Origin of the sequence: Pseudomonas sp. TREG-RG-20F-10-E-6-01, assembly GCF_022662455.1 — a bacterium.
Classification (GTDB): domain Bacteria; phylum Pseudomonadota; class Gammaproteobacteria; order Pseudomonadales; family Pseudomonadaceae; genus Aquipseudomonas.
The window spans coordinates 170099-225997 of sequence record NZ_JAKNQP010000007.1; the positions used below are offsets into that span (position 1 = coordinate 170099).

The 55899-nt window shown below is 60.5% G+C and carries 54 protein-coding genes and 1 other RNA gene (2 of these 55 only partly in view); 33 read left to right on the forward strand and 22 right to left on the reverse strand.

Features of this window, described 5'->3' with window-relative positions:
* Positions 1–14, forward strand: partial view of a flagellar basal body-associated protein FliL gene (locus tag L8K08_RS20675; protein WP_159960837.1) — the 3' portion only. It extends 394 nt beyond the left edge of the window; 14 of the gene's 408 nt are visible here — the last part of the coding sequence; its start codon lies beyond the left edge, outside the window; its stop codon occupies positions 12–14.
* Positions 15–266: 252 nt separating this feature from the next.
* On the opposite strand, the gene L8K08_RS20680 is transcribed toward L8K08_RS20675, so the two are convergent.
* The 4 genes from L8K08_RS20680 to L8K08_RS20695 form a co-directional block, all read right to left on the reverse strand.
* Positions 267–1385, reverse strand: a complete 1119-nt coding sequence (locus tag L8K08_RS20680) for an ABC transporter permease (RefSeq protein WP_242199676.1) — start codon at positions 1383–1385, stop codon at positions 267–269.
* Positions 1385–4102, reverse strand: a complete 2718-nt coding sequence (gene rbbA, locus L8K08_RS20685; RefSeq protein WP_242199718.1) for a ribosome-associated ATPase/putative transporter RbbA — start codon at positions 4100–4102, stop codon at positions 1385–1387. The genes L8K08_RS20680 and rbbA overlap by 1 nt, the downstream gene beginning before the upstream one ends.
* Entirely contained in the window at positions 4099–5064 is a 966-nt protein-coding gene (locus tag L8K08_RS20690) for an HlyD family efflux transporter periplasmic adaptor subunit (protein WP_242199720.1), read from the reverse strand. Before L8K08_RS20690 ends, rbbA begins: the two co-directional genes overlap by 4 nt.
* Before the next feature lie 141 nt (positions 5065–5205).
* Positions 5206–5655: an EVE domain-containing protein gene (locus tag L8K08_RS20695; protein ID WP_145157958.1), complete on the reverse strand. Its 450-nt coding sequence runs from the start codon at positions 5653–5655 to the stop codon at positions 5206–5208.
* Positions 5656–5849: 194 nt separating this feature from the next.
* Between L8K08_RS20695 and L8K08_RS20700 the strand changes: the two genes are divergently transcribed.
* Positions 5850–5999, forward strand: a complete 150-nt coding sequence (locus L8K08_RS20700; protein ID WP_242199722.1) for a hypothetical protein — start codon at positions 5850–5852, stop codon at positions 5997–5999.
* A gap of 6 nt (positions 6000–6005) precedes the next feature.
* Here the strand turns inward: L8K08_RS20700 and L8K08_RS20705 are convergent, their stop codons facing one another.
* From L8K08_RS20705 to L8K08_RS20720, 4 genes are all read right to left on the reverse strand, one after another.
* Entirely contained in the window at positions 6006–6635 is a 630-nt protein-coding gene (locus tag L8K08_RS20705; protein WP_145158576.1) for a 5-formyltetrahydrofolate cyclo-ligase, read from the reverse strand.
* 57 nt (positions 6636–6692) lie between these two features.
* A non-coding RNA gene (ssrS, locus tag L8K08_RS20710) (6S RNA) lies at positions 6693–6871 on the reverse strand.
* 30 nt (positions 6872–6901) lie between these two features.
* Positions 6902–7219, reverse strand: a complete 318-nt coding sequence (locus L8K08_RS20715; protein ID WP_003213956.1) for a cell division protein ZapA — start codon at positions 7217–7219, stop codon at positions 6902–6904.
* Positions 7216–7425, reverse strand: coding sequence for a TIGR02449 family protein (locus tag L8K08_RS20720; protein WP_003177365.1), 210 nt, complete (start codon positions 7423–7425; stop codon positions 7216–7218). The genes L8K08_RS20715 and L8K08_RS20720 overlap by 4 nt, the downstream gene beginning before the upstream one ends.
* A 138-nt stretch (positions 7426–7563) precedes the next feature.
* On the opposite strand from L8K08_RS20720, the gene L8K08_RS20725 reads away from it, so the two are divergent.
* From L8K08_RS20725 to gcvH, 9 genes are all read left to right on the forward strand, one after another.
* Complete coding sequence (locus tag L8K08_RS20725; RefSeq protein ID WP_106575774.1) at positions 7564–8121, forward strand: YecA family protein; 558 nt, start codon at positions 7564–7566, stop codon at positions 8119–8121.
* Positions 8122–8141: 20 nt separating this feature from the next.
* On the forward strand, positions 8142–9464 hold the full coding sequence (gene pepP, locus L8K08_RS20730; RefSeq protein ID WP_242199724.1) for a Xaa-Pro aminopeptidase: 1323 nt from the start codon (positions 8142–8144) through the stop codon (positions 9462–9464).
* Entirely contained in the window at positions 9461–10648 is a 1188-nt protein-coding gene (ubiH, locus tag L8K08_RS20735; protein WP_145157952.1) for a 2-octaprenyl-6-methoxyphenyl hydroxylase, read from the forward strand. Before pepP ends, ubiH begins: the two co-directional genes overlap by 4 nt.
* The gene (locus L8K08_RS20740; RefSeq protein WP_242199726.1) at positions 10641–11126 is read left to right on the forward strand and encodes a DUF4442 domain-containing protein; all 486 of its coding nucleotides are present in this window, start codon (positions 10641–10643) and stop codon (positions 11124–11126) included. Before ubiH ends, L8K08_RS20740 begins: the two co-directional genes overlap by 8 nt.
* 9 nt (positions 11127–11135) lie before the next feature.
* Positions 11136–12353, forward strand: a complete 1218-nt coding sequence (locus tag L8K08_RS20745) for a 2-octaprenyl-3-methyl-6-methoxy-1,4-benzoquinol hydroxylase (RefSeq protein ID WP_242199861.1) — start codon at positions 11136–11138, stop codon at positions 12351–12353.
* A gap of 159 nt (positions 12354–12512) precedes the next feature.
* Complete coding sequence (locus L8K08_RS20750) at positions 12513–13517, forward strand: extracellular solute-binding protein (protein ID WP_242199729.1); 1005 nt, start codon at positions 12513–12515, stop codon at positions 13515–13517.
* 161 nt (positions 13518–13678) lie between these two features.
* Complete coding sequence (locus L8K08_RS20755) at positions 13679–15295, forward strand: iron ABC transporter permease (protein ID WP_242199732.1); 1617 nt, start codon at positions 13679–13681, stop codon at positions 15293–15295.
* Positions 15296–15451: 156 nt separating this feature from the next.
* Complete coding sequence (gene gcvT / locus L8K08_RS20760) at positions 15452–16534, forward strand: glycine cleavage system aminomethyltransferase GcvT (protein WP_242199735.1); 1083 nt, start codon at positions 15452–15454, stop codon at positions 16532–16534.
* Positions 16535–16585: 51 nt separating this feature from the next.
* Positions 16586–16969, forward strand: a complete 384-nt coding sequence (gene gcvH, locus L8K08_RS20765) for a glycine cleavage system protein GcvH (protein ID WP_242199737.1) — start codon at positions 16586–16588, stop codon at positions 16967–16969.
* Between the two features lie 145 nt (positions 16970–17114).
* Here the strand turns inward: gcvH and L8K08_RS20770 are convergent, their stop codons facing one another.
* The 7 genes from L8K08_RS20770 to L8K08_RS20800 form a co-directional block, all read right to left on the reverse strand.
* Entirely contained in the window at positions 17115–18257 is a 1143-nt protein-coding gene (locus L8K08_RS20770; protein WP_145157933.1) for a DegT/DnrJ/EryC1/StrS aminotransferase family protein, read from the reverse strand.
* A 156-nt stretch (positions 18258–18413) separates the two neighbouring features.
* Complete coding sequence (locus L8K08_RS20775; protein ID WP_242199740.1) at positions 18414–19079, reverse strand: outer membrane beta-barrel protein; 666 nt, start codon at positions 19077–19079, stop codon at positions 18414–18416.
* A 176-nt stretch (positions 19080–19255) separates the two neighbouring features.
* Entirely contained in the window at positions 19256–19570 is a 315-nt protein-coding gene (locus tag L8K08_RS20780; protein ID WP_003176799.1) for a DUF2388 domain-containing protein, read from the reverse strand.
* Positions 19571–19639: 69 nt separating this feature from the next.
* Entirely contained in the window at positions 19640–20086 is a 447-nt protein-coding gene (locus L8K08_RS20785) for an NfeD family protein (protein WP_242199742.1), read from the reverse strand.
* 10 nt (positions 20087–20096) lie between these two features.
* Positions 20097–21017 carry an SPFH domain-containing protein gene (locus L8K08_RS20790; RefSeq protein WP_024077991.1) on the reverse strand — a complete coding sequence of 307 codons (921 nt, stop codon included), beginning with the start codon at positions 21015–21017 and terminating at the stop codon, positions 20097–20099.
* A 77-nt stretch (positions 21018–21094) separates the two neighbouring features.
* On the reverse strand, positions 21095–22786 hold the full coding sequence (locus L8K08_RS20795) for a GspE/PulE family protein (RefSeq protein ID WP_242199745.1): 1692 nt from the start codon (positions 22784–22786) through the stop codon (positions 21095–21097).
* An 82-nt stretch (positions 22787–22868) separates the two neighbouring features.
* Positions 22869–23207: a hypothetical protein gene (locus L8K08_RS20800; RefSeq protein ID WP_242199749.1), complete on the reverse strand. Its 339-nt coding sequence runs from the start codon at positions 23205–23207 to the stop codon at positions 22869–22871.
* 127 nt (positions 23208–23334) lie between these two features.
* Between L8K08_RS20800 and L8K08_RS20805 the strand changes: the two genes are divergently transcribed.
* Positions 23335–23805, forward strand: coding sequence for an Lrp/AsnC family transcriptional regulator (locus L8K08_RS20805; protein WP_003195279.1), 471 nt, complete (start codon positions 23335–23337; stop codon positions 23803–23805).
* Positions 23806–23854: 49 nt separating this feature from the next.
* On the opposite strand, the gene L8K08_RS20810 is transcribed toward L8K08_RS20805, so the two are convergent.
* Positions 23855–25222, reverse strand: a complete 1368-nt coding sequence (locus L8K08_RS20810; RefSeq protein ID WP_242199752.1) for a CYTH domain-containing protein — start codon at positions 25220–25222, stop codon at positions 23855–23857.
* Between the two features lie 158 nt (positions 25223–25380).
* On the opposite strand from L8K08_RS20810, the gene argE reads away from it, so the two are divergent.
* On the forward strand, positions 25381–26529 hold the full coding sequence (gene argE, locus L8K08_RS20815; protein WP_242199755.1) for an acetylornithine deacetylase: 1149 nt from the start codon (positions 25381–25383) through the stop codon (positions 26527–26529).
* A 133-nt stretch (positions 26530–26662) separates the two neighbouring features.
* Positions 26663–27961, forward strand: coding sequence for an amino-acid N-acetyltransferase (gene argA, locus L8K08_RS20820; RefSeq protein WP_119737335.1), 1299 nt, complete (start codon positions 26663–26665; stop codon positions 27959–27961).
* A gap of 131 nt (positions 27962–28092) precedes the next feature.
* On the opposite strand, the gene tauA is transcribed toward argA, so the two are convergent.
* Positions 28093–29079 carry a taurine ABC transporter substrate-binding protein gene (gene tauA, locus L8K08_RS20825; protein ID WP_242199757.1) on the reverse strand — a complete coding sequence of 329 codons (987 nt, stop codon included), beginning with the start codon at positions 29077–29079 and terminating at the stop codon, positions 28093–28095.
* Between the two features lie 370 nt (positions 29080–29449).
* Here tauA and L8K08_RS20830 point away from each other — a divergent pair, with 370 nt between their 5' ends.
* From L8K08_RS20830 to L8K08_RS20865, 8 genes are all read left to right on the forward strand, one after another.
* Positions 29450–30808, forward strand: a complete 1359-nt coding sequence (locus tag L8K08_RS20830; RefSeq protein WP_145157909.1) for an OprD family porin — start codon at positions 29450–29452, stop codon at positions 30806–30808.
* 273 nt (positions 30809–31081) lie between these two features.
* Complete coding sequence (locus tag L8K08_RS20835; RefSeq protein WP_242199759.1) at positions 31082–31720, forward strand: peroxiredoxin; 639 nt, start codon at positions 31082–31084, stop codon at positions 31718–31720.
* Between the two features lie 316 nt (positions 31721–32036).
* A complete protein-coding gene (gene ssuE, locus L8K08_RS20840) occupies positions 32037–32630 on the forward strand; it encodes an NADPH-dependent FMN reductase (RefSeq protein ID WP_106575754.1) in 594 nt (197 codons plus the stop codon).
* A gap of 93 nt (positions 32631–32723) precedes the next feature.
* Positions 32724–33692, forward strand: coding sequence for a sulfonate ABC transporter substrate-binding protein (locus L8K08_RS20845; RefSeq protein ID WP_242199761.1), 969 nt, complete (start codon positions 32724–32726; stop codon positions 33690–33692).
* Positions 33693–33717: 25 nt separating this feature from the next.
* On the forward strand, positions 33718–34866 hold the full coding sequence (gene ssuD, locus L8K08_RS20850) for an FMNH2-dependent alkanesulfonate monooxygenase (protein WP_145157907.1): 1149 nt from the start codon (positions 33718–33720) through the stop codon (positions 34864–34866).
* A gap of 9 nt (positions 34867–34875) precedes the next feature.
* Positions 34876–35664: an aliphatic sulfonate ABC transporter permease SsuC gene (gene ssuC / locus L8K08_RS20855; RefSeq protein WP_145157904.1), complete on the forward strand. Its 789-nt coding sequence runs from the start codon at positions 34876–34878 to the stop codon at positions 35662–35664.
* Positions 35661–36467 carry an aliphatic sulfonates ABC transporter ATP-binding protein gene (ssuB, locus tag L8K08_RS20860; RefSeq protein WP_106575750.1) on the forward strand — a complete coding sequence of 269 codons (807 nt, stop codon included), beginning with the start codon at positions 35661–35663 and terminating at the stop codon, positions 36465–36467. The genes ssuC and ssuB overlap by 4 nt, the downstream gene beginning before the upstream one ends.
* A 19-nt stretch (positions 36468–36486) precedes the next feature.
* Complete coding sequence (locus L8K08_RS20865) at positions 36487–36702, forward strand: TOBE domain-containing protein (RefSeq protein WP_003213899.1); 216 nt, start codon at positions 36487–36489, stop codon at positions 36700–36702.
* Positions 36703–36832: 130 nt separating this feature from the next.
* Here L8K08_RS20865 and L8K08_RS20870 read toward each other — a convergent pair whose 3' ends face one another.
* Positions 36833–37462: a TetR/AcrR family transcriptional regulator gene (locus tag L8K08_RS20870; RefSeq protein WP_242199764.1), complete on the reverse strand. Its 630-nt coding sequence runs from the start codon at positions 37460–37462 to the stop codon at positions 36833–36835.
* A 259-nt stretch (positions 37463–37721) separates the two neighbouring features.
* On the reverse strand, positions 37722–39098 hold the full coding sequence (locus tag L8K08_RS20875; RefSeq protein ID WP_145157896.1) for a glutamine synthetase family protein: 1377 nt from the start codon (positions 39096–39098) through the stop codon (positions 37722–37724).
* A gap of 278 nt (positions 39099–39376) precedes the next feature.
* Here L8K08_RS20875 and L8K08_RS20880 point away from each other — a divergent pair, with 278 nt between their 5' ends.
* From L8K08_RS20880 to L8K08_RS20915, 8 genes are all read left to right on the forward strand, one after another.
* Positions 39377–40156 carry a gamma-glutamyl-gamma-aminobutyrate hydrolase family protein gene (locus tag L8K08_RS20880; protein WP_145157893.1) on the forward strand — a complete coding sequence of 260 codons (780 nt, stop codon included), beginning with the start codon at positions 39377–39379 and terminating at the stop codon, positions 40154–40156.
* Between the two features lie 39 nt (positions 40157–40195).
* Positions 40196–41554 (forward strand): glutamine synthetase family protein, encoded by a 1359-nt coding sequence (locus L8K08_RS20885; RefSeq protein ID WP_017139534.1) that lies wholly within the window; start codon positions 40196–40198, stop codon positions 41552–41554.
* Positions 41555–41613: 59 nt separating this feature from the next.
* Positions 41614–42978, forward strand: a complete 1365-nt coding sequence (locus tag L8K08_RS20890) for an aspartate aminotransferase family protein (protein ID WP_242199767.1) — start codon at positions 41614–41616, stop codon at positions 42976–42978.
* Between the two features lie 206 nt (positions 42979–43184).
* Complete coding sequence (locus tag L8K08_RS20895; RefSeq protein ID WP_145158574.1) at positions 43185–44279, forward strand: polyamine ABC transporter substrate-binding protein; 1095 nt, start codon at positions 43185–43187, stop codon at positions 44277–44279.
* 242 nt (positions 44280–44521) lie between these two features.
* Positions 44522–45616: a polyamine ABC transporter substrate-binding protein gene (locus tag L8K08_RS20900; protein ID WP_145157887.1), complete on the forward strand. Its 1095-nt coding sequence runs from the start codon at positions 44522–44524 to the stop codon at positions 45614–45616.
* 72 nt (positions 45617–45688) lie between these two features.
* A complete protein-coding gene (gene potA, locus L8K08_RS20905) occupies positions 45689–46831 on the forward strand; it encodes a polyamine ABC transporter ATP-binding protein (RefSeq protein WP_065893882.1) in 1143 nt (380 codons plus the stop codon).
* Positions 46828–47748: an ABC transporter permease subunit gene (locus L8K08_RS20910; RefSeq protein WP_145157884.1), complete on the forward strand. Its 921-nt coding sequence runs from the start codon at positions 46828–46830 to the stop codon at positions 47746–47748. Before potA ends, L8K08_RS20910 begins: the two co-directional genes overlap by 4 nt.
* Entirely contained in the window at positions 47745–48629 is an 885-nt protein-coding gene (locus tag L8K08_RS20915; protein WP_106575745.1) for an ABC transporter permease subunit, read from the forward strand. The genes L8K08_RS20910 and L8K08_RS20915 overlap by 4 nt, the downstream gene beginning before the upstream one ends.
* 142 nt (positions 48630–48771) lie before the next feature.
* Here L8K08_RS20915 and L8K08_RS20920 read toward each other — a convergent pair whose 3' ends face one another.
* Positions 48772–49413 (reverse strand): HD domain-containing protein, encoded by a 642-nt coding sequence (locus tag L8K08_RS20920; protein WP_106575744.1) that lies wholly within the window; start codon positions 49411–49413, stop codon positions 48772–48774.
* Between the two features lie 286 nt (positions 49414–49699).
* Here L8K08_RS20920 and L8K08_RS20925 point away from each other — a divergent pair, with 286 nt between their 5' ends.
* A complete protein-coding gene (locus L8K08_RS20925) occupies positions 49700–50665 on the forward strand; it encodes a DJ-1/PfpI family protein (RefSeq protein WP_242199772.1) in 966 nt (321 codons plus the stop codon).
* A gap of 137 nt (positions 50666–50802) precedes the next feature.
* On the opposite strand, the gene L8K08_RS20930 is transcribed toward L8K08_RS20925, so the two are convergent.
* Entirely contained in the window at positions 50803–53157 is a 2355-nt protein-coding gene (locus L8K08_RS20930) for a penicillin acylase family protein (protein WP_242199774.1), read from the reverse strand.
* A 159-nt stretch (positions 53158–53316) separates the two neighbouring features.
* On the opposite strand from L8K08_RS20930, the gene L8K08_RS20935 reads away from it, so the two are divergent.
* Together L8K08_RS20935 and L8K08_RS20940 are read left to right on the forward strand one after the other, a co-directional pair.
* Positions 53317–54423 (forward strand): GNAT family N-acetyltransferase, encoded by a 1107-nt coding sequence (locus L8K08_RS20935; RefSeq protein ID WP_242199776.1) that lies wholly within the window; start codon positions 53317–53319, stop codon positions 54421–54423.
* Positions 54420–55298: a hypothetical protein gene (locus tag L8K08_RS20940; RefSeq protein WP_242199778.1), complete on the forward strand. Its 879-nt coding sequence runs from the start codon at positions 54420–54422 to the stop codon at positions 55296–55298. Before L8K08_RS20935 ends, L8K08_RS20940 begins: the two co-directional genes overlap by 4 nt.
* On the opposite strand, the gene L8K08_RS20945 is transcribed toward L8K08_RS20940, so the two are convergent.
* Positions 55276–55899 carry the 3' portion of a DegT/DnrJ/EryC1/StrS family aminotransferase gene (locus L8K08_RS20945; protein ID WP_347341014.1) on the reverse strand. It continues 600 nt past the right edge of the window, so the window shows 624 of its 1224 coding nt (coding positions 601–1224); its start codon lies off the right edge, out of view; its stop codon occupies positions 55276–55278. The two genes, L8K08_RS20940 and L8K08_RS20945, sit on opposite strands and share 23 nt — an antisense overlap.

Consider the following 55899-nt stretch of genomic DNA (forward strand, 5'->3'; position numbering starts at 1 on the left):
TGATCATCCAGTAACGGTTCCGTGTGGCGAGCGGGCGTTTCGTGGCAAGCAGGTTTGTCGTGGCGAGCGGGCTTGTTGTGGCGAGCGGGCTTGCCCCGCGTTGGGTGGCGAAGCCGCCCAAGAACCATACGCCTCGGTACACCTGAAACAATGTGGTGAATCTGAATGGGGCTGCTGCGCAGCCCAACGCGGGGCAAGCCCGCTCGCCACAACAAGCCTGCTTGCCACAACAAGCCCGCTTGCCACACAAAGCCCGTTCGCCACACTTAAGAGGCCAGGCTCTTTCTGAACCGAGACAGTGCCACTGCAAAAAACACTAACCCAATCCCCGCCAGCGCCAGCACATCCGGCCACACCACGCTCACGCCTGCGTCCCTGAACAGAATCGCCGCGCTCAAACTCACAAAGTGTGTGGACGGCGATCCCTGCATCACCCATTGCAACCACTCGGGCATGCTGTCCAGCGGCGTACTGCCGCCCGACAGCAACAGCATCGGGATGATCACCGGAATCGCCAGCAGCCCGAACTGCGGCGTCGAACGGGCGAGCGTGGCGAGGAATATCCCCAGCGCGGTGCTCGCAAACAAATACAGCGCCGTCACAAACAGAAACAGGCTCAGAGAGCCGGCCAACGGCACGCCGAGCAGGCCTTTGACCACCAGCTCCAGCGACAGCCATGTGCACAGCACCACCACCAGCATGTTGCTCCAGATTTTTGCCAGCATGATTTCCAGCGCGGTCAGCGGCAGCACCAGCAAATGGTCGAGGGTGCCGTGCTCGCGTTCGCGCAGCAGCGCAGTGCCGGTCAGCACAATCGCGAGGATGGTGATGTTGTTGACGATCTGGATCACCGCCAGAAACCAGCCGCCTTCCAGGTTGGTATTGAACAGCGCGCGGGTGGTCAGCAGTGCAGGCGCCTTCTGGCTGGCGTCGGTTTGGCCGCTGTAGTTGAGCAATTCGCGCTGAAAAATCCTGCCGATGTAACCTGCGCCCATAAACGCCTGGCTCATCGCCGTGGCATCCACGTTGACCTGCACACCCGGCTGGCGCCCGGCCAGCAGGTCGGCCTGGAAATTGGCCGGCACGTTGATCACGAACGTGTACTCGCCGCTGTCCATGACCTTGTCCAGTTGGTCGTAAGCCAGCGGTGCAGGCGGCTGGAATTCGGGCGGTTGCAACGCCTCGGCCATTCGCCGCGAGAGCGCGCTGTGGTCTTCATCGACAAAGGCCACGCTGGCGTTGTGCACGCCAATCACTGAACCGGCGGCGGGCATGTAGATCGCGACGGTGAAGGCGTAGGCCAGAAACAGCAGCAATACGCTGTCATGGCGCAGGCTGGTCAATTCCTTGAAGCCCAGGCGCAGGATATGAGCGAGCTTGTGCATCAGGCCTCCTGCTTCTTGAGCGTGATCAGGCTCAGGCCGGTGAACCCGACGAAAAACCCGAACAGCGCCAGGCATTGCGGCCACAACTGGCGCAGGTCGAGGGCCTTGGTGAAGGTGCCCACGGCGATGTCGAGAAAATGCCCGGCGGGAAACAGCATGCCCATCAGCGCGGCCGCGCCCTCCAGGGATGAGCGCGGCACGATCAGCCCGGAGAACTGGATGGTCGGCAGGCTGGTGATGATCATGGTGCCCAGGATTGCGGCGATCTGCGTGCGTGTGAACGCCGAAATCAGCAAGCCCATGCTGGTGGTGGCCAACACATACAACAGGCCGCCGAATGCCAGCGTCAGGCCGCTGCCCTTGAATGGCACGCCGAACAACCAACGGTTCATGGCCACCAGCAACGCCAGGTTGACCAGGCTAACGGCCAGGTATGGCGCCTGCTTGCCCAGCAGAAATTCCAGGCGGGTCAGGGGCGTGGCATAGAAGTTGGTGATCGAGCCCAGCTCTTTTTCACGCACGATGCCCAGTGCGGTGAGCATCGCCGGGATGAACGCCAGGATCAGCGCCATCACGCCGGGGCCGATGGCATTCACGCTGACCACGTCCTGGTTGTAGCGAAAACGTGTTTCCAGCTTGGCGTCGGCTTGGTTGCTGTGGGGCAGGCTGCTCAGTTCGGCGAGTTGCTGAAGGTTGCCTTGATGGACGGCTTCCACATAGTTACGGCTGGTTTCCGCGCGAAACGGCATGCCGCCGTCGATCCATGCGGCCACGGTGGGTTGGCGGCCGGCGTACAGGTCGCGGCCAAAACCCGGCGGGATTTCCAGGGCCAATTTGATTTCCGAGCGTTGCAGGCGCCGGTGCAGTTCGTTGGCATCGCGAATGGGCGCCTGTTCGGCGAAATAGCGCGAGCTGCGGAAGGCTTCCAGGTAGGCGCGGCTTTGCGGGGTCTGGTCCTGGTCATAGACGGCGAAAGCCAGATTCTCCACGTCCAGGGAAATCCCGTAGCCGAAGATCACCATCATGAACATCGCCCCGAGCAAGGCAAAGGCCATGCGCACTTTGTCGCGCAGTAGCTCTTTGCCTTCGCGGCTGGCCACGGCCAATAGCCGAGAAAGACTGAAACCACGCTTGCTCACGGGCGGCGCACTGGTTTCGCTGACAGTGCTGCTGGGTGCTGCGGGCTCGGCTTCGCCCTGTGCCTGCTCCAGGCAGGTAACGAACGCAGCTTCCAGGGTGTCGCCATTGAATTGCTTTTGCAGTGCATCGGGTGTGTCACACGCCAGCACCTTGCCCGCGTGCATCAGGGAAATGCGGTCGCAGCGCTGGGCTTCGTTCATGAAATGGGTGGACAGGAAAATCGTCACGCCCTGCTCGCGGGACAGTTCGATCAGCAGCCGCCAGAAGTCATCGCGCGCCGCCGGGTCGACGCCCGAGGTGGGCTCATCGAGGATCAGCACTTCCGGGCGATGCAGCACCGCCACGGCCAATGACAGACGCTGGCGCAGGCCAAGGGGCAGTTCGCCGGAAGGCTGCTCGGCCACCTCGCCGAGGTCGAAGCGCTGAATCAACTCATCGATACGCGGGCCGCTGTCGGCCTTGGGCAAATCGAACAGCTGCGCGTGCAACACCAGGTTCTGGCGCACGCTGAGCTCGCCGTACAGCGAGAAACTCTGCGACATAAACCCCACACGCTTGCGGGTCGCCAGGTCCTTGGCATTCACCGGGTTGCCGAGCAGTGTGGCACTGCCCTCGGTGGCCGGCATCAGCCCGGTGAGGACTTTCATGGTGGTGGTTTTGCCACAGCCGTTGGAGCCGAGGAAACCGAAAATCTCACCGCGGCCAATCGCGAAGCTGACCTTGTTTACCGCCGTGAAATCACCAAAGCGCAGGGTCAGCTCGTGGGCTTCGATGGCGATATCGTTATTGGCGCTTTCGCGCGGCGGGATCACCAACGGCTGATTGTTGTGGGCGCTGTCGCCCTGGAAATGGGTAAAGGCTTCATCGAGTTTGCCGCTGGGTGTCGCGGCGGCCAGTTCGCGGCTCAGGCCATCGGCGATGAGTTTGCCGCGATCGAGCATCAGGCAATGTTCGAACTGCTCGGCTTCTTCCATGTAGGCCGTCGCCACCAGCAGCGTCAGTTGCGGGCACTCGCGGCGTACGCTGTCGACCAGTTCCCAAAAGCGTCGGCGCGACAGCGGGTCGACGCCGGTGGTGGGCTCGTCGAGGATCAACAGGTCCGGGTCGTGGATCAGTGCACAACACAGGCCGAGTTTCTGTTTCATGCCGCCGGACAACTTGCCGGCCGGGCGCTCGGCGAAGCGTGCAAGGTCGGTGGCCAGCAGCAGGTTGTGCATGCGCTGTTCGCAATCGGCTTTCGACAGGCCGAACAGGGTGGCGAAGAAGCGGATGTTCTCGCTGATGGACAATTCCGGATACAGGTTGCCGCCCAGGCCTTGGGGCATGAAGGCAATACGCGGGTACAGGCTGTTGCGGTGGCGGCGATCCTCGATGGAGCCGCCGAGCACTTCCAGTTGGCCGTCTTGAAGTTTTTTAACCCCGGCGATCAACCCCAGCAAGCTCGATTTGCCCGCGCCATCAGGACCGATCAACCCGCAGCGCGTGCCGGCGGGCAGGCTGAAGGCAATGTCGATCAGTGCCTGTTGCTTGCCGTAGCGATGGTTGATGCCCGTGGCGTGCAGCGCCAGGCCGGTCATTGCAGGTTGGCCGGCCAGTCGATATCTGCCGTGCGCACGTAGCCGGCGCCGGGCATGCCCGGTTTGGCTTGCGGCACGGCACTGGGTTGGGTCAGGCGCAGCTTGACGCGAAACACCAGCTTCTGGCGTTCGTCGCGGGTTTCCACTTCTTTGGGCGTGAACTGCGATTTAGCCGCGACAAAACTGATTTTGGCCGGCAGCGGTTGTTGGGGCAGGGCGTCGAGCAGAATGCGCGCGTCACTGCCAACGGTCAGGCGACCGGTGACGGAGGCGGGCAGGTAGAGGTTCATGTACTGGTCATTCGGATCAATCAGCAGCAACACGCGACCGCCGGCGCCGAGCACTTCACCTGGCTCGGCCAGGCGCAATTGGATAATGCCGTCGATGGGCGCGCGCAGGCTGCTGTCGTCGATTTCGCTGGTGAGCTGCGCAACCTGGGCCTGTGCGGCGCCGATGGCAGCCTTCACCGAGTTGACCTGGGCTTGCGCGGCGATCACCGCGGCATTACCGGTGTTCTGGCGTGCTTGCTGTTGGTCAATCAACTGGCTGCTGGCGAAGCCGCGCTTGTACAGCTCCTGGGTGCGCTTGAGTTCCTGATTGGCCAGCAACTGCTCGCTTTGGCGCAACTGCACGTTGGCCTCGGCGGCGGCGAAGTTTTCCCTGGCGCGCAGCACTTCGGCTTCGGCCTGGGCACGCTGGGCTTCGAGGGTGCGGGTGTCCATGCGCGCAAGCAATTGGCCCTTGAGCACCTTGTCGCCTTCATCCACGCGCACTTCGGCCAGGCGCCCGGGGATCTTGGCGGCGATCTGTACTTCGGTGGATTCCAGGCGGCCATTGCCCATGCTCAAACCTTCGGGCAGGCGGTCCTGGGTTGATCGCCAGTAACCGAAGCCGCCTGCGCCCAGTAACAGGACGATCAGGGCGATGGCGAAAAGGCGCGACATATGATGGTTCGTAGACATGGCTGCATCCTGCGGCATTAGCATCCTAGTTTGACCGATAGCGCCGGAGCGGCCGTTGATACCGGTCAAATGAAGCGCAAGCCTAACCCGCATGCCACGCAGATGCATGCGCCAGAAGTGTGACCGCAGGGTTCTGCTCTTTCAACGCAGTGCCAGCACCGCCGCCCACTGCTCGGCGGTCACCGGCATCACCGACAGTCGGCTGCCTTTTTGTACCAAAGGCAATTCGGCGAGGGCGCTTTGTTGTTTCAGATAGCCCAGGCCCAGCACCTTTGCGAAGGTCTCGATGTGGGCCACGTTGATTGCACTCCACGGGTTTTTCTCCGGGCTGGCCTTGGCGTCGAAATAGTGGCTTTGCGGCTCCAGCGCTGTCGGGTCCGGGTAGGCTGCCTCGACGATCTTGCCGATGCCGGCAATGCCGGGCTCGGGGCAGCTGGAATGGTAAAAGAAAAACTCGTCACCGACGGCCATGGCGCGCAGGAAATTGCGTGCCTGGTAATTGCGCACGCCGTCCCAGCGAGCTTCGCCGAGCGTTTCCAGGCCCTTGATGGACAGTTCGTCGGGCTCGGATTTCATCAACCAGTAGGCCATTGGTGGGCTCCTGAAAAAGGCATTGGGCAAGTTGTCGGGCAATTCCATGACAAACCGACAGTCGGTTGGCGCCAAGGTTTGCGTGTTGGTTCACGTTACCGCAGAATGCGCGCTTTTAAGCTTGGCGCAGCTGCAACGGACTACTTTGGAACGTTGTTGTCATCGTGTACGAGGTGCCTGAAGGGGGGCAATCGATGCAACGTAAACCGGATTTACTATGGATTTTGGTTATTTTGTTTGGTCTGGGCGTCGTGACCACCGGGTATGCCCAGAGCTTGTGGTCGAACAAGACCGATTCGCCGGTTGAACTGGCTCAGCAGCAGCCGCAACCGTTCAAGCGTTAATACCGTTTAAGGCGTCGCTGGTTCCAGCGACGTTTGTGCGACATACCACTGCTTATCCGTGACGGTGCCCGCCAGCGGCACATCCCAGCTTGCCTGCGCCAGGCGCTCGACTTTCTGACATTCATGGGCCAGCCCCAGCAGCGCCGGCGCGCGCCAACTCTGGCGCCTGGCGAGGTAGGCCAGGCTGCGGTCGTAAAACCCACCGCCCATGCCCAGACGCCCACCCACATCATCGAACCCCACCAGCGGCAGCAACACCAGGTCGAGTGCCCAGACGCGGCGCTGGCGATTGGCATTCACTTGCGGCTCCAGGATACGAAAACGGTTAGGCGACAACTTATCCCCAGGCCGCACGCGCTGGAACACCATCTTGGTTCGCGGCCAGGCACTGAGCACTGGCAGGTAAGTGGCCTTGCCCCGGCGCTGAGCGGCGCGCAGCAGCAGGCGCGGATCGATTTCACCGTCCGTCGGTAGATATAAGGAAATATGTTTGGCCCGGCGAAACAGCGGGTGCTGTGCCAGTTGCCGATACAGGCCAAGGGCGGCCTTGCGCTGCTCGCTCGGCGTCAGTTCGCGGCGGGCTTTGCGCAACATGCGTCGAAGTTGCGGACGGGAAAGCGGCGCAGGTTCGGTCATGGTTTTTCGGCTCATAAAACAATGCCAGTCCGAGGACTGGCATTGAGTTTGGAATTCAGGCTCCCCGACAGAGCCGCTGTCGACTTAGCCCTTGAACCCGAAAGTTCAAGGTGGAAGATGCAGTAGGCTTTAAGGCTTTCCGTCTAGCGGACATGCACACCAGCCCAACGTGCAACTTCCAGGGTAGTGCGAATCGGCTCAGGGACATCGCCGACTGGCAAACACGCCAGGGAGTGGGGCGAGTATACCTTAAACAGACTCGGCAATCAGCCCTTGGGTGGCTCTGGATCGGTAGAAAGTACCAGATCAACCCGTTCCAGCAGGTCGCGCACTTGCTCGCGCGTCGAACCACTGGCCTGCACGTCAGGCCGTTCCTGCTTATGCAGCAAATCGTGGGTAATGTTCAGCGCGGCCATCACGGCGATACGATCGGCGCCGATGACTTTGCCGCTGCTGCGGATTTCACGCATCTTGCCATCCAGGTAGCGGGCAGCACTCACCAGGTTGCTGCGTTCTTCCTGGGGGCAGATGATCGAATATTCTTTGTCGAGGATCTGCACGGTAACGCTATTGCTTGAACTCATGAGTCTTGCTCCAGGGCCTTCAGGCGCGAAATCATCGATTCGACCTTACGCCGGGCGATTTCGTTTTTTTCAATGAGGTGAGCGCGTTCCTCGCGCCAGGTCTTTTCCTGAGCTAATAGGAGTCCGTTTTGACTCTTAAGTTGCTCGACCCGATCAATTAGCAATTCGAGTCTGGCCATCAGCGCTTGCAGGTCGGTGTCTTCCATTGGGTTCCACTGGATTTGTCTGATGAATGGCAACTGCAGGATAAACGATCTGACGCCCTCGATAGTCTTGGTACGTCTGCCGGTGCTAGGATACAGCGCTTCATTCTAGACATTGCGCCGTCTGGCGCCTAGCTCACCATGCCTATTCAGAACTCCCCGTACGACGCTTTTTCCAAACTGCTGAGCACCAGCGGTCATCCTTGCTCGCCTGCCGAACTGCACGGCGTACTGTTGGGCCGCAGCTGCACCGGTGTTGGCTTTGATGCCGACAATTGGCTGGCCGATGTGGCCGAGCTGCTGGAAACCGAGCCGACCGAGAACGTGCGTAACGCGCTGATCGGCCTGCAAGAGATGGTCAAAGGCGAGCTGACCGGTGATGACGTCACCGTGGTCCTGCTGCTGCCGACCGACGACGCGCCGCTCACCGAGCGCGCCGCTGCGCTGGGCCAGTGGTGCCAGGGTTTCCTCCACGGTTTCGGCGTGAACGCCGGCGGCCTGGAACTGAGCACCGACGCCAAGGAAGTGCTGCAGGACCTGGCGGCCATTTCCCAGGTGCAAGACGCCCTGGAAGAGTCCGAAGACGGCGAAGGCGATTACATGGAAGTCATGGAATACCTGCGCGTCGCGCCGCTGCTGCTGTTCACCGAGACCAAGAAAGCCGCTGAGCCAGCCGCACCCAAGCCGTCGCTGCACTAAGAAAGGAAGCCCCTCTGCCCATGATCCATATCCCGAAAGCGGAATACACCCGTCGCCGCAAGGCGCTCATGGCGCAGATGGAACCCAACAGCATCGCAATTCTGCCGGCCGCCGCCGTGTCGATCCGCAACCGTGATGTCGAGCACGTTTACCGCCAGGACAGCGACTTTCAGTACCTGAGCGGCTTCCCTGAACCGGAAGCGGTGATCGTGCTGATGCCCGGTCGCCAGCACGGCGAGTACGTGCTGTTCTGCCGCGAGCGCAATGCCGAGCGCGAATTGTGGGACGGCCTGCGTGCGGGCACCGAAGGCGCAATCCGTGACTTTGGCGCCGACGATGCCTTCCCCATCACTGACATCGACGACATCCTGCCCGGCCTGATCGAAGGCCGTGACCGGGTGTATTCGGCCATGGGCAGCAACGCCGAATTCGACCGGCACGTGATGGAGTGGATCAACGTGATCCGCTCTAAAGCGCACCTGGGCGCCCAGCCACCGAACGAGTTTGTTGCCCTGGATCACCTGCTTCACGACATGCGCCTGTATAAATCGGCGGCAGAAGTGAAGGTGATGCGCGAGGCCGCGCGAATTTCCTGTGCGGCGCACGTCAAGGCGATGCAGGCCAGCCGCGCCGGGTTATATGAGTTCAGCCTCGAAGCCGAGCTGGATTACGAATTCCGCAAGGGCGGCGCGAAAATGCCGGCCTATGGCTCCATCGTCGCTGCCGGGCGTAACAGCTGCATCCTGCATTACCAGCAGAATGACGCCGCGCTCAAGGATGGCGACCTGGTGCTGATCGACGCCGGTTGCGAGATCGACTGCTACGCCAGCGACATCACCCGCACCTGGCCGGTCAACGGCAGGTTTTCGCCCGAGCAAAAGGCGATCTACGAGATTGTGCTGGCCTCCCAGGAAGCCGCCTTTGCCGAGATCGCGCCGAACAAACATTGGAACCAGGCCCACGAGGCAACGGTGCGCGTCATCACCGCCGGGCTGGTAAAGCTGGGACTGCTGCAAGGCGACGTCGACGAGTTGATCGCCAGCGAAGCCTACCGCGCTTTTTATATGCACCGCGCCGGCCACTGGCTGGGCATGGACGTGCATGATGTGGGCGAATACAAGGTGGGCGGCGAATGGCGTGTGCTGGAAGTCGGCATGGCCTTGACCGTGGAACCCGGCATCTATATTTCGCCGGACAACCAGAACGTGGCGAAGAAATGGCGTGGCATTGGCGTACGCATCGAGGACGACGTGGTAGTGACCAAGCAAGGCTGTGAAATTCTGACCGGCGGCGTGCCCAAGACCGTCGCCGACATCGAAGCGCTGATGGCGGCTGCCCGATGAGCCGGGTCAATCTGGCCATCATCGGCGGCGGACTGGTAGGCGCCAGCCTGGCGTTGGCCTTGCAGGCGGGTGCCAAGGCGCGGGGTTGGAAAATCGTGCTGATCGAACCGTTCGCGCCAGGCGACAGTTACCAACCGAGCTACGACGCGCGTTCCTCGGCGCTGTCCTACGGCGCTCGGCAGATTTATCAGCGTTTGGGCCTGTGGCAGGCCATTTCCCGACGTGCCGAGCCGATCAAACAGATTCACGTGTCGGACCGAGGCCGCTTCTCCACTGCGCGCCTGTCCGCCATGGAGGAGGGCGTGCCGGCCCTCGGCTACGTGGTAGAGAACGCCTGGCTCGGCCAGTGCCTGTGGCAAGGTTTGGACAAAGAAGTGGTCAGTTGGCGCTGCCCGGCCGAAGTCACCCGCATGGAGCCACTGCCCGACGGTTATCGCCTGACGCTCAACGACGAAACCGTGCTGGAATGCGACCTTGCGGTATTGGCCGATGGCGGCCGCTCCGGTTTGCGCGAGCAATTGGGCATCGGCGTCAAAACCCGGCCCTACAACCAGAGCGCGCTGATCGCCAACATCACCCCAAGCGAAGCGCACAACGGCGAGGCGTTCGAGCGCTTTACCGACGAAGGCCCAATGGCCTTGCTGCCGCTGCCGGACAACCGTTGCGCGCTGGTGTGGACGCGCATCGGCATGGACGCCCAGCGCCTGGCCAACCTTGATGAACGCAGTTTCCTGAGTGAATTGCAGGGCGTGTTCGGCTACCGCCTGGGCACGCTGAAACAAGTCGGCGCCCGCCATTTGTACCCGCTGACGCTGGTGGAGGCCGAAGAGCAAGTGCGCTCGCACCTGGCGATCCTCGGTAATGCCGCCCACAGCCTGCACCCGATTGCCGGGCAGGGTTTCAACCTGTCCCTGCGCGACGCGAACGCCTTGGCCGAGGCCTTGCTGGCCGGGCCGGCAGTGCCGGGCGACCTGGCAACGTTGCAGCGCTATCGCGAGCGCCAGCGCCAGGACCAGCAACTGACCGTAGGTTTTTCCGATCAAGTGACCCGACTGTTTGGCAGCGCGCAACCGTTAGTGACATTGGGCCGTAACCTGGGCCTGCTGGGCCTGGATTTGTTGCCGCCCGCCAAACGCTGGTTCGCCCGTCAGGCCATGGGCCTGGGCACACGCCCTGATGCTTAACTGGCTGACCCGACGCCTGGGCAAGGCGCGGCTGTTGCGCTGGGTGCTGTCCCTGTACCCGCCGTACCTGGGAGCGGGAATTCGGGTGCAGGCACTCAGCGCCGATTTTCGTCATGCCAAGGTGCGCATGGGCCTGGGCTGGTACAACCGCAATTACGTCGGTACGCAATTTGGCGGCAGCCTGTATTCGATGGTCGATCCGTTCTACATGTTGCTGTTGATGGAGAACCTGGGGCGCGACTACATCGTCTGGGACAAAGCCGCGAGCATCGACTTCGTGTCGCCGGGCAAAGGCCCGGTCTACGCTGAGTTTTCCATCGACGAGGCCTTGCTGGTCGAGATTCGCCGGCAAACCGAAGGCGGCGAGAAGTACTTGCCCCTTCTCAAAGTACAGATTCATGACGGCTCCGGCACTCTGGTGGCGCGGGTCGACAAAACCCTTTACGTGCGGCGCAAGCCGCCAGCAAAGCAGGCTTAAAGCATGGACATGCGCGCAGATGTGCTGATTGTCGGGGCCGGAATGGTCGGAAGCGCCCTGGCGCTGGCGTTGCAAGGCAGTGGCCTGCAGGTGCTGCTGCTCGATGGCAGCCCGCTGAGCGTCAAACCGTACGACCAGGATGCGGCCTTCGAACCCCGCGTGAGCGCCTTGTCGGCCGCCAGCCAGCGCATTCTGGAGCGCCTGGGCGTGTGGGATGGCATCGTCGAACGGCGCGCCAGCCCTTACGGTGAAATGCAGGTGTGGGACGGCAGCGGCACCGGGCAGATCCATTTTTCGGCAGCCAGTGTGCATGCCCAAGTGCTCGGGCATATCGTCGAGAACCGGGTGGTTCAGGATGCCTTGCTCGACCGCCTGCACGACTGCGACCTGGGCCTGCTGGCCAACGCGCGCCTGGAGCAGATGCGTCGCTCCGGCGATGACTGGCTGCTGACCCTGGCCGACGGTCGCAAATTGCGTGCGCCGCTGGTGGTGGCCGCCGATGGCGCCAATTCCGCCGTGCGCCGCCTGACCGGCACTGCCACGCGCGAATGGGATTACCTGCACAACGCCATCGTCACCAGCGTGCGCAGCAACCAGCCGCACCAGCGCACGGCGTGGCAACGCTTTACCGATACCGGCCCGCTGGCGTTTTTGCCGCTGGTGCGCGATGGGCAGGAGGATTGGTGTTCGATCGTGTGGTCGACCACGCCGACGGAGTCCGAACGCTTGATGGCGCTGGACGACGAAAGCTTCTGCCGTGAACTGGAGCGCGCGTTTGAAGGGCGCTTGGGCAATGTGATCAGCGCCGACCCGCGCGTATGCGTACCGCTGCGCCAGCGCCACGCCAAGCGCTACGTGGCCGAAGGCCTGGCGTTGATTGGCGATGCCGCCCATGTGATCCACCCATTGGCCGGGCAGGGCGTGAACCTGGGTTTCCTTGACGCGGCGGTGCTGGCCGAGGTGCTGTTGGCTGCGACGGAACGTGGCGAACGCCTGGCGGATGTGAAGGTGCTGAGCCGCTACGAGCGTAGACGCATGCCGCACAACCTGGCACTGATGGCCGCGATGGAGGGCTTTGAACGCTTGTTCCAGGCCGACCAACTGCCATTGCGCTGGTTGCGTAATGCAGGCTTGAAACTGGTCGACCAGATGCCCGAAGCCAAGGCCGTGTTTGTGCGCCAGGCCCTCGGGCTGACGGGCGACCTGCCAGACCTCGCAAAGCCCTGAATTGAAATATGCCCCCTGTGGGAGGGGGCTTGCCCCCGATGAGGCCAGTCCATCCGGCGCAAATCCCAACTATGCAACATCTGGTAACGCCTCCAGCAAGCGCTACCAAATGTGAGTCCTTATCATTTGCCCTCTTTTTGCAAATGAGAGACCGCACCCATGTCGGCACCCAAGCGCCTCCTGACTGCCCTGGCACTCACCCTCATCGGCAGCACCACCGTGCAGGCAGCCGACGAAGTCGTGGTCTACTCCTCGCGCATCGACGAACTGATCAAACCGGTGTTCGACGCCTACACCCAGAAGACCGGCGTGCAGGTGAAGTTCATCACCGACAAGGAAGCGCCCTTGATGCAGCGGATCAAGGCCGAAGGCGAAAACGCCACGGCTGACCTGCTGCTCACCGTGGATGCCGGCAACCTCTGGCAAGCCGAACAAATGGGCATCCTGCAGCCGTTCACCTCTGCGGTGATCGACAAGAATATTCCCCTGCAGTACCGCTCTTCCAACCATGCGTGGACCGGCTTGAGCCTGCGCGCGCGGACCATTGCCTATTCCACCGACCGGGTAAAACCCGGTGACCTGACCACCTACGAAGCGCTGGCCGACAAGCAATGGGAAGGGCGTCTGTGCCTGCGTACGGCGAAGAAGGTCTACAACCAGTCGCTGACCGCCACGCTGATCGAAACCCATGGCGCGGCCAAGACCGAAGAAATCGTCAAGGGCTGGGTCAACAACCTGTCCACCGACGTGTTCTCCGATGACATCGCCGTGCTCGAAGCGATCAACGCCGGGCAGTGCGACGTGGGCATCGTCAACACCTACTACTACGGCCGCCTGCACAAGCAGAAACCAGACCTCGCGGTGAAGCTGTTCTGGCCGAACCAGGGCGACCGCGGCGTGCATGTGAACCTGTCGGGCATCGGCCTGACCAAACATGCGCCGCACCCGGAAGCCGCGAAGGCCTTGGTGGAATGGATGACCACGCCTGAGGCACAGAAGATCTTTGCCGATGTGAACCAGGAGTTCCCAGCCAACCCCGCCGTGCCGCCATCGGCGGAAGTTGCGACCTGGGGCAAGTTCGTGGCCGATACTCTGCCGGTGGAAGTGGCCGGTAAACGTCAGGCTGAGGCCATTCGCCTGATGGATCGCGCTGGCTGGAACTGAATTTGTAGAGCTCCGCCGAACTAAATGTGGGAGCGGGCTTGCTCGCGAAAGGGCCGTATCAGTCGATACAGGGGTAACTGATACACCGCTTTCGCGAGCAGGCCCGCTCTCACATTGGCTGGCGGCGACTTCAAAATTTTCATTTTTCTGAGAGCTTTTCCTTGGCCCACCCCGCCCAACGTCGCTGGTACCTGCCGGTTTTCACCGTCGCCGCACTGGTGCTACTCCCGCTGAGCGTGTTGTTGCTGTCCTGGCAAAGCATCGATCAACAAATCTGGTCGCACCTGTGGGAAACCCAGATGCCCCGCCTGCTGGGCAACACCCTGATCCTGGTGCTGGGCGTTGGCACCGGCGTGACGCTGTTGGGCGTAAGCCTGGCCTGGCTGACCAGCCTCTGCGAATTCCCGGGGCGGCGCTGGCTCGACTGGGCGTTGATGCTGCCCTTCGCAATTCCGGCCTACGTGCTGGCCTTTGTGTTTGTTGGCCTGCTGGATTTCGCGGGGCCGGTGCAAACCCTGCTGCGCGAAGGGTTCGGCAACGGCTTGCGCCTGCCACGCGTGCGTTCTACCAGCGGCGTGATCATCGTGCTGGTGCTGGTGTTCTATCCCTACGTCTACCTGCTGGCGCGCACTGCATTTTTGGCGCAGGGCAAGGGGCTGATGGAAGCGGCGCGGGTGCTCGGTCAATCGCCATGGCAAGCGTTCTGGCGTGTCGCATTACCCATGGCGCGGCCGGCGATTGGTGCCGGCGTCGCCTTGGCACTGATGGAAACCCTGGCGGACTTCGGCGCTGTCTCGGTGTTCAACTTCGACACCTTCACCACGGCCATCTACAAGACCTGGTACGGCTTTTTCAGCCTTTCCAGCGCCGCCCAACTGGCCAGCCTGTTGCTTCTGGTGGTGATGCTGGTGCTGTACGGCGAACGACGTGCCCGAGGCGCCAGCCGCCCGAGTAATGAGCGGCCACGCGGCAAGGCGTTGTACCACCTGCGCGGTTTCAAGGCGGCGGCAGCCAGCACGTGGTGTGGTTTGGTGTTCGCCTGCGCCTTTGTCATCCCGATGCTGCAACTGGTCGCCTGGTTCTGGCAACGTGGCCGGTTCGACTTGGATGAGCGCTACAGCGGCTTGATCATCCATACCCTCTACCTGGGTGGCATCGTGGCACTGATTACAGTCAGCGTGGCGTTGATATTGGCCTTCGCCAATCGCCTGGCACCCACGCGGGCGATCCGTTCCGGGATCAGCCTGGGCAATGTCGGCTATGCCTTGCCGGGCTCGGTGCTGGCGGTGTCGATCATGCTGGCGTTCAGCTACCTGGACCGTGAGCTGGTGGTGCCGTTGTCGAGTTGGCTCGGCGGCGCGGGCAAGCCCCTGTTGCTGGGCAGCCTGTCGGCGTTGGTGCTGGCGTATCTGGTGCGTTTCCTGGCAGTGGCCTACGGGCCGTTGGAAAACAGCCTGGCGCGAATCCGTCCCTCGTTGCCGGAAGCAGCGCGCAGCCTCGGCGTGAGTGGGCCGCGACTGTTTTGCAAAGTGTATCTGCCGCTGTTGCTGCCGGGGACGTTGAGCGCGGCGCTGCTGGTGTTTGTCGATGTGCTCAAGGAAATGCCTGCGACCCTGCTGATGCGCCCGTTTGGCTGGGACACCCTGGCCGTACGAATTTTTGAAATGACCAGCGAAGGGGAATGGGCGCGAGCCTCATTACCCGCACTCACGTTGGTGTTGGTGGGCCTGTTGCCGGTGATCGGCCTGATTCGACGCTCCGCTCGGCAAATCGGTTAGGTGCCAGTCCTACGGCTTGCGGCTACAATGCGCGGCATTCGGTGCGCTCCGTCCTTCGGATCGAGTCGCTGTATGTCGCTGCAGGCCTTGTAGTCAGAGGTGTTGAGCGCAAACAGCAGCTCTGTGCATCTTCGCCAATCCCGGAAGGAGAAACCCATGGGACAGCGTACGCCTCTGTATGACCTGCATCTCGCCCTCGGCGCGAAAATGGTCGATTTTGGCGGTTGGGATATGCCTCTGCACTACGGCTCGCAAGTTGAAGAACACCATCAGGTGCGACGCGACTGCGGGGTGTTTGACGTATCTCATATGACCGTGATCGATGTCACAGGCCTTCAGGCCAAGGAATGGCTCCAGCACCTGCTGGCCAATGATGTCGATCGTTTGCATGGCTGCGGCCGTGCGCTTTACAGCGCCATGCTCAACGAGCAGGGCGGCGTGGTGGACGACATGATCGTTTACCGCACCGAGACCGGTTATCGGCTGGTGGTCAACGCCGCTACGCGTGATCAGGACATGGCCTGGATGCAAGCACAGCTGGGCGACTACGCGGCGCAGCTGCATGAGCGGCCAGAATTGGCCATGCTCGCCATTCAAGGCCCGCACGCCCGGCAGAAAATCGCCGAGCTGGTCACGCAGGCCCGCGGCACGCTTATCCACCAGCTCAAGCCCTTTGAAGGCCAGGCCGATGGCGATTGGTTTATCGCCCGCACGGGTTACACCGGCGAAGACGGTCTGGAAATTGTCCTGCCGGCCGAACAGGCTCCGGGCTTTTTCAACGATCTGGTAGGGGCTGGTATTTCACCCATCGGCCTTGGCGCCCGCGATACGCTGCGCCTCGAAGCCGGCATGAACCTGTACGGCCAGGATATTCACCAGGACGTTTCGCCTCTGGCGGCCAATATGGCCTGGAGCATCGCCTGGGAACCGGCTGAGCGTCAGTTCATCGGCCGCGCTGCCCTTGAGGCGGAAAAGACCGCAGGTGTGCAGTTCAAATTGGTCGGGCTGGTACTGGAAGAGCGTGGTGTTTTACGCGCTCATCAGGTGGTTCGTATCGCCAATGTTGGCGAAGGGGAGATAACCAGTGGTAGTTTCTCTCCTACGCTGAGCAAATCCATTGCCTTGGCGCGCGTACCGACGGCCACCGCCGATCGGGCCGAAGTGGAAATCCGCGGCAAGTGGTACCCGGTTCGAGTGGTCAAACCGACCTTCGTGCGCCATGGCAAAACCTTGATCTAACTATTCCGGCAGGCCTGAGGCCGCTGACATTTCTTCTTGAGGACACAGACTATGAGCGATATCCCTGCCGACCTGCGTTTTGCCGAAAGTCACGAGTGGGCCCGTCTGGAAGCCGACGGCACTGTGACCGTCGGTATCTCCGACCATGCTCAGGAAGCTTTGGGTGATGTGGTGTTTGTTGAGTTGGCCGAAGTCGGCGCCAAGTTTGACGCTGAAGGCCAGGCTGGTGTGGTTGAGTCTGTGAAAGCCGCTTCGGATATCTACTCACCGATTGCTGGCGAAGTGATCGCCGTTAACGAGGAACTGAGCGGCAGCCCTGAACTGCTGAACTCCGACCCGTATGGCGCCTGGATCTTCAAGCTCAAGCCAAGCAGCCCGGCTGACCTGGAAAAACTGCTTGATGCTGCAGGCTACAAAGCGGCCATCGGCGAGTAAACGCGAGCCGTTGGAACAGCGCAAATCAATGTGGGAGCTGGCTTGCCTGCGATAGCATCACTGCGGTGTGGTTGAATCACCGCGGTGCCGGCATCGCAGGCAAGCCAGCTCCCACAGTTAATTGCGGATAGCTGGCAGTTTGTTTTCAGCTCGCTTTCAGTACCGCTTTTACCGCCGCAACCGACCGCTCGACATCCGCCTCTGTCATCGCCGTGAACATCGGCAACGACACGATCAAACGCCCAACACGCTCAGCCACCGGGAACATGCCTTCCTTGAAACCCTGTGCCCGGTACAAGCTCAGCAGGTGGATTGGTGGGTAGTGATAGCCAATGCCGACGCCGTGGGCCTGCATCTGTTCCATGAATGTAGCGCGGGCAGGTAGACCATCCTGACGCTCCGGCAGTACCAGCTGGAACAGGTGCCAGTTGCTGTTTTCGAAATCCGCTGGCGGCAGTTGCGCGCCGTATTGCGCTTCAAAATCGCTGCCGAAGCACTTGAAGTAGTGGCGTGCCAGTTTCTGGCGATGCGCAGTGATCTTCTCGATATGCGCGAATTGCCCCAGGCCGATGGCTGCGGCTATGTCGGTCATGTTGAATTTGCCACCCAGCACATCCACGTCCAGGCCGTCGAAGCCGGTGCGGGTCACACCTTGCAGGCGATACTTTTCAGCCAGACGGGCTTCCTCGGCGTTGTTCAACACCAGGCAACCGCCTTCGGAAGACGTGATGTTCTTGTTCGCCTGGAAGCTGAACGAGACGAAGTCGCCGGTCGCGCCAATACGCTCGCCATCCCAGCTGGAGCCCAACGCCTGGGCGGCGTCTTCGACAATGCGCAGGTTGTACTTGTTGGCCAGCGCGTAGAGCATCGGCATATCCAGGGGCAGGCCCGCCAGGTACACCGGAATGATCGCCTTGGTGCGTGGGGTGATCGCGGCTTCTACCTGAGCCAGGTCGATATTGCGGGTGACCGGGTCGATATCCGCAAATACCGGCGTGGCACCTACTTCCAGAATCACGTTGGCCGTGGCGACCCAGGAAATCGGCGTGGTGATCACTTCATCGCCAGGCCCGATGCCGGCGATGCGCAACGCGATCTCCATGGTGCAGGTGCCGGAATTGAAGGTCCGCACCGGACGGCCGCCAAAGTATTCCGAAAGCTGTGCTTCGAACGCCTGCACTTTCGGCCCGCTGGTGATCCAGCCCGAGCGCAGTACATCGCCGACCGCCGAGATGGTCGCTTCGTCAATGGTAGGTTTGGAAAACGGCAGAAAGGGCTGTTGGCTCATAACGACGAAGGCATCCGTTTCAGATAGGCGATGAGTAATAGAGGTATCAGTACCGCATGGTTGCACGGCTCGACTGAATATAGCCTGTCGTCGGTGAACGAATTGTCATGTGGCGCATAAAAAATGCCGCTTATCAGCGGCATTTTCTGTTGCAGGTCAGAATGAAACGCGCGCTTCAAGAAACACATTCTGCTCTTTGAGTTTGCCCTTGAGCTGTTCATCGCGGGCGTTTATCCGGTTAGCGAAGGTGTTGTAGCCGGTTTCGATCTTGCCCATGTCCACGTAACGCCAACCTGTGCCCAAAGTGACCTTTTCGCTGACCTTGGCCTCCAGGCCCAAGCCTGCGCTGTAGGCAAAGTTGTAGTGGCGGTTACTGGCGAACTGGCGAGTCGCATTGCTCTGGTACCCCGCGGCATCGATTTGCGCCATGCCGATACCGGCCATTGCGTAGAACGACAGCCAGTCATTGACCGGGATGTTTTTATAGCCGTTGAGCATCACGCGCTGGCTGTCGACCTCCAGGCGGTTAACGTTGGCATTGAAGGGGGCCCAATAGGAGTCGAACGTCGAGCTGCTGCGCGTGGTGTATTCCCCTTCCAGGCGCCAGCCATCGGCAAAGGCGTAACCTAGAGCCAATGACCCAGTGAACGCCTTGTTACTGTCAGGGGCCTCCACGCGATCAGTGACGCGTGGGCTGGTCAATTGCGCACTGGAGAGGTTCTGACGGGCACTGTTGAGTTTTGCCGAGCCGTACCAATTTTCTGCTTGAGCCAAGGGGGCAGCTAACGCAGAGAGAGCCAAAGCGTAAGCAAGTTTTTGCATGGGAGAGGATTCACTTTAACTAAGAGAATCTCAGTGTGGCGCTTGGTACTTTTGTGTTCGGCTGGAGTTTTCCGCTTTCAACGGGAAAAAGCAGAAGGTTTGGGCGGCGGCGGCGATCGTAGAGAAACAGGCATAAAAAATGCCGCTTAAAAAGCGGCATTTTTTATGGGCAGGTATTACTCGGTCACAGCATTTTTCGCGAGGATGGCGTTGGCCAACTCCATGTCCGTGGCCTGCAGGCCAGGGTTGTCGGCGCGAACTTTCTGCATGGCAGCTTCCAGGTACGGGCCGCGGATGCCGCCGTCGCTGGCGACAAAGCTACCGGCGTCGTCTTGGGCGGCGACCACCAGCTTGTGGTCCTTGAAGGTCAGGTACGTCGAGCCAGTCGTGGCGCCCGACGAGATGACATTGCGCCAGAAGCTGTCGGCCATGGCTGAACCGACAGGTAGGGAAAGCACAGCGAGGGTCGCGACAGCATATTTGAGACGCATGGTGGGTGACTCCGGGTGGGTTATCTGAACAGTTTGATTGTAGATAACCCAGGCGAGTTCCATCACTGACTAAACAGTTTCGACCTGTAAAACCACGCCATCCTGACCAATGACACGTACTTGAGCGCCCACGGGGCTGTCCGGCCCGGTTGCCATCCACACGCCATCGCCGACTTTTATCTTGCCTCGACCATCGACGATGGCTTGATGCACCACAAAGGTGCGCCCTATCAATTCCGAGCCGCGCATATTCAGCCCCGGCTGATCGCTGACTTTGGCGCTGCTGCGCTGGCGCTTCCACCAGTACACCGCTGTGAGGATCGACAACACGGCAAATAGCAGCAGCTGCCATTCCAGCCCGAGCGGTGGGATCAAAAACTTGATCACGCCCACAGCAGCGGCAGCGATCCCCATCCACAGCAGGTAGCCACCGGCGCCGAATACTTCAAGAATCAACAGCACCGTACCCAGTGCCAACCAATCCCAGAACGACAGATGCTGCAGGAAATCCCACATGGCGATCGCCTCAGCCTTTCTTGTTGTCGAACGTTGCCTTGACGATTTCGCCGATCCCACCGACGGCGCCAATCACCTGGCTGGCTTCCAGCGGCATCAGGATGACTTTGCTGTTGTTGGCCGACGCCAGCTTGCCCAATGCATCGATGTATTTCTGCGCCACGAAGTAATTGATGGCCTGCACGTTACCGGTGGCGATTGCTTCGGACACCACCTGGGTCGCACGGGCCTCTGCTTCTGCCTGGCGTTCACGCGCTTCGGATTCGAGGAAGGCTGCCTGGCGTCCACCTTCGGCTTCAAGGATCTGCGCCTGCTTCTTGCCTTCGGCGGTCAGGATCGCCGATGCCCGCAGGCCTTCGGCCTCCAGGATCTGCGCACGCTTGATCCGCTCGGCTTTCATCTGGCCGGACATGGCGGCCATCAGGTCGGCGGGTGGGCTGATGTCCTTGATCTCGATCCGGGTGATCTTGATGCCCCACGGCGCCGTGGCTTCGTCCACGGTGCGCAGCAGCTTTTCGTTGATGCCGTCACGCTGGCTAAGCATCGCGTCCAGCTCCATGGAGCCGAGCACGGTACGGATATTGGTTTGCAGCAGGTTACGGATGGCATGCTCGAGGTTATTGACCTCGTAGGCGGCCTGGGCGGTGTTGACTACCTGGAAGAAGCACACGGCGTCGATCTGCACGGTGGCGTTGTCGGCGGTGATCACTTCCTGGGGCGGGATATCCAGCACGCTTTCCATCACGTTGATCTTGCGACCGATGCGATCCATGACCGGGATGATGATGTTGAGGCCAGGTTTAAGGGTGTTGGTGTAGCGGCCGAAACGCTCGACCGTCCACTGGTAACCCTGAGGCACCACCTTGAAGCCCATGAAAAGGATGGCCACGGCCAACCCGACGAAAAGAAGCAGTACGGTTCCGATCTGCATAGCGATTCCCTATCTGATGGTGTCAGTGAAGCGACGTGCGGCCGATTGTAACGGTCTGGTCACGGATAAGGACGGTTTCAGCGGGCAACAAGCAAATCATTTGTTTCTGAATCCCCAGGCGTTACCCGTAATACTTCTGCCATCGTTGTCAGCCCGGCATTCACTTTGGCGATGCCGCTCATCCGCAGGCTGCGCATGCCTTGGCTCCGCGATGCCCGACGTAAGGCCTGCTCGTCGGCGCCCGGTGTGATCAGCGCCTTGAGCTTCTCGTCCATCACCATGATTTCGTAGAGCCCGGCGCGGCCTCGATAACCGCTATCACGGCAGTCCGCGCAGCCGACCGCTTCATGGGTATTGCCGTGCCCAGTCACCCCACGTTTGCAGTGAGGGCACAAAAGCCGCACCAAGCGCTGCGCCATCACACCTATCAGCGTAGCTTTGATCAAATAATGAGCAATGCCAAGTTCCTGCAAACGGCTGATAGCGCTGGGTGCATCGTTGGTGTGCAGGGTCGATAGCACCAGGTGCCCGGTGAGCGCAGCCTGGATGGCCATTTCTGCAGTTTCCTGATCGCGAATCTCACCGATCATGATGATGTCCGGGTCCTGGCGCAGCAGTGCGCGAACACCGCTGGCGAAGGTCAGGTCGATGTTGTGCTGCACCTGCATCTGGTTAAAGGCAGGTTCCACCATTTCTATCGGGTCTTCCACCGTGCACAGGTTGACCTCGCGGGTCGCCAGGTGCTTGAGCGTGGTGTAGAGCGTGCTGGTCTTGCCTGAGCCGGTAGGCCCGGTGACCAGGATGATGCCATTGGCCTGGCCGGCCATGGCATGCCAGCGTTGCTGGTCATCGGCAGACAAACCCAACTGGTCAAAGTCCTTGAGCAAGACGTTCGGGTCGAAAATCCGCATCACCAGTTTTTCGCCAAATGCTGTCGGCAGTGTTGAGAGGCGCAACTCCACTTCGATGCCCGCCGGGCTCTTGGTCTTGACCCGGCCGTCCTGAGGTTTGCGTTTTTCCGCCACATTCATACGGCCCAGACTTTTCAGGCGGCTGACCACCGCCATGGTGACCTGGGGTGGAAACTGATAGACGTCATGCAGCAGCCCGTCGATGCGAAAACGCACGCGGCCCTGGTCGCGGCAGGGTTCGATATGGATATCACTGGCTCGCTGGCCGAAGGCGTACTGCAACAGCCAGTCGACGATGTTGATGATATGCGCGTCATTGGCGTCCGGCTCCTGATCACCGGTGCCGAGGTTGAGCAGTTCGAAGTTGCCAGCCACCGCGACTTTTTGATCGGCACCGCTGACGGACTTGGCCAGCCGGTAGAAGTCACCGATACAGCGCTGAATCTCTCGGGGGTTGGCGACCACGCGCCTGATCGAGCGCTTGAGCACCTGTGCCAAACCTGCCTCCCATCCACGGATATGCGGCTGGGCGCTGGCGACGGTGACGGTCTGCGCATCCACCGCCACCGCGAGGATGGCGTGGCGTTGCGCGAACGCGTGGGACATCAACGGCACCACCGCCGCCACGTCGATCTTCAGCGGGTCGATACGCAGATAAGGTTGCCCGACATGCCCGGCAAGCCATTGAGTCAACGTTTCGAGGCAAGGCCCTTCAGCCGCGATGCTTTCCAACGGATGTCGAGTGGCGGGTGCTTTCGCTGACCTTTGGGCCTCGTCCGCTGTAATCAGCCCCTGCTCGACCAATGCAGGTAACAGTTGATGCAGTTCCAATCGATGATCGTGCAAGGCGGCGAGCATGAAGAATTCCTGAGTGACGGCGGGCGTAATCTCAGGCTAGCCATCCTCTTAACTCCCACCGCTCAGGGTGTATTGCAGGTTTTTACTGATTGGCCGCCGCCACCGCTTGAGGCCGCACGGAATCGGCCTGCCACACCTCCAGCGAGCACACACTGATCAGGTTTCGAATCTTTTCACCGATCACCTGGGCGCGATGCCAGCTCAGGCCGTTCATCACGATATCAATGCTCAGCAGGTCGTGGTCACGGCTCACATTGACCTGTTGCGGCGTCAGGAACTGCAGCGCGAAGTAATTCAGTACCCGGCACAGCAGGTCCGGTTCTGCCTCGGCGGTGATCTGATAATGCGCTTGGCAGTGGGCGCTGTTGACGGCCCATGCATCGAGACGCGTAGCGGGGCAGGTGGTTTCGACGGCGTGCATGCTGACTCTCCAGATTCGACTGGAGAAATTTTTACATTCGCACGCGGAGATTTCTTATCTAAGATGCGCCCTATTGGTGAAAAAACGACTCAAGTAATTCAGGCTTAGCGCCTTCATAGGTATTTTTATGCACAGTGAGTTGGACGCCTACGACCGCCGCATTCTGGCCCTGCTGCAAGAGGACGCCTCGCTTTCCAGCGCGCAGATCGCCGAGCAGGTGGGTCTCTCGCAATCGCCATGCTGGCGGCGTATTCAACGGCTTAAAGAGGAGGGCGTGATTCGCGGGCAGGTCACGCTGCTGGACCGCAAGAAGATCGGCCTCAACACGCAGATTTTTGCCGAGGTCAAACTCAATGCTCACGGACGGTCCAACTTCACCGAATTCACCGAAGCGATTCGCGGGTTTCCGGAAGTCCTGGAGTGCTATGTGCTGATGGGGGCGGTGGATTTTCTGCTGCGCATCGTTACCTCTGACATCGAGGCGTATGAGCGGTTTTTCTTCGAGAAGCTGTCGATGGTACCGGGGATTCAGGAGGTGAATTCGATTGTGGCCCTGTCGGAGATCAAGTCCACCACCAGCCTGCCAGTGTTGCGCTGACTGCGGGAGCGGACAAGCCCGCTCCCACATTTGACCGAGTTGCCTGGTATTACAGACGCAGCAACGTCTTCCATGCACGGTTCTGATACACCGCAATCGCCTGATGCATACGCGCATCCAGCGACTCGTCGGTAATCGGCTGATTAGCCAGTACCGCCAGCTTGTTCAGCTCGCCGTACAAGCGGTCCAGTTCCGGAATATCCACCACCTGACGCGCGTGGTGCAGCCAGGCCTGGATGCGTTCAATGCGCGGCAGCTGCTCGGCCAGGTCTTCCGGTTGTTGCTGGTAACGTTGCAGTTGCAGGGCAACGGCGTCGTCAGCCAGCAGGCGCGGCAGCCAGTTGGTGATTTGCGCAGCGCCCTGGCGGTTGCCACGTACGTTGCGGTCGGCGGTCCAGGTGCGGGCCAGCAGCCAGCGCGAGGTGTTCAGCGAGAACAAGCCCCAGCGCACGTCTTGTAGTTCTTCAACAAACTGTTCAGGTGCGGCTTTGCGGATGTCTTCATCGTCGTCACCGGCCTGCACCAGTGGGCGCCAGTCTTCCAGCAATGCATCGAGTGCGCTGCGCAGCTCGCTGGTGGATTGACGCGGGGCGGCCTGACCTAGGCTGCCGATCAGCGCGCGCAGTTCACCGAGGTTTTCGACCCAGTCCTGCAGCAAGCGCCAGTGGCCATTGAAGCGATATTGCTCGGCCAGGCGCTGGCTGCTGCCCAACAGGTGCCACATGATCGCGGCGAAGGCGTCGTCCAGCGGCATTTCGGCGTGGATCTGCGGCGCCGGCAGGCTCAGCGAGTAGCTGCTGGCGTCATACAGACGGTAGCCGCGCTCGGCCTTGCTGATATCGCACGGCATCAGCGCCAGGGTGGCGGCCAGTTCGGCGGCCAGTTCCAGCAGGGCGGCCGGTTCACCTTCGCGCAGTTCCAGTTCCAGCTCGCAGATTTCTTCTTTCTGCTTGCCGACCACGACGTGGCCCAGGTCCAGAGCGGCTTCGATCACGACCTTGGCCTTGCCACGGCCCCAGGCGATTTCGGCACGTTCGCGCACAAAATCGGTGGTGAAAATCGGCTTGAGGGTCTTTTTGTCCAACTCGGCCAGTTGCTCGGGCCAGCATTCGCCGTCGAGTTTCTTCACGTCGAGCTTGGCTTTGGGCAGGTCCCAGTTGTACTCGTTGCGTTCCGACAAGCCGGCGACGCTTTGGCCACGGGTCTTGAGGGTCTGGATGATTTCGTCACCGTCCTTGCGCAAACGCAGGGCGACTTTGGCCTGAGCCAGGTCGCGCTCGGGGGTGTCGAAGTATTGGTTCATCAACTCACGGCGTTCCCAGCCACTTTTGTTGCGTTTTTTCAGTAGCGGGTGCTCACGCAGCGCGGCGAGTGTTTCGCGGCTGACGCGGAGCTTGATTTCGGTTTCTTTCTGCATGGCCGGAAAATCCAGGATCGGGAGCGCAGCCGGGGAAAAGAGTGGCTGCCAAGGTCGTGCAGTGTACAGGACTGAGCCCGGCAACGCGCCGCAACGGTTTATTGTGGCGTGCAGATGGTTCTATAGTGGGGCTCATCCGGGAAGTTGAGAGGCCGCGCATGCCGTTACCGTCCATGAAAGAGCAATTCGCCGCATTGATTGCCGCGCCGTCGGTCAGTTGCACCCAAGCGTCTCTCGATCAGACCAACCGCCCGGTGATCGATCTGCTCGCGGGTTGGCTGGGCGATCTGGGTTTCTCCATCGACATCCAGCAAGTCAGCCCGGGCAAGTTCAACCTGCTCGCCAGCTTCGGCAGTGGCCCTGGCGGTCTGGTGCTGGCCGGGCATAGCGATACCGTTCCCTACGACGCCGCGCTGTGGAAGACCGATCCGCTCAAGTTGACGGAAGTTGACGGCCGTTGGGTAGGACTGGGCAGCTGCGACATGAAAGGCTTTTTTGCGCTGATCATCGAAGCCGTGCTGCCCTTGCTGGATCAACCCTTCAAACAACCGCTGCTGATCCTCGCCACCTGCGATGAAGAAAGCTCGATGTCCGGCGCCCGCGCACTGGCCGAGGCCGGGCGCCCGTTGGGCCGCGCGGCGGTGATCGGCGAACCGACAGGCCTCAAGCCGATCCGCCTGCACAAAGGCGTGATGATGGAGCGCATCGACATCCTTGGGCAAAGCGGCCATTCGTCGGACCCAAGCCTGGGCCACAGTGCTCTGGAAGCGATGCACGATGCCATTGGTGAACTGCGTGGCCTGCGCCTGGCCTGGCAGCGCGAGTACCGCAACCCGCAATTCAGCGTGCCGCAACCGACCATGAACTTCGGTTGTATCCACGGCGGCGACAACCCCAACCGTATCTGTGGCCAATGTTCCCTGGAGTTCGACCTGCGGCCCCTGCCGGGCATGGACCCCAAGGTGCTGCGCGACGCTATCCGGCAAAAGCTCGAACCCCTGGCCGAGCGCCATAAAGTCAAGATCGACTACGCGCCGTTGTTCCCCGAAGTGCCGCCGTTCGAGCAGGCCGAAGATGCCGAGCTGGTGCGGGTGGCGGAACGATTGACCGGTCATCGTGCCGAAGCAGTAGCGTTCGGCACCGAAGCGCCTTATCTTCAGCGCCTTGGTTGTGAAACTCTGGTGCTTGGCCCTGGCGATATTGCCTGCGCCCACCAGCCGGGCGAGTACCTCGAAATGTCACGCTTGACGCCTACAGTGCGTCTATTGCGGGAACTGATCGAGCATTACTGCCTGAAACCTGCATAAATTAACCCCTGCCCATTCGTACATAAGGAGAGCGAGCGTGTCGCCAAGCCTGTTCCGACGATAACCATCAGCCCGCTGTGCGCTTTTATGTTTCATCCTTTTTTGGCTGCTTTTTATTACAGGCCCAGGTTTTATGCCCGAATACGTCAATTGGCTTCGTCACGCTTCGCCCTACATCAACGCTCACCGCGACTGCACCTTTGTGGTCATGCTGCCCGGCGATGGTGTGGAACATCCCAACTTCGGCAACATCGTCCACGACCTGGTGCTGCTCCATAGCCTGGGCGTGCGGTTGGTATTGGTTCACGGGTCGCGCCCACAAATCGAAGCGCGCCTTGAAGCGCGTGGCCTCACCCCGGCTTACCACGAAGGCCTGCGCATCACGGATGCCGCGACGCTGGAGTGCGTGATCGATGCGGTCGGCCACCTGCGCATTGCTATCGAAGCACGCCTGTCGATGGACATGGCCTCCTCGCCGATGCAGGGCTCGCGCCTGCGCGTCGCCAGCGGCAACCTGGTTACGGCACGGCCGATCGGAGTGCTTGAAGGCGTGGATTACCACCATACCGGCGAAGTGCGCCGGGTCGACCGCAAGGGCATCAACCGCCTGCTGGACGAGCGCTCCATCGTGCTGCTGTCGCCGTTGGGTTACTCGCCGACCGGCGAAATCTTCAACCTGGCCTGCGAAGACGTCGCCACCCGCGCCGCCATCGACCTGGGCGCCGACAAGCTGCTGTTGTTTGGCGCCGATCTGGGCCTGATCGACGAACATGGGCGCCTGGTCCGCGAGCTGCGTCCGCAGCAAGTGCCGGCGCACCTGCAGCGCCTGGGCAGCAACTATCAAGCTGAACTGTTGGACGCTGCCGCCGAAGCGTGCCGTGGCGGAGTAGGGCGCAGCCATATCGTCAGCTACGCCGAAGACGGCGCGTTGCTCACCGAGCTGTTCACCCGGGACGGCGGCGGTACGCTGGTGGCCCAGGAGCAATTCGAACAGGTGCGCGAGGCGGCGATTGAGGATGTGGGCGGTTTGCTCGACCTGATCAGCCCACTGGAAGAGCAGGGCATTCTGGTGCGGCGTTCGCGGGAAGTGCTGGAGCGTGAGATCGAGCAGTTCAGCGTGGTTGAGCGCGAAGGCATGATCATCGCCTGTGCGGCGCTGTATCAGATCGCGGATTCGGATGCAGGGGAGCTGGCGTGTCTGGCGGTCAACCCGGAGTATCGTCACGGCGCACGCGGCGACGTGTTGCTGGAGCGCATCGAGACCCGTGCGCGGGCGCAGGGTTTGAAGACGCTGTTTGTGCTCACCACGCGAACCGCACACTGGTTCCGCGAGCGCGGGTTCGTGCCGAGCAGCGTCGACCGCCTGCCGTCAGCGCGGGCGTCGCTGTACAACTATCAGCGTAACTCGAAGATTTTCGAGAAGGCTCTGTAAGCCTGATTTCGGAACTGAAGCAGGTCTAAATGTGGGAGCGGGCTTGCTCGCGAAGGCGGAGTGCCAGTCACTGAATGTGTTGACTGATCCAGCGCTTTCGCGAGCAAGCCCGCTCCCACATTTGATCGCGTTTAGTCTGTGATGAATTTGTCGGTCACAAAGGCCGAGTAGTCCGGCAACACCGTCTCAACCTTCCCCTGTTCCTTCAAAAACTTCGCCGTTTCCCCAATCGCTTTCGCCGTGCCCCCTTTAAGCAGGGCATCGGTTTGTTGCGCCTGGGCGTCCGGGAAGGTGCTGCCGGCCAACAACTCAGGAATATCGGCCGCATTTGAACCTGTCAGTTTGGCGATTTTCTGCACCGGCTCCGAATCCACTGTCCAGCCGTCTTTATGGGCGGCGTAGTCGGCGAATGCATCCAGCGTGACCTTGGCAAACTTGGCCACTGCGTCAGGATGTTTTTCCGCGAAATCCTTGCGCGCTACCCACACCTCAAATGTCGGCGCCCCCCACTGGCCCACCTGGGCCGCGTCTGTCAGGGTTTTTCCGGTCTTGCGGATTTCTCCCAGCGCCGGTGACCACACGAAGGCGCCGTCGATATCGCCACGTTTCCACGCGGCCGCAATTTCCGCGGGCTGCAGGTTCACTACTTTGACTTGTTTGGTGTCCAGCCCCCAATGTTTCAGCGCGCCGAGCAGGCTGTAATGAGAGGTTGAGACGAAGGGCGTAGCGATGGTTTTACCGATCAGGTCCTGCGGTTTGTCGATGCCACTGCCATTGCGCACCACCAGGGCTTCAGAAGCATTGATCTGCGCCGATACGATAAAGGTCACGATGGGTAGATTGCGTGAAGCCGCCGCTGCGAGGGGGCTGGAACCGAGGTTGCCGATTTGCACATCGCCGGACGCAATCGCGGTTACAACGTCGGGCCCACTGTTGAAACGGCGCCAGGCAATCTTCTCGCCGAGGGCTTTTTCGTAGAGGCCGTCGGCCTGTGGGACTTTGCTGGGGTCGATGCCGGTTTGGTAGCCGATGGTTAAATCGGCCGCTTTGACACCAAAAGAAAGTATTAGTGACACAAAAACTGTAACAAATTGACGGGAGGATGTGCCTTTGGCCATGATGGCGTCGCCTTTTTGATCGTGGGTGACGTATGCAACAGTACGGCCACACTAATCGATCTAAAAAAAGGCTAGTAAATACCCTTTAGGAATTAGCTTATGGAGCGGTTGGTCTACGCTGATCGGCTCGCCTCATGGAAAGGCTTATTCCTGGATCGTATGAAAAAGAATGAAACAATTCTTTTTGGGTGTATGAAAAACTCATTACCCTGCAGGGACCAAATTAACTGCGGTTAGACGAAGGTAGTAGACATACAAAGTTACGATTGACTTGGTAGTCACTATCTGGCGCTAATCGCGCATCTGTGGATCCGGGGCGTCAGACCCAGGACCTAAGAAATACAAAAATTAGAAATGAGAGGAGCGGTACATGAAGAAGTCAACATTGGCGTTGGCCGTGGCTGTCGCTGCGATTGCCCAACAGGCAAACTCCGCCGGTTTCATCGATGACAGCAAAGTAACACTGGGTCTGCGTAACTTTTACATCAACACCGACAACCGTGATTTGAAGCCTTCGGCGACCTCGAACACCCGCAGCAAGAACGCTGAATGGGGCCAAGGTTTTGACCTGCGTTTCATCTCCGGCTTCACCGAAGGGACCGTTGGTTTCGGTCTTGATGCTATCGGCCTGTACGGCGTACGTCTGGATTCCAGCCGTGCCGATCACGGTAACTACACTGGCACCGCGTCTGGCGGCACCGTGTTCCCAAGCGATGGCAACAAAGCGGTCAACGATTTCGCCAGCCTGGGTGTGACCGGTAAGGTCAAGGTTTCCCAGACCGTGCTGAAAATCGGCACCCTGCAGCCAAACAACCCGGTTATCAAAACCAACGACGGTCGTCTGCTGCCGCAAACGTTCCAAGGTGGCGAGATCTCCTCGAACGAGATCAAGGACCTGACCCTGACTGCCGGTCAGATCGAGCACTCCAAGGGCCGTAACTCCAGCAACAACGAAGGCCTGTCGCTGGCGGGTGCCAACGGTAGCTCGAACTATGACGCTGGCAACTTCGTCAATAAGTTCTACTACGCCGGTGCTGACTACAAAATCACCAAAGATCTGACCGCTTCGTACTACTACGGCGAGCTGAAAGACTTCTACGCGCAGAACTTCCTGGGCTTGGTCCACAACTGGGCTATCGGTCCTGGCGTATTGAAAAGTGACCTGCGTTACTACCGCAGCCGCGACAACGGCGCCAACGGCAACGAAGCGGGCTACTACACTTCGGGTTACTACTCGGATCACCCGACCAACGCCACCAAGGTTAAAGGCAAGGTCGACAACGATCTGTACAGCTACCTGGCGTTGTACTCGGTTGCCGGTCACACCTTCGGCGGTGGCTACCAGTACACCAAGGGCGACAGCGACTTCCCTTGGCTGAACCAAGGTGATGGCTCTTCGAACAGCACCACCACCGACATGCAAATCCAGAAGTTCGCCCGTGCTGGCGAACGCACCTGGCAAGCTCGCTACGCGTATGACTTCGCCAAGGTTGGCCTGCCAGGCCTGACTGCTGGTGTTGTCTACCTCAAAGGCAGCAACATCCAGACCACCGCCGGTGATAAAACCGAGTGGGAACGCGACCTGACTCTGGCTTACGTTGTTCCAGAAGGCCCGCTGAAAAACCTCGGCGTCGCCTGGAAAAACGCTATGTGGCGTACCGACCTGGTTAACACCCGTGCCCAGGACGAAAACCGCGTAATCGTTAGCTACAGCTACGCGTTCAAGTAAGAGCGTAAAACCTTGCCCGGCGCAACGCCGGGCAGGGTGCTTTACTTTCAAGTCGGGCTCAACCCCCGCAAGCCCTTCCTGAATCCCTTCTTTGTACAGCGTCTCAAGGCCTTCTCGAACCTTGTGATGGATGTTGATCCTCGGCCTTTCCCGCGTCCAATGAATTGATTTTTAATATTCGTTTATCGTCTAAATAAATCGATATTTATTCTTTTTAAATAATCTTCAACCCATGCACAGTGGGCTCCATAAGCATTCACCAGGAGCCACACCATGAGCCTAAGACTGGGCGACATCGCCCCCGACTTCGAACAGGATTCCAGCGCCGGCAAGATTCGTTTCCACGAATGGTTGGGCGATAGCTGGGGCGTGCTGTTTTCCCATCCGGCGGACTTCACCCCGGTGTGCACCACCGAGCTTGGCTTTACCGCCAAGCTCAAGGACGAATTCGCCAAGCGCGGCGTCAAGGCCATTGCCCTGTCGGTCGACCCGGTGGACTCGCACCACAAGTGGATCGAAGACATCAACGAAACCCAGAACACGGTCGTCAACTTCCCGATCCTCGCCGACGCCGATCGCAAAGTCTCGGACCTGTATGACCTGATCCACCCGAACGCCAGTGACACCCTCACCGTGCGCTCCTTGTTCGTGATCGACCCGAACAAGAAGATCCGCCTGACGATTACCTATCCGGCCAGCACCGGCCGCAACTTCCACGAAATCCTCCGGGTCATCGACTCGCTGCAACTGACCGATAACCACAAGGTGGCCACGCCCGCCAACTGGCAGGAAGGTGATGAAGTGGTGATCGTGCCGTCGCTCAAGGATGAGGAAGAGATCAAGAAACGCTTTCCCAAGGGCTATCGCGCCGTGAAGCCGTACCTGCGCCTTACCCCACAGCCCAACCGTTAACACACAACCCAATGTGGGAGCGGGCTTGCTCGCGAATGCTGACTTTCAGTTGATGCATCTTTGAATGACACACCGCTTTCGCGAGCAAGCCCGCTCCCACATTTGAACGCATTTCCAGTCTCACATAGCAGGGGTTTTCAGGCCGTTTCGACGGCCTTTTTTTTCGCCCCAGGATTTATAAAGTGCATATGCATTTATAGAATAAACAAATGAAAAAATAAGATTTATAGATATATAAATCACCTGATATGGTCTGTCCCATCTTGGCGCCATCGCCACACAGCGAACCGCCGACACTTGCTCAAGGAATACATGCATGCTGGTCGTAACACTTGGAGGCAGTCCCAGCCAGCGTTCCCGCTCCGGGGTCTTGCTGGAAAAAACCCGTCAGTGGCTGCAAGACAAAGGCGTGGAAGTGGTGAGTTATCAGATACGGGACTTCCCGGCCGAAGACTTGCTGCATGCGCGCTTCGACAGCCCAAAGGTCATCGACCTGCTGCAACAGGTCGCCAACGCCGACGGCCTGGTCATTGCCACGCCGGTGTACAAAGCCTCGTTCTCCGGCGCGCTGAAAACCGTGCTGGATCTGCTGCCCGAACGCGCCCTGGCGCACAAGATCGTATTGCCCATGGCCACGGGCGGCAGCATCGCGCACATGCTGGCGGTGGACTACGCACTGAAGCCCGTGCTGTCGGCCCTCAAGGCCCAGGAATTGCTCCACGGCATTTTTGCCGAGGACAGCCAGATCGCTTATGCCGAAGGCAGCGCCCAGGCGCAGCTGGTGCCCGTGCTTGAACAGCGTTTGCACGAGGCCCTGGAGACGTTCTATAGCGCCATGGCCCGTCGCCCGAAACCGCTGGACCCCAATGTGTTGAATGAACGTTTGTTGAGTGCTCGCTGGAGCATTTAAGCCTCACCGGATTTTGTAGTACTCACCTTACTCAGCCGCCAACGGCCAAGCAGGTGCAGCCAACCCCCTCATCGCATTTTTGGAGAGAGCGCCATGCGCACTGTCATCTTGCGTCGTGGTCTGGTCGCACTGTTTGTTGCGGCTGTGTCCTTCGGCGCCATGGTTCAAGCCCAAGCCGCCGAAACCCTGCGGATCGGCTATCAGAAGTACGGCACGCTGGTGCTGCTCAAAGCCAAGGGCACTCTGGAAAAACGCCTGGCCGCCCAAGGCGTGCAGGTGCAATGGACTGAATTCCCCGGTGGCCCGCAACTGCTCGAAGGCCTGAACGTCGGCTCCATCGACTTCGGCGTTACCGGCGAAACCCCGCCGGTCTTCGCCCAGGCGGCCGGTGCCGATCTGCTCTATGTAGCTTACGAGCCGCCGGCGCCGACCAGCGAAGCGATCCTGGTGCCGAAAGACTCGCCGATCAAATCCGTGGCCGAGCTCAAGGGCAAGAAAATCGTGCTCAATAAAGGCTCCAACGTGCACTACCTGCTGGTGCGTGCGCTGCAAGATGCCGGCCTGAAATACACCGACGTGCAGACCGTGTTCCTGCCGCCCGCCGATGCCCGCGCCGCGTTCGAGCGTGGCAGCGTCGATGCCTGGGTGATCTGGGACCCGTACCAGGCTGCCGCCGAGAAACAACTGCAGGCACGCACCCTGCGTGACGGCACCGGCATCGCCGACAACCACCAGTTCTACCTGGCCACCAAGCCGTACGCCACGCAGCACCCTGAAGTGATCAAGGCGCTGGTGGAAGAAGTGCGCGCAGTGGGCGAATGGTCCAAGGCCAACCCGCAGGAAGTCACCGAACAAGTCGCACCGCTGCTTGGCCTGCCGGCTGACATCACCCTGACCTCGGTGAAGCGCCAGGGCTACGGCGCGCTGTTCCTGACCCCGGACGTGGTCGCCGCCCAGCAGAAAATCGCCGACAGCTTCTACCAGCTCAAACTGATCCCCAAACCCTTGAACATCAAGGACGTGATCTGGACGCCACCCGCCGCCGTTGCCACAGCGCCGTAATCCGATTTCTTCAGGAGACAACTCCATGAGCCTCAATATTTTCTGGTTCCTGCCTACCCACGGCGACGGCCATTACCTTGGCACCGCCGAAGGCGCTCGCGCCGTCGATCACGGTTATCTGCAGCAAGTGGCCCAGGCCGCTGACCGGCTGGGTTTTGGCGGTGTGCTGATTCCCACCGGCCGTTCCTGCGAAGACTCATGGCTGGTGGCTGCCTCGCTGATCCCGGTGACCCAGCGTTTGAAATTCCTTGTCGCACTGCGCCCCGGGATCATTTCCCCGACGGTGGCCGCGCGTCAGGCCGCGACTCTGGATCGCCTGTCCGGCGGTCGTGCGCTGTTCAACCTGGTCACCGGCGGTGATCCGGAAGAACTGGCCGGCGACGGCTTGTTCCTCAGCCACGAAGAGCGCTACCAGGCCTCGGTGGAATTCACGCGCATCTGGCGCCGCGTGCTCGAAGGCGAAACCGTGGACTACGACGGCGAGCACATCAGCGTCAAAGGCGCCAAATTGCTCTACCCGCCGATCCAGCAACCGCGTCCGCCGCTGTACTTCGGCGGTTCTTCCGAAGCGGCCCAGGACCTGGCAGCCGAACAGGTTGAAATGGTCCTGACCTGGGGCGAACCACCGGCGGCGGTCGCGGAAAAAATCGAACAGGTGCGCGCTAAGGCCGCGAAGCTCGGGCGCACCGTGCGCTTTGGCATTCGCCTGCATGTGATCGTGCGCGAGACCAACGACGAAGCATGGAAAGCCGCGGACAAACTGATCTCCCATGTGGATGACGAGACCATCGCCCGTGCCCAGGCTTCTCTCGCACGCTTCGACTCCGTGGGCCAGCAGCGCATGGCCGCCTTGCACGGCGGCAACCGCGACAACCTCGAAGTCAGCCCCAACCTGTGGGCCGGCGTTGGCCTGGTACGCGGCGGCGCAGGCACCGCGCTGGTGGGCGATGGTCCGACCGTCGCGGCACGCGTCAATGAATACGCTGCGTTGGGCATCGACACGTTCATCTTCTCCGGTTATCCACACCTGGAAGAGTCGTATCGGGTTGCCGAACTGCTGTTCCCGCACTTGGATATCGAACGTCCCGAGCTGCCGAAAAGCGCCGGTTACGTCAGCCCGTTCGGCGAGATGGTCGCCAACGACATCCTTCCCAAAGCGGCGTCGCAGAGCTGAGGCGTAGTCATGAACTATGAAAAATTAAGCCATCGTGTCGCGCCTTGGGTGCTGCCGATTCTGTTGCTGGCGGTGTGGCAGCTGTCGGTATCGGCGGGCTGGTTGTCGACGCGCATTCTGCCGGCGCCGAGCGCTGTGATCGAAGCCGGGGTCAACCTGGTGCGTACCGGTGAAATCTGGAAACACCTGGCCATCAGCGGCTGGCGTGCCGGCCTGGGTTTTGTGATCGGTGGCAGCATCGGTCTGGCCCTGGGCTTTATCACCGGCCTGTCGAAATGGGGCGAGCGCCTGCTGGACAGCTCGGTGCAGATGATCCGCAACGTGCCGCACCTGGCGCTGATTCCGCTGGTGATCCTGTGGTTCGGCATTGACGAGACCGCGAAGATTTTCCTGGTCGCCCTCGGCACGCTGTTCCCGATTTACCTGAACACCTATCACGGCATCCGCAACGTCGACCCGGCGCTGGTGGAAATGTCGCGCAGCTACGGCTTGTCCGGCTTCAGCCTGTTCCGTCAGGTGATCCTGCCGGGCGCGCTGCCGTCGATCCTGGTGGGCGTGCGTTTTGCCCTGGGCTTTATGTGGTTGACGCTGATCGTGGCGGAAACTATCTCGGCCAGCTCCGGCATCGGTTACCTGGCGATGAATGCGCGTGAATTTCTGCAAACCGACGTGGTGGTGTTGGCCATCGTCATGTACGCCATCCTCGGCAAGCTGGCCGACCTGGCCGCGCGTGGCCTGGAGCGTGTGTGGCTGCGCTGGCACCCGGCCTATCAAGTGAATAAAGGAGGTGCGGCATGACGGCTCAACAACCTCCGCGCCTGCTCAAGGGCATCCCGCTGGCGGTGCGCAAATTGCGCAAGGCCTTTGGTGCGCGGGAAGTACTTAAAGAGATTGATCTGCACATTCCCGCTGGCCAGTTCGTGGCGGTGGTGGGTCGCAGCGGCTGCGGCAAAAGTACCTTGCTGCGCTTGTTGGCTGGCCTGGACAAAGCCAGCGGCGGCGAGCTGCTGGCGGGCTCTGCGCCGCTCGGCGATGCGATTGAAGACACGCGGTTGATGTTCCAGGAAGCGCGCCTGCTGCCGTGGAAAAAGATCATCGACAACGTGGGGCTGGGTCTGAAGGGCAACTGGCGTCCCAAGGCGCTTGAAGCGCTGGAAGCGGTTGGCCTGGCCGAGCGTGCCAACGAGTGGCCGGCGGCCTTGTCCGGTGGCCAGAAGCAGCGTGTGGCGCTGGCCCGCGCGTTGATTCACCAGCCGCGCCTGCTGCTGCTGGATGAGCCGCTGGGTGCGCTGGATGCTCTGACCCGTATCGAAATGCAGCAACTGATTGAAAACCTGTGGCAGAAGCACGGCTTCACCGTGTTGCTGGTGACCCACGACGTCAGCGAAGCCGTGGCGATTGCCGACCGGGTGATTCTGATCGAGGACGGCGAGATCGGTCTCGACCTGATCGTCGACCTGCCGCGCCCACGCGCCCGGGGCTCACATCGCCTGGCGGCGCTGGAAGCCGAAGTGCTCAACCGTGTGCTTTCGTTGCCCGGCACGCCGCCGGAACCCGAACCTGTTTCACCGCTGCCTACGCAATTGCGTTGGGCCCAATAACTCATAGAGGAAAACCATCATGACTATCAAAGCCATCAACGTACGTAACCAGTTCAAGGGCACTATCAAGGAAATCGTCGAAGGCGACGTGCTGTCGGAAATCGACGTGCAGACGGCGTCCGGCATCGTGACCTCCGTGATCACTACTCGCTCGGTCAAAGAGTTGGAGCTGGTGATTGGCAGCGAAGTGATTGCCTTTGTTAAGTCCACCGAGGTGTCGATCGCCAAGTTGTGATTGTCGTCGCTCTGGAGGCCGCCTTCGCGAGCAAGCCCGCTCCCACATTTGAATGCATTCCAGCGTTGGAACTCGGTCAAGTGTGGGAGCGGGCTTGCTCGCGAAGAGGCCGGCCCAGTCACCACAAGCCTTACCGCTTGGGCAAATACGCCGGCAAATAAAGCCCCACATACGCATCAAACACCCGCATCCCTTCCTCGGCCATGCGCGGCGTAATCTGCCCGTGCTGATGCACCGAGCGCGCGTAAACGCGGTCGCTCAGTTCCAGCGCCAGGGCAAACACATCCACATCGGTGGGCAACGTCGGCACTTGGAAGTGACGATTGAACACCTCCAGCATCAAATCCCCCAATTCCAGATCATGCTGACGGTCCGCCTGGGTCACTTCGGTCAGCCCGTGCTGGGCCAGGATCAATTGGCGTGCGGCGGCGTCACGGTCGTAGATGCTGAGCATGCGTTGCTCGACGATGCAGGACAGGTCACGCCAATGCTTGAGTGGCTCGTGCTCGATGGGCGCCTGGATCGCCGCCCGGAACGCCGCGTGCACATCGGCGGTCAGGGCTTCCAGCAACGCCGGCACGCTGGCAAAGAAGTGGTACACCGACGAGGGTGGAATCTGCGCGCGCTCGGCCACGCTGTAGATCGACAGACTGGCCACGCCTTGGGTCGCCAGCAAGGTGCGGGCGGCGTCGAGGATCGCATCGATCCGGGCCTGGCTGCGGGCGCGGGGTTTGCGAGGAGCGGCGGGGCGGGTAGTCATGGAAGTCTCCTACAAGGCAGAGCGCATTGTACGCAGAGCCAGTGGATGATCCATACCTGGGATGAGGTGGGGGCTGGGGATCAGTCTTGTTGTGGCGAGCAGGCTTGCCCTGCGCTGGGCTGCGAAGCAGCCCCAATAGAAACGCCGAGTTCCTTCAGCAAGAACTCGGCGTCCGGTTTTAGGGCCGCTTCGCAGCCCAACGCAGGGCAAGCCTGCTCGCCACAGAAAGCTTGCCCACCGCATTGAATACCGCAACCGCTTACACGGTATGCAAGTACCAGTTGTACTCAAGGTCGGAGATGGAGTGTTCAAACTCCTCCAGCTCACTTTCCTTACAGGCAACGAAGATATCGATGTACTTGGGATCGATGTACTTGGCCATCACCTCGCTGTCGTCCAACTCGCGCAGGGCATCGCGCAGGTTGTTCGGCAGGCTTTGTTCGTTCTGCTCGTAGCTGTTGCCTTCCACGGGTGCGCTCGGTTCGATCTTGTTGGTCAGACCGTGGTGCACGCCTGCCAGGACCGAAGCCATCAGCAGATAAGGGTTGGCGTCGGCGCCGGCCACGCGGTGTTCGATACGTACGGCATCGGACGAGCCGGTCGGTACGCGGATCGCCACGGTGCGGTTATCCAGGCCCCAGCACGGCGAGTTCGGCACGTAGAACTGTGCGCCGAAACGACGGTAGGAGTTGACGTTAGGGCACAGGAACGCCATTTGGGCGGGTAGGGTCTCGAGCACACCGCCGATCGCGTGACGCAATGCGGCGTTCTGCTCGGGATCCTCGCTGGCAAAGATGTTCTTGCCGTCCTTGTCCAGGATCGAAATGTGTACGTGCAAACCGTTGCCTGCCTGGCCTGGGTAAGGCTTGGCCATGAAGGTGGTGTCCATCTCATGGTCGTAGGCGATGTTCTTGATCAGGCGCTTGAGCAGTACTGCGTAGTCGCAAGCCTTGATTGGGTCGGCCACGTGGTGCAGGTTCACTTCGAACTGCGCCGGGGCACTTTCCTTGACGATGGCGTCGGCAGGGATGCCTTGCTCTTTGGCCCCTTCCAGAATGTCCTGGAGGCAGTCGACGTATTCGTCGAGGTCGTCGATCAGGTAGACCTGTGTCGAGTGTGGGCGTTTGCCAGAGATCGGCGAGCGAGGTGGTTGGGGGCGGCCGTTCACGTTCTCCTGGTCGATCAGGTAGAACTCAAGCTCGAAGGCGGCGCAGATGGTCAGACCGAGGTCGTCGAATTTGCTGACAACTTGGCGGAGTACTTCGCGAGGATCGGCGAAGAAAGGTTCACCTTCAAGTTCGTGCATGGTCATCAGCAATTGCGCGGTGGGGCGCTTTTGCCAGGGTTCATTGCACAGGGTGTCGGGGATCGGATAACAGATTCGGTCAGCATCACCGATGTCCAGACCCAGGCCGGTGCTTTCCACCGTCGAGCCGTTGATATCCAGGGCAAATAAAGAGGCAGGCAGGTTAATGCCCTTCTCGTAAACCTTGTGGAGGCTGGTGCGTTCGATGCGCTTGCCGCGCACCACACCATTCATATCCGCAATTAGAAGGTCTACGTACAGAACCTCAGGATGATCCTTAAGGAACGCGTTCGCTTCGTTAAGCTGAACGGCACGCGGGGGTACCGACATGATGCAACACCTTTGTTGTTAAAAATATCAATCATTGATCTTTTCTGGTTTCAGTCAACCCGAACGGCATGCCGAAGTCAAGCGAGGCCTTTTTTGCCCTAAAAAAGCGCCATGAGGCCTTTTTTGGGGCTTTTTGGGGCGGTTTTTCGGGTTTGGAGGGCTTGGGACTAGCAGGCTTGAGCGGGCCGTGTTGTATTTTTTACGGGGGTGTTGTGTAAAAAAATGAACAAGGCTAAGCTCGATTCAAACCCATAACAGCAATAATACCGGGGTGCTTCATGTCTCGCCTGCCGTTAATCGGCGTCACCGCCTGCTCCAAACAGGTCGGTCTGCATGCTTATCACATCAGTGGCGACAAATACGTCCGTGCAGTGGCCACCGCTGCCAAGGGCTTGCCATTGATCATTCCATCCTTGGGCGACCTGCTCGACCCGGCCAATATTTTTGACGGCCTGGATGGCATTCTATTTACCGGCTCTCCTTCCAATATCGAACCCTTTCATTACGACGGTCCGGCCAGCGCGCCCGGGACTGCTCATGATTCTGCACGCGACCAGACCACCTTGCCGTTGCTGCGTGCCGCGATTGCGGCAGGCGTGCCGGTGCTGGGCATCTGCCGTGGCTTCCAGGAAATGAACGTGGCATTTGGCGGCAGCCTGCACCAGAAGGTTCATGAAGTGCCGGGCATGATGGATCACCGCGAAGACGACACTCAGCCGCTGGACGTTCAGTACGGCCCGGCGCACGCCGTGGCGATCTCCCCGAATGGGGTATTGGCAAGCCTGGGTTTGCCGCAGACGATCCAGGTCAACTCGATTCACAGCCAGGGCGTTGACCGCCTGGCGCCCGGTTTGCAGGTCGAAGCCACTGCGCCTGATGGGTTGATCGAAGCTTTTTCTTACACCGCGGGCAAGGCTTTTGCTTTAGGAGTGCAATGGCACCCCGAATGGCAGGTAAGCTCTAACCCGCACTACCTCGCGATCTTCCAGGCCTTTGGTTCGGCCTGTCGACAGCGGGCGATGCAACGCGACGCGGATGCTGCGTCAACTTACGCCTGACCTTTAATGGATGTCAGGAAACACAGCCCAGAGGCATTTATGAGTAACAACCTCGACCAGCTCACCGATTGGTTGAAAGACCACAAGATCACAGAAGTCGAATGCATGATTGGCGACCTCACCGGCATCACCCGGGGCAAGATCTCGCCGACCAACAAGTTCATCGCCGAAAAAGGCATGCGCCTGCCCGAGAGCGTTCTGTTACAGACCGTGACCGGCGACTATGTCGAAGACGACATCTATTATGAATTGCTCGACCCGGCCGACATCGACATGATCTGCCGCCCGGACCAGAACGCCGTATTCCTGGTGCCCTGGGCCATCGAGCCCACCGCCCAGGTGATTCACGACACCTACGACAAGCAAGGCAACCCGATCGAGCTGTCGCCGCGCAACGTGCTCAAGAAAGTCCTCAAGTTGTACTCCGACAGAGGCTGGCAGCCCATCGTGGCGCCGGAGATGGAGTTCTACCTGACCAAACGCTGCGAAGACCCGGACTTCCCGCTGCAACCGCCGATCGGCCGTTCCGGGCGTCCTGAGACCGGTCGCCAATCCTTCTCTATAGAAGCGGCCAACGAATTCGACCCATTGTTCGAAGACGTCTACGACTGGTGCGAGCTGCAGGAGCTGGACCTCGACACGCTGATCCACGAGGACGGCACGGCGCAGATGGAAATCAATTTCCGTCACGGTGATGCCCTGTCCCTGGCCGACCAGATCCTGGTGTTCAAGCGCACCATGCGTGAAGCCGCGCTCAAGCACAACGTGGCCGCCACCTTCATGGCCAAGCCGATGACCGGTGAGCCCGGCAGCGCGATGCACTTGCACCAGAGCATCATCGACATCGCCACCGGCAAGAACGTCTTCTCCAATGAAGACGGGACCATGAGCCAGCTGTTTCTCAACCACATTGGCGGCCTGCAGAAATTCATCCCTGAATTGCTGCCGCTGTTTGCCCCCAACGTGAACTCGTTCCGCCGCTTTCTGCCCGACACCTCGGCGCCGGTGAACGTGGAGTGGGGCGAAGAGAACCGCACCGTGGGCCTGCGCGTGCCGGATGCCGGCCCGCAGAACCGTCGCGTCGAAAACCGCCTGCCGGGCGCCGACGCCAACCCGTACCTGGCGATTGCCGCCAGCCTGTTGTGCGGCTACATCGGCATGGTCGAAGGCCATAACCCGAGCGCTCCCGTGGTGGGTCGTGGCTACGAGCGGCGCAACCTGCGCCTGCCGTTGACTATCGAAGACGCCCTGGAACGCATGGAAAACAGCAAGACCATCGAGAAATACCTGGGTCAAAAATTCATCACAGGCTACGTCGCGGTCAAGCGGGCCGAGCATGAAAACTTCAAGCGCGTGATCAGTTCATGGGAGCGGGAATTCCTGCTCTTCGCCGTCTGATGCGCCGGGCGCGCCGCAGGATTGGCGCGCCCTCACCTGAAAAAGTCTAGGAGATTGGTATGTCCAGCAACAACCCGCAAACCCGTGAATGGCAAGCCTTGAGCAACGATCACCACCTGGCGCCGTTCAGTGACTTCAAGCAATTGAAAGTGAAAGGCCCACGGATCATCACCAAAGCCCACGGCGTTTACCTGTGGGACAGCGAAGGCAACAAGATCCTCGACGGCATGGCCGGCCTGTGGTGCGTGGCGATCGGTTACGGTCGCGATGAACTGGCTGACGCCGCCGCCAAGCAGATGAAAGAACTGCCGTATTACAACCTGTTCTTCCAGACCGCTCACCCGCCGGTGTTGGAACTGGCCAAGGTTATTTCCGACATCGCACCGGCTGGCATGAACCATGTGTTCTTCACCGGCTCAGGCTCCGAAGGCAACGACACCATGTTGCGCATGGTCCGCCACTACTGGGCGGTCAAAGGCCAGCCGAACAAGAAAACCATCATCAGCCGCAAGAATGGCTACCACGGCTCTACCGTGGCCGGCGCCAGCCTGGGCGGCATGACCTACATGCATGAACAGGGCGACTTGCCGATCCCGGGCATCACCCACATCGCCCAGCCTTACTGGTATGGCGAAGGCGGCGACATGAGCCCTGAAGAGTTCGGGGTATGGGCCGCCAACCAGCTGGAAGAGAAGATTCTGGAAGTGGGCGTGGACAACGTCGGTGCCTTTATTGCCGAGCCGATCCAGGGCGCCGGTGGCGTGATCGTGCCGCCAGCAACCTACTGGCCGCGCATCAAGGAAATCCTCGCCAAGTACGACATCCTGTTTGTTGCTGACGAAGTGATCTGCGGTTTCGGCCGTACCGGTGAGTGGTTCGGCAGCGACTTCTACGACCTCAAGCCGCACATGATGACCATCGCCAAGGGCCTGACCTCGGGTTACATCCCCATGGGCGGCCTGATCGTGCACGACGACGTGGTCGCCGTGCTCAATGAAGGCGGCGATTTCAACCACGGTTTCACCTATTCCGGTCACCCGGTAGCGGCAGCTGTGGCGCTGGAAAACATCCGCATCCTGCGCGATGAAAAAATCGTTAATCGTGTGCACGACGAAACGGCACCGTATTTGCAGAAACGTCTGAGGGAACTGGCTGATCACCCGTTGGTGGGTGAAGTTCGCGGAGTCGGCATGCTCGGGGCGATTGAGCTGGTGCAGGACAAGGCCACGCGCAAACGTTACGAAGGCCGTGGTGTGGGCATGATCTGCCGCACGTTCTGCTTCGATAACGGCCTGATCATGCGCGCCGTGGGCGACACCATGATCATTTCGCCGTCGCTGGTGATCAGCAAGGCGGAAATCGACGAACTGGTCACCAAGGCTCGCCAGTGCCTGGACCTGACTTTGGCGGCATTGCAGGGCTAAGTGCTAGGCTCAGGGCGCAGCGGCTTCGGGCGCTGCGTCCGGGCAGTTACAAAAACGCAGTAATAAGGGTGCTTTGGTTGAAAGCCGGCCCCTGAACTTGCCAGACTGTCGCCCTGTTTTGTTGCCCTTTGGAAGGGCCGCTGAACGTGTAAAAAATGTGGCCCAAAAAAGAAAAATTGGAGCATCACCAAATGAAGGCATTAGGTTTGAAGAACGCTGGCAAGACCCTCCTCGCCTTGTCCCTGTTGGGCGCAATGGCGGGCGCGGCCCAGGCAGACGATAAAGTGCTGCACGTCTATAACTGGTCCGACTACATTGCACCGGACACCATCGCCAACTTTGAAAAAGAGTCGGGCATTAAAGTGGTGTACGACGTTTTCGACAGCAACGAGACGCTGGAAGCCAAGTTGCTGGCAGGCAAGTCCGGTTACGACATTGTCGTACCGTCGAACAACTTCCTCGCCAAGCAGATCAAGGCCGGTGTCTATCAGGAGCTGGACAAGTCCAAGCTGTCCAACTACGACAACCTCAACAAATCCCTGCTCAAGGCCGTGTCGGTCAGCGACCCGGACAACAAGCACGCCTTCCCGTACATGTGGGGCTCGATCGGTATCGGCTACAACCCGGAGAAGGTCAAGGCTGCACTGGGCATCGACAAGATCGAATCCTGGGACACCATCCTCAAGCCGGAGAACCTCGCCAAGCTGAAAGGCTGCGGCGTGAGCTTCCTGGATTCGCCAACCGAAATGCTGCCGGTGGCGCTGCATTACCTGGGCCTGCCGACCGACACCCAGAAAAAGGCCGACCTCAAGCAAGCCGAGGACCTGTTCCTCAAGCTGCGTCCATCGATCAGCTACTTCCACTCGTCCAAGTACATCTCGGACCTGGCCAACGGCAACATCTGCGTAGCCGTGGGCTACTCGGGTGACATCCAGCAGGCCAAATCCCGCGCGGCTGAAGCCGGTGGCAAGGTCAAGGTGGCCTACGACATTCCGAAAGAAGGCGCCGGCAGTTTCTATGACATGGTCGCCATCCCTAAAGATGCCGAAAACGTCGACGCTGCCTACAAGTTCATGAACTACCTGCTGGAGCCGAAAGTCATGGCTGCCATCACCAACAGCGTACGTTTCCCGAACGGTAACGAGAAAGCGACCCCACTGGTCGACAAAGACATCACCAGCGACCCGGGCATCTACCCGTCCGCCGATGTGCAAGCCAAGCTCTACGCCATTGCTGACTTGCCGGCTGCAACTCAGCGTGAAATGACCCGCAGCTGGACCAAAATCAAATCGGGTAAATAAGCCTTAAACCCTGTGGGAGGGGGCTTGTGTGGGAGCGGGCTTGCTCGCGAAAGCGGTGTATCAGTTGATACACCTGCTGGCTGACACACCGCCTTCGCGAGCAAGCCCGCTCCCACCTAGACCGACTCCCACAAATTAAATGACAGAAAGTTTTGCCGGATCGGTTTATCGAGGGTAAGTTGCGCGCCGGTTTTGTTGCCGGGCAACAACTTTAAGGCCCAACTATTTAAGAGGACCTCCACTTGCCAATTTCTTTATTTCGCAAAGCCGTGCTGGTGGGTGCAGGTATCACGCTGGCTGTCAGCGTGCAGGCCGCGCCGACTGTGCATATTTATAACTGGTCGGACTACATCGGTCCCGACACCCTGGCCAACTTCGAAAAGGCCAGCGGCATCAAACCCGTGTATGACGTGTTTGATTCCAATGAAACCCTGGAAGGCAAGTTGCTCGCCGGGCGTACCGGTTACGACGTGGTCGTGCCGTCGAACCACTTCCTCGGCAAACAGATCAAGGCCGGGGCGTTCCAGAAGCTCGACAAGTCATTGCTGACTAATTATGCAAACCTCGACCCGGCGCTGCTCAAGCGTCTGGAAAAGAACGATCCGGGTAACCAGTACGCCGTGCCGTATCTGTGGGGCACCAACGGCATCGGTTACAACGTCGACAAAGTCAAAGAAGTACTGGGCGTCGACCATATCGATTCCTGGGCCGTGCTATTCGAGCCGGAGAACATGAAGAAGCTGGCCACCTGTGGCGTCTCGTTCATGGACTCGGCCGATGAAATGCTGCCGGCGGTGCTCAACTACATGGGCCTGAACCCCAACAGTACCAACCCGGCCGACTATAAAAAGGCCGAAGAGAAACTGCTGAAAGTGCGTCCTTACGTGACTTACTTCCACTCGTCCAAGTACATCTCGGACCTGGCCAACGGCAACATCTGCGTGGCGGCAGGCTTCTCTGGTGATGTGTTCCAGGCCAAGGCCCGCGCGGCCGAGGCGGGCAAGGGCGTGAAAATCGCCTACGCGATTCCGAAAGAAGGCGGCAACCTGTGGTTTGACGTGCTGGCGATTCCGGCGGACGCGACCAACGTTAAAGAGGCCCACGCCTACATCAACTATTTACTGCAACCTGAGGTGATCGCTCAGGTCAGTGATTACGTCGGTTACGCCAACCCTAACCCCGGGGCGGACAAACTGATGGAGCAATCGATACGCACTGACGCAGCGGTTTACCCACCGCAGGCGGTTCTCGACCGGACGTTTGTCAACTTCGAGTTACCCCCGAACGTGCAGCGTTTAATGACCCGTAGCTGGACCAAGGTCAAGACGGGCAAGTAAGGCTTAAAGCTCAAACTATCCAAGGTTTCGCCCGTATTGGGCGAACCTCAAATTTTGTTGGGAGTTTCGTAAATGGCAGTTGCCTCCGGCGCCTATAAGAAAGCCCTCGAGGGCGACCAGACACCGAAAAAGGTGTTGGTCAAAATCGACCGGGTCACGAAGAAGTTCGACGAGACGATTGCCGTGGACGATGTGTCCCTGGAAATCAAGAAAGGCGAGATCTTCGCCTTGCTCGGCGGTTCGGGTTCGGGCAAATCCACCTTGCTGCGCATGCTCGCAGGCTTCGAGCGCCCAACCGAAGGTCGCATTTACCTCGACGGTGTGGACATCACCGACATGCCGCCGTACGAGCGGCCGATCAACATGATGTTCCAGTCCTACGCCTTGTTCCCGCACATGACGGTCGCGCAGAACATCGCGTTCGGCCTGCAGCAGGACAAGATCCCCAAGGCTGAAGTCGACGCGCGCGTGGCCGAGATGCTCAAGCTGGTGCAGATGAGCCAGTACGCCAAGCGCAAGCCGCATCAACTGTCGGGTGGTCAGCGTCAGCGTGTGGCACTGGCTCGCTCGCTGGCCAAGCGCCCGAAACTGCTGCTGCTCGATGAGCCGATGGGCGCCCTCGACAAGAAGCTGCGTTCGCAGATGCAACTGGAGCTGGTGGAGATCATCGAGCGCGTGGGCGTGACCTGCGTGATGGTGACCCACGACCAGGAAGAGGCCATGACCATGGCCGAACGTATTGCGATCATGCACCTGGGCTGGATCGCGCAGATCGGCAGCCCGATCGACATCTACGAAACGCCAACCAGCCGCCTGGTGTGCGAGTTCATCGGCAACGTAAACATCTTCGATACCCAAGTGGTGGACGACGCCGAAGGCCACGCGGTGCTCAAGTGTCCGGACCTGGACCGCGACATCTACGTGGGTTACGGCATCGCGACTGCCGTGGAAGACAAGTCGGTGACCTACGCCATCCGCCCTGAAAAGCTGCTGGTGACCACCCAAATGCCGACCTGCGAACACAACTGGTCCAGCGGCAAGGTGCACGACATCGCCTACCTGGGCGGCCACTCGGTGTTCTACGTCGAGCTGCCGAGCGGCAAGCTGGTGCAGTCCTTCGTCGCCAACGCCGAACGTCGTGGCCAGCGCCCAACCTGGGGTGACCAGGTGTACGTGTGGTGGGAAGACGACAGCGGCGTGGTGCTTCGCTCATGAATATGAAGAAGTTCAAACGCCAGCTGCAACGAATAACACCCGGTGGCCGGCATGTGGTCATCGGGATCCCTTTCCTCTGGCTGTTCCTGTTTTTCGCGCTGCCGTTCTTCATCGTCTTGAAGATCAGCTTTGCCGAAGCCGACGTAGCGATCCCGCCTTACACCGAGATCTACACCTTCGTTGAGCAAAAGCTGCAACTGGTGCTCAACCTGGGCAACTACGCGATGCTCGGCGACGACGAGTTGTACATCGCCGCGTACCTGGGCTCGCTGAAGATGGCGTTTTTCAGCACGATCCTGTGCCTGTTGATCGGCTATCCGATGGCCTACGCCATTGCCAGCGCACGCAAAGAGATGCAGACCGTGCTGGTGCTGCTGATCATGATGCCGACCTGGACCGCGATTCTGATCCGCGTGTATGCGTGGATGGGCATCCTCAGCAACAACGGCTTGCTCAACGGTTTCCTGATGTCCATGGGGCTGATCAACGAACCGCTGCAGATCCTCAACACCAACATCGCGGTGTACATCGGCGTGGTCTATTCGTACCTGCCGTTCATGATCCTGCCGCTGTACGCCAACCTGGTCAAACACGACCAGAGCCTGCTGGAAGCCGCGTCCGACCTGGGCTCGAGCACCTTCAACAGCTTCTGGAAAATCACCGTGCCGCTGTCCAAGAACGGCATCATCGCCGGCTGCATGCTGGTGTTCATTCCGGTGGTGGGCGAGTTCGTGATCCCGGAGCTGCTCGGCGGCCCGGAAACGCTGATGATCGGTAAAGTGCTGTGGCAAGAATTCTTCAACAACCGTGACTGGCCGGTGGCGTCTGCCCTGGCGGTGGTGATGCTGGCGATCCTGATCGTGCCGATCATCCTGTTTAACCGCAGCCAAGCCAAAGAGATGGAGGGCAAGATATGAAGCGCTTCAGTTTCTCGAGTTTCATGCTGGTGGCGGGGTTGCTGTTCATCTACCTGCCGATGCTGATCCTGGTGATCTACTCGTTCAACGAATCCAAGCTGGTGACGGTGTGGGGCGGTTGGTCGATCAAGTGGTACGTGGGCCTGCTGGACAACACCCAGTTGATGGGCTCGGTGGCACGCTCTCTGGAAATCGCCTGCTACACGGCGGTGGCCGCCGTGGCGCTGGGGACGTTGGCGGCGTTCGTGCTGACGCGCATCAGCCACTTCAAGGGCCGTACGCTGTTTGGCGGCCTGGTAACGGCGCCGCTGGTCATGCCCGAGGTGATCACCGGTCTGTCGCTGTTGCTGCTGTTCGTGGCCATGGCGCAGATGATCGGCTGGCCCCAGGAGCGTGGCATCGTGACTATCTGGATCGCCCACACCACGTTCTGTGCGGCGTATGTGGCGGTGGTGGTGTCGGCGCGCTTGCGTGAGCTGGACCTGTCGATTGAAGAAGCGGCGATGGACCTGGGGGCGCGGCCGTGGAAGGTGTTCTTTCTGATCACCATCCCGATGATCGCGCCGTCGTTGGCGGCGGGCGGCATGATGTCGTTCGCGCTGTCGCTGGATGACCTGGTACTGGCCAGCTTCGTGTCGGGCCCCGGCTCGACCACCTTGCCGATGGAAGTGTTCTCGGCCGTGCGTCTTGGGGTTAAACCCGAGATCAATGCCGTGGCCAGCCTGATTCTGTTGGCGGTGTCGCTGGTGACCTTCCTGGTGTGGTTCTTCAGCCGCCGTGCCGAAGAGCACCGCAAGAAAGCCATTCAGCAAGCGATTGAAGAAGCGGCAGCGGATGGCTGGCAGCAGCCAGACAAGCGCCGGGCGCCTGCACCGGTCTAACTGGCGCAGCCTGACGGAACCGGATCAAAAATGTGGGAGCGGGCTTGCTCGCGAATGCGGTGGATCAGTCAGTACATCGGGTGACTGACACTCCGCATTCGCGAGCAAGCCCGCTCCCACATTTGATTGTATTTCAGGCTGATTAAGCCGCCCACGGCGACTTACGAATCACCTCCACAAAGTTCATCGGCTTGAACCCCGGCTCCTGATCCACCAGCACGTCGGTCTTCACGTTGCCGAACGTGGTCTGCGGGCGATGGCGCAAGCCGTCGGCAAACGCGCAGATAATGCACTCCTTGAACCCTTCACCGCGTGGATGCGCATGCACCACGGCTTCGCGCTGCACGCTGGAAAACGCGGCGTAGTCCATGCCCAGCACGTCCATCTCGACACCGGCAGTCACCAGCGCCACGGTCGGGCGCAGGTGCTGCGGCACGCCCGGCGTGGTGTGCAGGGCGATGGACAGCCACACCTGCTCGATATCGTCATCGCTCAGCCCGTACGGCTTGAGAAACGCGGCGGCGGCGTTGGCGCCGTCCACTTCGAAACGCTCGTTGTCGCTGCGATGGCCTTCAACCAGGCCCAGGTCATGGAACATGGCACCGACGTAAAGTAGCTCCGGGTTGTAGGCCAGCTGCTTGCGCTCACCGCTCAAGGCGCCGAACAGGAATACGCGACGAGAGTGGTGGTAGAGCAGGTCGGATTCGACGTCGCGGATGTATTCGGTGGTGGCCTTGGCCAAGGCGCTGTCCGGGATCTGGATGCCGGCGATGGTGGTGCTCATGGTCGTTCTCCTCAACAAAGCGCCGGGGGTGGCGCCGATGAGTCCAGTCTGGTCGCGCCTGCGCGAGGGGGCTATCGCGGTGAGGATGCGATGTCGGCCAATGTGGCTTCACATCGTGCCAGTTGGAACAGTCTCTTGAAGTCTAAGAGGATCAAATGTGGGAGCGGGCTTGCTCGCGAAAGCGGTATGCCAGTTAATACATGTGTCGACTGAGCACCCGCATTCGCGAGCAAGCCCGCTCCCACAATGGATTTGTGTTCATTCAGTTAATCAAGGTTTACCACCCATGGGCAAAACCGTCGCCATCCTGATCTTTCCCGGCGTCCAGTCACTGGACGTGACCGGCCCCATGGATGTGTTCTGCGAGGCCAACCGTTTTCTGCCGCCGCAAGACCACTACCAGCTTGAAGTGCTCGGCCTGGGCCACGGCACCCTGGCCGCCTCCAATGGCTTGTCGCTGCAGGCCCACCGGCATTACAGCGAAGCCGTGCAAGGCTACGACTTGCTGCTGGTCGCCGGTGGCCCGCAATTGCCCTTCGAGGATTTCGGCGCGCAGTTTGACGACTGGCTACGCGCCGCCGCCGCCCGGGCGCAGCGTTTCGGTTCGATCTGCAACGGAGCCTTCATGCTGGCGCGAGCCGGATTGCTGGACGGCAAAACCGTCACCACCCACTGGAACGATGCCGCCGACCTGGCGCGCCTGTGCCCCTCGGCCCAAGTCGACGCCGACCGCCTCTACGTGCAGGACGGCAACCTCTACACCTCGGCCGGGGTCACGGCCGGCATTGACTTGTCGCTGTTTCTGCTGGCCCAGGACCACGGTCCGGAAGTCGCGCTGAGTGTGGCCAAACGCCTGGTGGTGTTTACTCAGCGCTCGGGCGGGCAGTCGCAGTTCAGTCCATTCCTGACGCCCCACGCCGAAAGCACTTCGGCGGTGGCGTTGGTGCAGCTGTACGTGCTGGCCAACCTGACCGGTGATTTGACCATCGCCGACCTGGCCAAGGCGGCGAATATGAGCGCGCGCAATTTCTCCCGGGTGTTTGCCCGTGAAGCGCGCATAACCCCGGCCGAGTTCGTCGAGCGCGCGCGGGTGGACGCGGCGCGGGTGATGCTCGAAAGCAGCCCTGCGCCGCTGAAGACCGTGGCCTATCAATGCGGGTTTCGCGACGCCCAGCACATGCGCAGCGTGTTCAACCGCCGGCTGGGCGTAACGCCGCAACAGTTCCGACTTAACTTTGCGGCGCCGGTTTGAGCGTGTCGTAGGCTGGCGCAGGCTTGTGTGGGAGCTGGCTTGCCTGCGATAGCATCACCGCGGTCTATCAGTAACACCGAGGGGCTTGCATCGCAGGCAAGCCAGCGCCCACAAAAACCAGCCCACAGTGATCGGTATTACCGCGCTGGCAACAGCTTCAACGTACCCCGGGTATTTGCCGTCACTTCCTCATCGCTGAAATGCGCTTGTTCGTAGCCGCCTTCGATGTAGGTTTGCGCCTGGTCGTCATAGTGCGAGTCAAACGGCACGCCGCTTTGCCCCACCGGGTTGATGGTCAGGGCGTGAGCCGGGTCGGCGAAGTCGATCAGGCGCCGGGTCGATGGGCCGTACGTCACTGGCCAGGGTGCCGGGCCGATCATGGCGGACTGGTTGTTCGGCACTTCGTGGGTGCCGGGTGCGGGGAACGGGCCGACGTTGAAGATTTTATCCAACGGTTTTTGCTGGCCCAGCGGGTGGCCCTGGGTCAGGGTATGCGCCTTGCCCCATTGCCACTGTGTGGGGTCATCGCCGAAGGTGGCCTTGAGGTGCGCCAGGCTGTTGTCCCAGGCGAGCTTGACGGTGTCCGCACGAGAGCCGTTCCACCATGGCGAGTCCGGCGAGGCGGCCAGGCGTGGCAATGCCGCATCGATCACGCGCGTAGTGAGCAGGGTCTTGAACATGCCGTCGCCGAGTTTCGGGTGAAACGCCGCGTCCGTGAGGTTGAACAGGAACTGGTTGAACAGCGTGGCGCTGGTGGACTCCAGCGGGTAATCACCTTTCCAGGCGGCCAGTTGTTCCACCAGTTGCAACTGCGCCGGGTCTTTGACCACCTCACGCAGCACCGGCAAAAGTGGCGCCAGCAAGCGTGGGCCATAGGCGGTGGTGGTGCCCAGTTGCAAGGCCTGGCTGTTGGTCACGTCCCATTTCACGCTCTTGTCGCTCAACTGCATGTTCAACTGCTGGCCACGGTCGGCCAGGTTGTAATAACCGGGAATCTCCATACCGGTGGGCGACACTGGCTGGGCATTGGCCGACACCACATAACCGCGCGCCGGGTTTTCCTCCTGCGGGTTGGCGCTGAACGGGTAAAAGCCCAGCTTGTCGGCCTGGGCGGTGCTGCCGTCGAGGATAAACCCGGCATTCACGCCAGCCGGGCGCACCGGCAGTTGCGCCGCCGCCCACCAGCCAATATCGCCTTTGGCGTTGGCCCACACGATATTCAGGCCGGGTGCAGAAACCAGCGCCGCCGCCGCGCGCGCCTTGGCCAGCGTGTCGGCGCGGTTGAGTTGGTAGAAGCCTTCGAGAATCGGGTTTTCGGTGTCCAGGAATGCCCACCACATGGCAATCGGCGTCTTGCCGGCATTTTCGCCGAGCACGTCATTGATGATCGGGCCGTGGGGCGACTGGCGCAGGGTGAGGGTCACCGGTGCCTCGCCCTTCACCGCAATCTGCTGCTCGCTGCTGGTCATGTTGACCCATTGGCCGTGATACCAGACTTGATTGGGGTTGTCCGGGTTGACCTTTTCGGCGATCAGGTCGAGGTCATCGTTCTGGAACATGGTCAGGCTCCAGCCGAAATCCAGGTTGTGGCCCAGGAACGCCACCGGCACCAGCGCGTTGTGATAACCGTACAGCTCAAAGCCCGGCGCCGACAGCTGCGCCTCGTACCACACCGACGGCACCGAGAAACGAATATGCGGGTCACCCGCCAGCAAGGGCTTGCCACTTTTGGTGCGGCTGCCACTGATGGCCCAGGCGTTGCTGCCTTCGAACTGTGGCAGGCCATTGTCGGCCAGGGCCTGCTCGCTCAACGAGGCGATTGCGCCGAGGGTGTTCCAGTCGCTGGCGGCAAGGTTGAGCGCGCCTTTGGGCTGCCAGTCCAGGTCGAAGACTTTCAGGTAGTCGCTGCCCAGCTGGTCGCGTACGTAAGTCAGCAGCGGCTCGGTACGAAACGCGGCGGCAAAGCTGTAGGCCATGTACCCGGCAACGCTGATGGTGTCCTCGGCAGTGAACGGCCGCTTGACGATGCCCAGCACGTCGAACTCCATCGGGCTGGCGTGGCTGTCCTGATACTGGTTGATGCCGTCCAGGTAGGCTTGCAAGGCCTTCCATGCCTTCGAGTCGTGGTCGATGTGCTCCACGTAACTCAAGGCGCGTTCGCGAATACGCAGGCTGCGGAACAACTTGTCGGTGTCCAGCAGCTTGGGCCCGAGCACCTCGGCCAGTTCGCCACGGGCCAGGCGCCGCATGATCTCCATCTGGAACAGCCGGTCCTGGGCATGCACGTAACCCAGGGCGCGGTAGAGGTCGGTTTCGTTCTCGGCGCGAATGTGCGGCACACCCCGGTCGTCGTAGCGCACGGTGACTGTGCCTTGCAGGTTGGCCAGCGTTTCGGTGCCCTGGCGGGTGGGTTGCTTGCTGTAGACATACACGCCAGCGCCGGCCATGAGGGCGGCAATCAGCAGAGCGAGCACGGTCAGGCTGCGTTTCATGGACGGTCCTTGGTCATTCACCTTTCAAGTCAGCGGAGTCTAATAGGTTTTTGACGGGTGCTGAGGGAAATGCTGATGTGCCTTGCCGACAGCCGAGGTTCAAGTGGAGAACACCCCATAGGCAGTATTATCCCACCTGTCATCTTTGAGCTTTTTGTCATGACTTGCGCCACGCAACCACTGTCAGACTCCAGCCGCCCCGAGGCTACCTACGCGTGCTGCCTGGAGGCGCCATCGCTGATCGGGCGCTTTTTGCAGCACCCGCCAGTGGGCTTTGACGTGCACCTGTCCGAACAGGGCCTGCCGTACTTCTTCACCCCCTTCGACCTGCTGACCACCGCCGACGACGCGTTCGTGAAGCGTGTGCGCAACTGGCCTGGTTATACGCTCTGGAATGCGTGGCTGCGGATCGACAGCTGCTTTGTCGGCACCACGGTCAGCGAATACTCGCCGTTCCCCCAGGCCGTTTCGCCTCAGGCTCTGGCGCAGTGGCTGCAACATGAGTGCGCACCCCAGCGCAGACTCACCGTCATCAAAGACGTGCCCTGCAACTCGCCGCTGCTCAGCGACGCGGACAACCGCTACGCGCAGGCTCTGATCGATGACTGCACCCGACGCGGCTTCATCAGCCTGGAAGGCCAGGCGCTGGCGTATGTACCGATCAACTTCAGCACGGTCGACGAATACCTCGCGCGCTTGTCCCACAGCCGTCGGCGCAATATCCGACGCAAACTGCGCAGCCGTGAGGCGATGCACGTGGAAATCCTGGAAACCGGCGATGAGCGTTTCGACGATGACGCCTGGCTCGCGCAGTTGTACGCGCTGTACCGGGCCGTCTACGACCAGAGCGAGATCCATTTTGACCTGCTCACGCCGGAGTTCTTCCGTGGCGTGCTGCGGGACGCCAGCAGCAGCGGGCGGGTGTTCTGTTACTGGCACTGCGACGAACTGATCGGCTACAACCTGTGCTACGTGGAGGGCGACAAGCTGCTCGACAAGTACATCGGCCTCAACTACCCGCAAGCGCTGGAGTTCAACCTGTACTTTGTCAGCTGGTTTGTGAACCTGGAGTACGCGGTGGCCAATGGGCTGAAGTTTTACGTGGCCGGCTGGACCGACCCACAGGTCAAGGCCAGCCTCGGCGCCGACTTCACCTTCACCCGCCACCTGGTCTGGGTGCGTAACCCGCTGTTGCGCAAACTGGGCAACCGGTTCCGCCATCACTTTGAAAGCGATGCCCAGTGGCAACAGGAGTACACTTCATGAGCCAGGATCGACCGCCGCTGATTCTGGATTTCGACGGCGCCGTCAGTGACATTCCCGGCGCACTGACCCTGCCACTGCAGGCCTGGCAGGAAAAAATCCGCTTCGGCTGCCGTTGGGCGCAGTTCCGGGAGCTGGAGACGGCCCTGCACGCACAGATGCCCGGCGACTATGGCTGTGTGTTTACCGGCAGCGGCGACTATCACCACCTCAGCCAGTTGTTGCTGAACCGACTGCCCAGCCAGCAGAAGTTCCAGCTGATCATTTGCGACAACCATCCGGACAACATGCGCTATCCATTCGGCATTCACTGCGGTTCGTGGGTCTACTGGGCCAGCCGGTTGCCGCAGGTCGAGCACGTGCATGTGCTGGGTATCGGCTCGCAGGATATCGGCCTGGGCCATGCCTGGGAGAATCACTGGTCGCCGCTGCTCAAGCGCAAATTGACCTACTGGAATATCAACGTCGACACGCGCTGGATGAACTGGGTCGGCGCCGGTCGCAGCAATCGCGCGTTCAGTCATCCGGATGAATTGATGCGCGCGTTCCTGGCGCAGTTTGACCGTTCGCTGCCGGTGTACCTGTCGATCGACAAAGACGTGTTGAGCCCCGAGGTGGTCAACACCAATTGGGATCAGGGTGAGTTTCTGGAGCAACACTTGAACGAGCTGATCGACGCCTGCGAGGGGCGGATCATCGGCGCGGACATTACCGGCGATGTGTCGGCCTATCACTATGAAAGCAAGTTCAAGCGCTGGCTAAGCGCCTCCGATGGTCAGGAAGCGTTGCCTGAGGCGCAGGTGCAGATCTGGCAACAGCAGCAGAACGCGTTGAACAGCCGGTTGGTGGCGCGCATCAATCAAGGCTGGCGACGATAGCCTTCAGTTGGGTCAGTATCTTTTCGAAGTGTGCGTCGGTCAGCCAATGGCTGTTGCTGATCGACAGCGTGCGCGTGGCGAACGCCTGGGCTTGGGTGATATCGCTGCCAGGCTGCAACAGCGCAGCGACGGCCGGATACTCCGGCAATGTGTGGATAAACAGTCGGGTCACGCCCAGCCCCGAGGTCCACAGCTGCGCCATCGCTGCATCACGCGCTGGCGCAGAGGGCATTATCACCATCAGAAACGGCCAGGTGCCTTGCTGCCCCGGCCTGTCCATCACCACCGAGACGCCGGGCAAGGCATTCAAGCGTGCTGCGCGGCGCAAGGCTCGAGTGCGGCCTTGCTGCAGATACGCCGGCAAGCGAGCCAGCGCGGCGGCGCCGACCTTCTGGCGATAGCCGCCAAGGCCGTGCAACGGGATGTCGTTAACCGAAAAATCGTCGCCCACGGCCGCCACCTCATCACCCTGGGCCAGCGCCGCGCGCAGGGCCTTGCCATACACGTAATACAAACCGCGCGGCTGATAGGCCAGGGCGTAACCCCACAGTTCAGCGGTGCGTTGCAGCTCCCAGCGCAGGCTGAATGGCAGGTCCTGCCG

What these genes read in the sequence shown, in the direction of transcription:
- L8K08_RS20940 (WP_242199778.1), top strand. Translation starts at nt 54,420, where the DNA reads ATGAGCCAGGATCGACCGCCGCTGATTCTGGATTTCGACGGCGCCGTC.
- ubiH (WP_145157952.1), top strand. Translation starts at nt 9,461, where the DNA reads ATGAGCCGGGTCAATCTGGCCATCATCGGCGGCGGACTGGTAGGCGCC.
- L8K08_RS20935 (WP_242199776.1), top strand. Translation starts at nt 53,317, where the DNA reads ATGACTTGCGCCACGCAACCACTGTCAGACTCCAGCCGCCCCGAGGCT.
- ssuD (WP_145157907.1), top strand. Translation starts at nt 33,718, where the DNA reads ATGAGCCTCAATATTTTCTGGTTCCTGCCTACCCACGGCGACGGCCAT.
- L8K08_RS20920 (WP_106575744.1), bottom strand. Translation starts at nt 49,413, where the DNA reads ATGAGCACCACCATCGCCGGCATCCAGATCCCGGACAGCGCCTTGGCC.
- L8K08_RS20695 (WP_145157958.1), bottom strand. Translation starts at nt 5,655, where the DNA reads ATGGCCTACTGGTTGATGAAATCCGAGCCCGACGAACTGTCCATCAAG.
- L8K08_RS20705 (WP_145158576.1), bottom strand. Translation starts at nt 6,635, where the DNA reads ATGACCGAACCTGCGCCGCTTTCCCGTCCGCAACTTCGACGCATGTTG.
- L8K08_RS20690 (WP_242199720.1), bottom strand. Translation starts at nt 5,064, where the DNA reads ATGTCTACGAACCATCATATGTCGCGCCTTTTCGCCATCGCCCTGATC.
- L8K08_RS20795 (WP_242199745.1), bottom strand. Translation starts at nt 22,786, where the DNA reads ATGCTCGCCGCCTTGCACGATCATCGATTGGAACTGCATCAACTGTTA.
- L8K08_RS20930 (WP_242199774.1), bottom strand. Translation starts at nt 53,157, where the DNA reads ATGAAACGCAGCCTGACCGTGCTCGCTCTGCTGATTGCCGCCCTCATG.
- gcvT (WP_242199735.1), top strand. Translation starts at nt 15,452, where the DNA reads ATGGGACAGCGTACGCCTCTGTATGACCTGCATCTCGCCCTCGGCGCG.
- L8K08_RS20750 (WP_242199729.1), top strand. Translation starts at nt 12,513, where the DNA reads ATGTCGGCACCCAAGCGCCTCCTGACTGCCCTGGCACTCACCCTCATC.
- L8K08_RS20775 (WP_242199740.1), bottom strand. Translation starts at nt 19,079, where the DNA reads ATGCAAAAACTTGCTTACGCTTTGGCTCTCTCTGCGTTAGCTGCCCCC.
- L8K08_RS20890 (WP_242199767.1), top strand. Translation starts at nt 41,614, where the DNA reads ATGTCCAGCAACAACCCGCAAACCCGTGAATGGCAAGCCTTGAGCAAC.
- ssuE (WP_106575754.1), top strand. Translation starts at nt 32,037, where the DNA reads ATGCTGGTCGTAACACTTGGAGGCAGTCCCAGCCAGCGTTCCCGCTCC.
- L8K08_RS20835 (WP_242199759.1), top strand. Translation starts at nt 31,082, where the DNA reads ATGAGCCTAAGACTGGGCGACATCGCCCCCGACTTCGAACAGGATTCC.
- L8K08_RS20740 (WP_242199726.1), top strand. Translation starts at nt 10,641, where the DNA reads ATGCTTAACTGGCTGACCCGACGCCTGGGCAAGGCGCGGCTGTTGCGC.
- L8K08_RS20785 (WP_242199742.1), bottom strand. Translation starts at nt 20,086, where the DNA reads ATGTGGGATTTCCTGCAGCATCTGTCGTTCTGGGATTGGTTGGCACTG.
- ssuB (WP_106575750.1), top strand. Translation starts at nt 35,661, where the DNA reads ATGACGGCTCAACAACCTCCGCGCCTGCTCAAGGGCATCCCGCTGGCG.
- argE (WP_242199755.1), top strand. Translation starts at nt 25,381, where the DNA reads ATGCCGTTACCGTCCATGAAAGAGCAATTCGCCGCATTGATTGCCGCG.
- L8K08_RS20700 (WP_242199722.1), top strand. Translation starts at nt 5,850, where the DNA reads ATGCAACGTAAACCGGATTTACTATGGATTTTGGTTATTTTGTTTGGT.
- gcvH (WP_242199737.1), top strand. Translation starts at nt 16,586, where the DNA reads ATGAGCGATATCCCTGCCGACCTGCGTTTTGCCGAAAGTCACGAGTGG.
- tauA (WP_242199757.1), bottom strand. Translation starts at nt 29,079, where the DNA reads ATGGCCAAAGGCACATCCTCCCGTCAATTTGTTACAGTTTTTGTGTCA.
- L8K08_RS20830 (WP_145157909.1), top strand. Translation starts at nt 29,450, where the DNA reads ATGAAGAAGTCAACATTGGCGTTGGCCGTGGCTGTCGCTGCGATTGCC.
- potA (WP_065893882.1), top strand. Translation starts at nt 45,689, where the DNA reads ATGGCAGTTGCCTCCGGCGCCTATAAGAAAGCCCTCGAGGGCGACCAG.
- L8K08_RS20910 (WP_145157884.1), top strand. Translation starts at nt 46,828, where the DNA reads ATGAATATGAAGAAGTTCAAACGCCAGCTGCAACGAATAACACCCGGT.
- pepP (WP_242199724.1), top strand. Translation starts at nt 8,142, where the DNA reads ATGATCCATATCCCGAAAGCGGAATACACCCGTCGCCGCAAGGCGCTC.
- argA (WP_119737335.1), top strand. Translation starts at nt 26,663, where the DNA reads ATGCCCGAATACGTCAATTGGCTTCGTCACGCTTCGCCCTACATCAAC.
- ssuC (WP_145157904.1), top strand. Translation starts at nt 34,876, where the DNA reads ATGAACTATGAAAAATTAAGCCATCGTGTCGCGCCTTGGGTGCTGCCG.
- L8K08_RS20780 (WP_003176799.1), bottom strand. Translation starts at nt 19,570, where the DNA reads ATGCGTCTCAAATATGCTGTCGCGACCCTCGCTGTGCTTTCCCTACCT.
- L8K08_RS20725 (WP_106575774.1), top strand. Translation starts at nt 7,564, where the DNA reads ATGCCTATTCAGAACTCCCCGTACGACGCTTTTTCCAAACTGCTGAGC.
- L8K08_RS20875 (WP_145157896.1), bottom strand. Translation starts at nt 39,098, where the DNA reads ATGTCGGTACCCCCGCGTGCCGTTCAGCTTAACGAAGCGAACGCGTTC.
- L8K08_RS20790 (WP_024077991.1), bottom strand. Translation starts at nt 21,017, where the DNA reads ATGCAGATCGGAACCGTACTGCTTCTTTTCGTCGGGTTGGCCGTGGCC.
- L8K08_RS20745 (WP_242199861.1), top strand. Translation starts at nt 11,136, where the DNA reads ATGCGCGCAGATGTGCTGATTGTCGGGGCCGGAATGGTCGGAAGCGCC.
- L8K08_RS20865 (WP_003213899.1), top strand. Translation starts at nt 36,487, where the DNA reads ATGACTATCAAAGCCATCAACGTACGTAACCAGTTCAAGGGCACTATC.
- rbbA (WP_242199718.1), bottom strand. Translation starts at nt 4,102, where the DNA reads ATGACCGGCCTGGCGCTGCACGCCACGGGCATCAACCATCGCTACGGC.
- L8K08_RS20915 (WP_106575745.1), top strand. Translation starts at nt 47,745, where the DNA reads ATGAAGCGCTTCAGTTTCTCGAGTTTCATGCTGGTGGCGGGGTTGCTG.
- L8K08_RS20845 (WP_242199761.1), top strand. Translation starts at nt 32,724, where the DNA reads ATGCGCACTGTCATCTTGCGTCGTGGTCTGGTCGCACTGTTTGTTGCG.
- L8K08_RS20720 (WP_003177365.1), bottom strand. Translation starts at nt 7,425, where the DNA reads ATGGAAGACACCGACCTGCAAGCGCTGATGGCCAGACTCGAATTGCTA.
- L8K08_RS20680 (WP_242199676.1), bottom strand. Translation starts at nt 1,385, where the DNA reads ATGCACAAGCTCGCTCATATCCTGCGCCTGGGCTTCAAGGAATTGACC.
- L8K08_RS20880 (WP_145157893.1), top strand. Translation starts at nt 39,377, where the DNA reads ATGTCTCGCCTGCCGTTAATCGGCGTCACCGCCTGCTCCAAACAGGTC.
- L8K08_RS20800 (WP_242199749.1), bottom strand. Translation starts at nt 23,207, where the DNA reads ATGCACGCCGTCGAAACCACCTGCCCCGCTACGCGTCTCGATGCATGG.
- L8K08_RS20810 (WP_242199752.1), bottom strand. Translation starts at nt 25,222, where the DNA reads ATGCAGAAAGAAACCGAAATCAAGCTCCGCGTCAGCCGCGAAACACTC.
- L8K08_RS20715 (WP_003213956.1), bottom strand. Translation starts at nt 7,219, where the DNA reads ATGAGTTCAAGCAATAGCGTTACCGTGCAGATCCTCGACAAAGAATAT.
- L8K08_RS20925 (WP_242199772.1), top strand. Translation starts at nt 49,700, where the DNA reads ATGGGCAAAACCGTCGCCATCCTGATCTTTCCCGGCGTCCAGTCACTG.
- L8K08_RS20885 (WP_017139534.1), top strand. Translation starts at nt 40,196, where the DNA reads ATGAGTAACAACCTCGACCAGCTCACCGATTGGTTGAAAGACCACAAG.
- L8K08_RS20805 (WP_003195279.1), top strand. Translation starts at nt 23,335, where the DNA reads ATGCACAGTGAGTTGGACGCCTACGACCGCCGCATTCTGGCCCTGCTG.
- L8K08_RS20870 (WP_242199764.1), bottom strand. Translation starts at nt 37,462, where the DNA reads ATGACTACCCGCCCCGCCGCTCCTCGCAAACCCCGCGCCCGCAGCCAG.
- L8K08_RS20770 (WP_145157933.1), bottom strand. Translation starts at nt 18,257, where the DNA reads ATGAGCCAACAGCCCTTTCTGCCGTTTTCCAAACCTACCATTGACGAA.